This window comes from Paenibacillus sp. NPDC058367 (assembly GCF_042723305.1).
Taxonomy (GTDB): domain Bacteria; phylum Bacillota; class Bacilli; order Paenibacillales; family Paenibacillaceae; genus Paenibacillus_AQ.
Map to the genome: position 1 here is coordinate 2,169,161 of NZ_JBHXIZ010000001.1, position 57,671 is coordinate 2,226,831.

50 protein-coding genes and 1 other annotated feature (2 of these 51 running past the window's edge) are annotated in these 57,671 nt (G+C 44.0%); of the genes, 12 read left to right on the forward strand and 38 right to left on the reverse strand.

The genetic code is table 11. The annotated features are described in order from the left end of the window. Nucleotides 1–2,165, reverse strand: partial view of an S-layer homology domain-containing protein gene (locus ACFWMP_RS09505; RefSeq protein WP_339245408.1) — the 5' portion only. The gene continues 61 nt to the left of window position 1, outside the view; only the first 2,165 of its 2,226 coding nucleotides appear in the window; the start codon lies at nt 2,163–2,165; the stop codon falls past the left edge of the window. Between the two features lie 250 nt (nt 2,166–2,415). Between ACFWMP_RS09505 and ACFWMP_RS09510 the strand changes: the two genes are divergently transcribed. After that, entirely contained in the window at nt 2,416–3,393 is a 978-nt protein-coding gene (locus ACFWMP_RS09510; RefSeq protein WP_042185302.1) for a tRNA dihydrouridine synthase, read from the forward strand. 150 nt (nt 3,394–3,543) lie between these two features. Here ACFWMP_RS09510 and ACFWMP_RS09515 read toward each other — a convergent pair whose 3' ends face one another. From ACFWMP_RS09515 to ACFWMP_RS09535, 5 genes are all read right to left on the reverse strand, one after another. Further along, on the reverse strand, nt 3,544–4,407 hold the full coding sequence (locus ACFWMP_RS09515) for a DMT family transporter (protein ID WP_042185300.1): 864 nt from the start codon (nt 4,405–4,407) through the stop codon (nt 3,544–3,546). 31 nt (nt 4,408–4,438) lie between these two features. Next, a complete protein-coding gene (locus tag ACFWMP_RS09520; protein WP_042185298.1) occupies nt 4,439–5,251 on the reverse strand; it encodes an MBL fold metallo-hydrolase in 813 nt (270 codons plus the stop codon). An 80-nt stretch (nt 5,252–5,331) separates the two neighbouring features. After that, complete coding sequence (locus tag ACFWMP_RS09525) at nt 5,332–6,927, reverse strand: extracellular solute-binding protein (RefSeq protein ID WP_379423257.1); 1,596 nt, start codon at nt 6,925–6,927, stop codon at nt 5,332–5,334. Nucleotides 6,928–6,999: 72 nt separating this feature from the next. Further along, nucleotides 7,000–7,854 carry a carbohydrate ABC transporter permease gene (locus tag ACFWMP_RS09530; protein ID WP_379423581.1) on the reverse strand — a complete coding sequence of 285 codons (855 nt, stop codon included), beginning with the start codon at nt 7,852–7,854 and terminating at the stop codon, nt 7,000–7,002. 56 nt (nt 7,855–7,910) lie between these two features. Then, on the reverse strand, nt 7,911–8,834 hold the full coding sequence (locus tag ACFWMP_RS09535) for an ABC transporter permease (protein ID WP_379423259.1): 924 nt from the start codon (nt 8,832–8,834) through the stop codon (nt 7,911–7,913). A 249-nt stretch (nt 8,835–9,083) separates the two neighbouring features. Between ACFWMP_RS09535 and ACFWMP_RS09540 the strand changes: the two genes are divergently transcribed. Both ACFWMP_RS09540 and ACFWMP_RS09545 read left to right on the forward strand, forming a co-directional pair. Then, nucleotides 9,084–11,360: an AraC family transcriptional regulator gene (locus tag ACFWMP_RS09540; RefSeq protein WP_379423261.1), complete on the forward strand. Its 2,277-nt coding sequence runs from the start codon at nt 9,084–9,086 to the stop codon at nt 11,358–11,360. Between the two features lie 44 nt (nt 11,361–11,404). Beyond that, nucleotides 11,405–12,388, forward strand: a complete 984-nt coding sequence (locus ACFWMP_RS09545; protein ID WP_042185288.1) for a tRNA dihydrouridine synthase — start codon at nt 11,405–11,407, stop codon at nt 12,386–12,388. Nucleotides 12,389–12,457: 69 nt separating this feature from the next. On the opposite strand, the gene ACFWMP_RS09550 is transcribed toward ACFWMP_RS09545, so the two are convergent. The 11 genes from ACFWMP_RS09550 to ACFWMP_RS09600 all read right to left on the reverse strand — a co-directional run bounded on the left by ACFWMP_RS09550 (nt 12,458) and on the right by ACFWMP_RS09600 (nt 22,327). After that, nucleotides 12,458–13,843: a family 4 glycosyl hydrolase gene (locus ACFWMP_RS09550; RefSeq protein ID WP_339245391.1), complete on the reverse strand. Its 1,386-nt coding sequence runs from the start codon at nt 13,841–13,843 to the stop codon at nt 12,458–12,460. 5 nt (nt 13,844–13,848) lie between these two features. Further along, nucleotides 13,849–14,760 (reverse strand): ROK family protein, encoded by a 912-nt coding sequence (locus tag ACFWMP_RS09555; RefSeq protein WP_042185284.1) that lies wholly within the window; start codon nt 14,758–14,760, stop codon nt 13,849–13,851. A gap of 14 nt (nt 14,761–14,774) precedes the next feature. Then, nucleotides 14,775–15,497, reverse strand: coding sequence for a 6-phosphogluconolactonase (locus tag ACFWMP_RS09560; protein WP_042185282.1), 723 nt, complete (start codon nt 15,495–15,497; stop codon nt 14,775–14,777). A 20-nt stretch (nt 15,498–15,517) separates the two neighbouring features. Next, complete coding sequence (locus ACFWMP_RS09565; protein ID WP_042185279.1) at nt 15,518–16,648, reverse strand: ROK family protein; 1,131 nt, start codon at nt 16,646–16,648, stop codon at nt 15,518–15,520. A 276-nt stretch (nt 16,649–16,924) separates the two neighbouring features. After that, complete coding sequence (gene groL / locus ACFWMP_RS09570) at nt 16,925–18,553, reverse strand: chaperonin GroEL (RefSeq protein ID WP_042185277.1); 1,629 nt, start codon at nt 18,551–18,553, stop codon at nt 16,925–16,927. A 78-nt stretch (nt 18,554–18,631) separates the two neighbouring features. Beyond that, nucleotides 18,632–18,913: a co-chaperone GroES gene (gene groES / locus ACFWMP_RS09575; RefSeq protein ID WP_036676506.1), complete on the reverse strand. Its 282-nt coding sequence runs from the start codon at nt 18,911–18,913 to the stop codon at nt 18,632–18,634. Between the two features lie 438 nt (nt 18,914–19,351). Continuing rightward, a complete protein-coding gene (gene tatC, locus ACFWMP_RS09580; protein WP_042193366.1) occupies nt 19,352–20,119 on the reverse strand; it encodes a twin-arginine translocase subunit TatC in 768 nt (255 codons plus the stop codon). Between the two features lie 150 nt (nt 20,120–20,269). Then, nucleotides 20,270–20,512, reverse strand: a complete 243-nt coding sequence (locus ACFWMP_RS09585; RefSeq protein ID WP_042185275.1) for a twin-arginine translocase TatA/TatE family subunit — start codon at nt 20,510–20,512, stop codon at nt 20,270–20,272. A gap of 137 nt (nt 20,513–20,649) precedes the next feature. After that, complete coding sequence (locus tag ACFWMP_RS09590) at nt 20,650–21,135, reverse strand: MogA/MoaB family molybdenum cofactor biosynthesis protein (protein ID WP_020429419.1); 486 nt, start codon at nt 21,133–21,135, stop codon at nt 20,650–20,652. Nucleotides 21,136–21,214: 79 nt separating this feature from the next. Beyond that, nucleotides 21,215–21,688 (reverse strand): cyclic pyranopterin monophosphate synthase MoaC, encoded by a 474-nt coding sequence (moaC, locus tag ACFWMP_RS09595; protein WP_042185273.1) that lies wholly within the window; start codon nt 21,686–21,688, stop codon nt 21,215–21,217. A 3-nt stretch (nt 21,689–21,691) separates the two neighbouring features. Then, on the reverse strand, nt 21,692–22,327 hold the full coding sequence (locus ACFWMP_RS09600; RefSeq protein ID WP_042185271.1) for a 5-formyltetrahydrofolate cyclo-ligase: 636 nt from the start codon (nt 22,325–22,327) through the stop codon (nt 21,692–21,694). Nucleotides 22,328–22,571: 244 nt separating this feature from the next. Here ACFWMP_RS09600 and ACFWMP_RS09605 point away from each other — a divergent pair, with 244 nt between their 5' ends. Continuing rightward, nucleotides 22,572–24,512: an ABC-F family ATP-binding cassette domain-containing protein gene (locus tag ACFWMP_RS09605; RefSeq protein WP_042185269.1), complete on the forward strand. Its 1,941-nt coding sequence runs from the start codon at nt 22,572–22,574 to the stop codon at nt 24,510–24,512. A 406-nt stretch (nt 24,513–24,918) separates the two neighbouring features. Here ACFWMP_RS09605 and ACFWMP_RS09610 read toward each other — a convergent pair whose 3' ends face one another. From ACFWMP_RS09610 to ACFWMP_RS09640, 7 genes are all read right to left on the reverse strand, one after another. Then, nucleotides 24,919–26,454: a 2-isopropylmalate synthase gene (locus tag ACFWMP_RS09610; protein ID WP_042185267.1), complete on the reverse strand. Its 1,536-nt coding sequence runs from the start codon at nt 26,452–26,454 to the stop codon at nt 24,919–24,921. Nucleotides 26,455–26,693: 239 nt separating this feature from the next. Continuing rightward, nucleotides 26,694–26,975, reverse strand: a binding site (T-box leader). Between the two features lie 388 nt (nt 26,976–27,363). Then, entirely contained in the window at nt 27,364–28,413 is a 1,050-nt protein-coding gene (gene tsaD, locus ACFWMP_RS09615; protein ID WP_379423269.1) for a tRNA (adenosine(37)-N6)-threonylcarbamoyltransferase complex transferase subunit TsaD, read from the reverse strand. Beyond that, nucleotides 28,410–28,934 carry a ribosomal protein S18-alanine N-acetyltransferase gene (gene rimI / locus ACFWMP_RS09620; RefSeq protein WP_042185263.1) on the reverse strand — a complete coding sequence of 175 codons (525 nt, stop codon included), beginning with the start codon at nt 28,932–28,934 and terminating at the stop codon, nt 28,410–28,412. The genes tsaD and rimI overlap by 4 nt, the downstream gene beginning before the upstream one ends. Next, on the reverse strand, nt 28,931–29,767 hold the full coding sequence (gene tsaB / locus ACFWMP_RS09625) for a tRNA (adenosine(37)-N6)-threonylcarbamoyltransferase complex dimerization subunit type 1 TsaB (RefSeq protein WP_042185261.1): 837 nt from the start codon (nt 29,765–29,767) through the stop codon (nt 28,931–28,933). The genes rimI and tsaB overlap by 4 nt, the downstream gene beginning before the upstream one ends. Nucleotides 29,768–29,772: 5 nt before the next feature. Next, a complete protein-coding gene (gene tsaE, locus ACFWMP_RS09630; RefSeq protein ID WP_379423273.1) occupies nt 29,773–30,255 on the reverse strand; it encodes a tRNA (adenosine(37)-N6)-threonylcarbamoyltransferase complex ATPase subunit type 1 TsaE in 483 nt (160 codons plus the stop codon). A gap of 211 nt (nt 30,256–30,466) precedes the next feature. Next, nucleotides 30,467–30,652: an H-type small acid-soluble spore protein gene (locus ACFWMP_RS09635; protein WP_042193364.1), complete on the reverse strand. Its 186-nt coding sequence runs from the start codon at nt 30,650–30,652 to the stop codon at nt 30,467–30,469. A 31-nt stretch (nt 30,653–30,683) separates the two neighbouring features. Then, nucleotides 30,684–30,854 carry a hypothetical protein gene (locus ACFWMP_RS09640; RefSeq protein ID WP_156113056.1) on the reverse strand — a complete coding sequence of 57 codons (171 nt, stop codon included), beginning with the start codon at nt 30,852–30,854 and terminating at the stop codon, nt 30,684–30,686. A gap of 139 nt (nt 30,855–30,993) precedes the next feature. On the opposite strand from ACFWMP_RS09640, the gene ku reads away from it, so the two are divergent. Then, nucleotides 30,994–31,962 carry a non-homologous end joining protein Ku gene (gene ku, locus ACFWMP_RS09645; protein WP_379423276.1) on the forward strand — a complete coding sequence of 323 codons (969 nt, stop codon included), beginning with the start codon at nt 30,994–30,996 and terminating at the stop codon, nt 31,960–31,962. Between the two features lie 12 nt (nt 31,963–31,974). After that, nucleotides 31,975–32,922: an ATP-dependent DNA ligase gene (locus ACFWMP_RS09650; RefSeq protein WP_339245198.1), complete on the forward strand. Its 948-nt coding sequence runs from the start codon at nt 31,975–31,977 to the stop codon at nt 32,920–32,922. Nucleotides 32,923–32,969: 47 nt separating this feature from the next. Here ACFWMP_RS09650 and ACFWMP_RS09655 read toward each other — a convergent pair whose 3' ends face one another. The 4 genes from ACFWMP_RS09655 to ACFWMP_RS09670 all read right to left on the reverse strand — a co-directional run bounded on the left by ACFWMP_RS09655 (nt 32,970) and on the right by ACFWMP_RS09670 (nt 36,955). Continuing rightward, nucleotides 32,970–33,776, reverse strand: coding sequence for a hypothetical protein (locus ACFWMP_RS09655; protein ID WP_379423279.1), 807 nt, complete (start codon nt 33,774–33,776; stop codon nt 32,970–32,972). Nucleotides 33,777–33,805: 29 nt separating this feature from the next. Then, nucleotides 33,806–34,621, reverse strand: coding sequence for a hypothetical protein (locus tag ACFWMP_RS09660; protein WP_379423281.1), 816 nt, complete (start codon nt 34,619–34,621; stop codon nt 33,806–33,808). A 598-nt stretch (nt 34,622–35,219) separates the two neighbouring features. Then, nucleotides 35,220–36,410 (reverse strand): hypothetical protein, encoded by a 1,191-nt coding sequence (locus ACFWMP_RS09665; RefSeq protein ID WP_379423283.1) that lies wholly within the window; start codon nt 36,408–36,410, stop codon nt 35,220–35,222. Then, nucleotides 36,374–36,955, reverse strand: a complete 582-nt coding sequence (locus ACFWMP_RS09670) for an RNA polymerase sigma factor (protein WP_042193362.1) — start codon at nt 36,953–36,955, stop codon at nt 36,374–36,376. Before ACFWMP_RS09670 ends, ACFWMP_RS09665 begins: the two co-directional genes overlap by 37 nt. A gap of 143 nt (nt 36,956–37,098) precedes the next feature. On the opposite strand from ACFWMP_RS09670, the gene ligD reads away from it, so the two are divergent. Next, nucleotides 37,099–37,983 carry a non-homologous end-joining DNA ligase gene (gene ligD / locus ACFWMP_RS09675; protein WP_379423285.1) on the forward strand — a complete coding sequence of 295 codons (885 nt, stop codon included), beginning with the start codon at nt 37,099–37,101 and terminating at the stop codon, nt 37,981–37,983. 237 nt (nt 37,984–38,220) lie between these two features. Here ligD and ACFWMP_RS09680 read toward each other — a convergent pair whose 3' ends face one another. Both ACFWMP_RS09680 and cls read right to left on the reverse strand, forming a co-directional pair. Further along, nucleotides 38,221–39,060, reverse strand: a complete 840-nt coding sequence (locus tag ACFWMP_RS09680) for a YitT family protein (RefSeq protein WP_231573468.1) — start codon at nt 39,058–39,060, stop codon at nt 38,221–38,223. 240 nt (nt 39,061–39,300) lie between these two features. Next, nucleotides 39,301–40,731 (reverse strand): cardiolipin synthase, encoded by a 1,431-nt coding sequence (cls, locus tag ACFWMP_RS09685; protein WP_379423287.1) that lies wholly within the window; start codon nt 40,729–40,731, stop codon nt 39,301–39,303. A 208-nt stretch (nt 40,732–40,939) separates the two neighbouring features. Here cls and ACFWMP_RS09690 point away from each other — a divergent pair, with 208 nt between their 5' ends. Beyond that, entirely contained in the window at nt 40,940–42,058 is a 1,119-nt protein-coding gene (locus tag ACFWMP_RS09690; protein ID WP_256721598.1) for a peptidoglycan DD-metalloendopeptidase family protein, read from the forward strand. A 40-nt stretch (nt 42,059–42,098) separates the two neighbouring features. Beyond that, on the forward strand, nt 42,099–42,548 hold the full coding sequence (locus ACFWMP_RS09695; RefSeq protein WP_042185241.1) for a bactofilin family protein: 450 nt from the start codon (nt 42,099–42,101) through the stop codon (nt 42,546–42,548). Between the two features lie 8 nt (nt 42,549–42,556). On the opposite strand, the gene ACFWMP_RS09700 is transcribed toward ACFWMP_RS09695, so the two are convergent. From ACFWMP_RS09700 to ACFWMP_RS09720, 5 genes are all read right to left on the reverse strand, one after another. After that, nucleotides 42,557–43,345, reverse strand: coding sequence for an ABC transporter permease (locus ACFWMP_RS09700; protein ID WP_042185240.1), 789 nt, complete (start codon nt 43,343–43,345; stop codon nt 42,557–42,559). After that, a complete protein-coding gene (locus ACFWMP_RS09705) occupies nt 43,338–44,249 on the reverse strand; it encodes an ABC transporter ATP-binding protein (protein ID WP_379423584.1) in 912 nt (303 codons plus the stop codon). Before ACFWMP_RS09705 ends, ACFWMP_RS09700 begins: the two co-directional genes overlap by 8 nt. 217 nt (nt 44,250–44,466) lie before the next feature. After that, nucleotides 44,467–49,062, reverse strand: a complete 4,596-nt coding sequence (gene gltB, locus ACFWMP_RS09710) for a glutamate synthase large subunit (RefSeq protein ID WP_379423290.1) — start codon at nt 49,060–49,062, stop codon at nt 44,467–44,469. A gap of 364 nt (nt 49,063–49,426) precedes the next feature. Beyond that, the gene (locus tag ACFWMP_RS09715) at nt 49,427–51,781 is read right to left on the reverse strand and encodes a YhgE/Pip domain-containing protein (RefSeq protein ID WP_042185237.1); all 2,355 of its coding nucleotides are present in this window, start codon (nt 51,779–51,781) and stop codon (nt 49,427–49,429) included. A gap of 203 nt (nt 51,782–51,984) precedes the next feature. Beyond that, the gene (locus ACFWMP_RS09720; RefSeq protein WP_179085738.1) at nt 51,985–52,560 is read right to left on the reverse strand and encodes a TetR/AcrR family transcriptional regulator; all 576 of its coding nucleotides are present in this window, start codon (nt 52,558–52,560) and stop codon (nt 51,985–51,987) included. Between the two features lie 267 nt (nt 52,561–52,827). Here ACFWMP_RS09720 and ACFWMP_RS09725 point away from each other — a divergent pair, with 267 nt between their 5' ends. Continuing rightward, the gene (locus ACFWMP_RS09725; RefSeq protein ID WP_042185232.1) at nt 52,828–54,015 is read left to right on the forward strand and encodes a UDP-N-acetylglucosamine--LPS N-acetylglucosamine transferase; all 1,188 of its coding nucleotides are present in this window, start codon (nt 52,828–52,830) and stop codon (nt 54,013–54,015) included. A gap of 70 nt (nt 54,016–54,085) precedes the next feature. On the opposite strand, the gene ACFWMP_RS09730 is transcribed toward ACFWMP_RS09725, so the two are convergent. From ACFWMP_RS09730 to thpR, 3 genes are all read right to left on the reverse strand, one after another. Further along, nucleotides 54,086–54,769: a metal-dependent hydrolase gene (locus ACFWMP_RS09730; RefSeq protein WP_339245178.1), complete on the reverse strand. Its 684-nt coding sequence runs from the start codon at nt 54,767–54,769 to the stop codon at nt 54,086–54,088. Between the two features lie 74 nt (nt 54,770–54,843). Further along, on the reverse strand, nt 54,844–55,734 hold the full coding sequence (locus ACFWMP_RS09735) for a cell wall hydrolase (protein ID WP_042185228.1): 891 nt from the start codon (nt 55,732–55,734) through the stop codon (nt 54,844–54,846). Between the two features lie 77 nt (nt 55,735–55,811). Next, nucleotides 55,812–56,414 carry an RNA 2',3'-cyclic phosphodiesterase gene (gene thpR, locus ACFWMP_RS09740; RefSeq protein WP_379423294.1) on the reverse strand — a complete coding sequence of 201 codons (603 nt, stop codon included), beginning with the start codon at nt 56,412–56,414 and terminating at the stop codon, nt 55,812–55,814. A gap of 88 nt (nt 56,415–56,502) precedes the next feature. Between thpR and ACFWMP_RS09745 the strand changes: the two genes are divergently transcribed. Further along, nucleotides 56,503–57,459, forward strand: coding sequence for a D-2-hydroxyacid dehydrogenase (locus ACFWMP_RS09745; protein ID WP_042185224.1), 957 nt, complete (start codon nt 56,503–56,505; stop codon nt 57,457–57,459). A 78-nt stretch (nt 57,460–57,537) separates the two neighbouring features. Continuing rightward, nucleotides 57,538–57,671: the 5' portion of a GrpB family protein gene (locus ACFWMP_RS09750; protein WP_339248433.1), read on the forward strand. Its footprint extends 262 nt past the window's final position; 134 of the gene's 396 nt are visible here — the first part of the coding sequence; its start codon is at nt 57,538–57,540; its stop codon lies beyond the right edge, outside the window.

Sequence of the window (57,671 nt, forward strand, 5' to 3'; positions counted from 1 at the left end):
CCGGGTCCATCCGCATCTGCTTTGAACTTAATGAGGTAGGTCCCAGGGGCCGGCATCTTTTTATTTTCAAGTTGAAACGCGATATCCGAAACACCTCTGTTGCTTCCTGTGAAAGTCAGCGTATGCCCATCATTGCTAATTTGATCACTCGTAAGATTTAACCACCCACTAATGTTATAGTAGTCATTTGTGGTAAAGGTCATGCCTTCTATCGTTACCTGAACTTCAGCATTCGTAAAGGTTTCTCCGGAAAAAAAGTCAAAGCGAATGGTCCGTTGCGTAGAACCAGTTACCAGCTGTTTTGTTTTTGAAATACCTCCGTCAAAGCCATATATGGAGCTAGTAACCGTAGGTGTGATCAGAACACCATTAATAAGCTCAATCGTAACGGCATGTGCAGCGTCCTTCGCCGATTCATTATTGGCTGAATCCTTAGCGGTGATCACGAAATGATACGTTCCTGCGTTCAGATCACCAATATTGGCCGCACTCACAGATCCGTCTGCTTCACTGGTGCCTAATGCGATGGCTGTTCCTAATTCATCGGCATCTACTTCACCGTTCTCATTCGCATCCGTCCACAGGTAGGCTTGTACTGCTGCTCCTTGCTCGCCGATTGCTCCCGCTAACCCGCGAAGCTGATCTTGTGTCCCGTTATAGTTATCGATCGCCTCGAACTTGGCTGAGTCCACTACCGGTGCAGTCGTATCCGGAACTTCGTTCTTGCTCAAGGTCACCGTAACGGTATGTGCACCATCCTTCGCCGATTCATTATTTGATGAATCCTTAGCGGTAATCACAAAACGATACGTTCCTGCGTTCAGATCACCAATATTGGCCGCACTCACAGATCCGTCTGATTCGCTAGTGCCTAATGCGATGGCTGTTCCTAATTCATCGGCATCTACTTCACCGTTCTCATTCGCATCCGTCCACAGGTAGGCTTGTACTGCTGCTCCTTGCTCGCCGATTGCTCCCGCTAACCCGCGAAGCTGATCATGTGTCCCGTTATAGTTATCGATCGCCTCGAACTTGGCTGCGTCCACTACCGGTGCAGTCGTATCCGGAACTTCGTTCTTGCCCAAGGTCACCGTAACGGCATGTGCACCATCCTTCGCCGATTCATTATTTGATGAATCCTTAGCGGTAATCACAAAACGATACGTTCCTGCGTTCAGATCACCAATATTGGCCGCACTCACAGATCCGTCTGATTCGCTGGTGCCTAATGCGATGGCTGTTCCTAATTCATCGGCATCTACTTCACCGTTCTCATTCGCATCCGTCCACAGGTAGGCTTGTACTGCTGCTCCTTGCTCGCCAATGGCTCCCGCTAAACCGCGAAGCTGATCTTGAGTCCCGTTGTAGTTATCGATCGCCTCGAACTTGGTGCTATCAACCATAGGTGCATTGATATCTGAATTGCTGCTATGCCCACTTTGTGAAGAGGAGGACCCTCCAACAACAGGAGTAGGTACTGTTACCACTTCTTTACCCGGCTGAGGAGTTGGTGTGGAGCTTGGCTGCTCAGTATTCCCGTTCTCCTTAAACTTCAAAAACTTGGAGGCTACTAGAGCTACAGCCTGACGATCTACTTTGGCATCAGGATTAAAAAAATTATTATATCCAGTAATCAATCCATATTCTACAGCGGCAGCTATAAAATCTTTGGAATAATCAGCAATTTGGCTACTATCAGCAAATTGCAAAGTTCCAGCTTTACCCGTAGGATTGACCCCCAATGCTCTCACGAACATGACGACCATATCCTGACGTGATAAATTTTGCCCCGTACCGAAAAGATTACTGCCTGTACCCTTGATCAATCTGGCTTTGACAGCTGCCTCTACATAGCTGTATGCGTAGTTGCTTGCGGGAACGTCCAGAAAGGTTGGCAGCGCAGGAGGGTTCGAAACATCCAGCTTCAATGTTTTTGCTAAAATAATTGCAAAATCCTGCCGTGTAATATTCGACGTAGGATAGAACTTACTCTCTTCAACACCGGTCACTATCCCCTGATCGAATAGCTCAACAATCGCTTTCTTTGCATATGAGCCATCAATATCAATAAAGGAAGCGGCAGCCGATCCTTTGGTCGGCATAAGGATAGGGCTTGATAATACAGCAGCAGCCAATATAGAGCTTATCCATTGCTTTTTGTTCACTTGCTTGTCCCCCTGTTCATTGGATGCGTTATGTCGTTTGTCTACAGGATTATAACAAGGATCAATAAACAGATTATAAACAAATAAGCCATGGCCTTATATGCTGGTGGATACTACCACCACAAACATAGCTGTCGCTCACATCATTGATTCTGTGCATCAAACGAAAAAAAATGATAATATGTATGTTGGGTAAAAGGTCTTTGCTATAACTTATATGTTTTTATATATCGCAACAAGAGGAGATAATATGAGTAACGAACAAAACTTTTGGCTTGATTTACCGAAGCCGTTTTTTATATTAGCACCAATGGAAGATGTCACAGATGTTGTATTTCGTCACGTCATTAGTGAAGCTGCCAAACCCGACGTGTTTTTCACAGAATTCACTAATACAGAAAGCTATTGTCACCCTGTAGGAAAAGACAGTGTACGTGGTCGATTAACGTTCACAGAAGATGAGCAACCAATTGTCGCTCATATTTGGGGTGATAAACCTGTATTTTTTGAACAGATGAGTATTGATATGAAAAAACTTGGTTTTCGCGGTATCGATTTAAACATGGGATGCCCCGCACAAAACGTCGCGTCCAATGGAAAAGGTGCTGGATTAATACTACATCCTGAGGTTGCAGCAGAAATTATTCAAGCAACAAAAGCCGGTGGATTGCCGGTTAGTGTTAAAACAAGATTGGGTTACTCTGAGATTGATGAGTGGCGGGATTGGTTAACACATATATTGAAGCAAGATATTGCGAATCTTTCCATTCACCTTCGTACAAAAGAAGAAATGAGTAAAGTAGATGCACACTGGGAGTTAATCCCTGAAATAAAAAAATTACGCGATGAAATTGCTCCAAATACGTTATTAACTATAAATGGAGATATCCCGGACCGCGCAACAGGATTAAAGTTAGTTGAGCAATACGGCGTTGATGGTGTCATGATTGGCCGCGGCATCTTCACCAATCCATTTGCTTTTGAAAAAGAACCTAAAGAACATAGTCCAAAGGATTTTCTCAATTTACTTCTATTACAGTTGGATCTTCACGATAAATATTCAAATGAACTCGAGCCACGTTCATTTAAACCACTTCTTCGCTTTTTCAAAATCTATGTTCGTGGATTTAGAGGCGCAAGCGAATTAAGAAACCAATTAATGGATACAAGATCAACAGATGAAGTACGTCGTTTAGTAAAAACTGTTTTAGAACAAGAATTAGAATGAGGCATATTCACCTGTGAATTGCCCCGTTAATTAGACAGTATAAAACTATCTAATACTTAACAGAATGAAAGGCCTCTCGTATTCCTACGAGAGGCCTTTCATTTTTACCCTATACGGTCAGAACTTAGTCCTCAATTCTAGTAAATCAACTTATCCCCATATGGCAATGGAGATGATCCCACAGGTAATCACAGCCGACATGATAATTCTTCGTACTCCTTGCTTCTCTTTTAGTACAAGTATGCCAAGAATCGTACCTACAACCGTTCCAATTTCTCGTATTGGCGCAATTGAAGCTAGTGGAGCAAGCTTCATCGCCATCAGAAACATAAAATAAGAAGCTGGCGAGCAAATACAACCAATCAAGATCATTTTCCAGTTTTGTTGCCATTCCCTTATAATTTGTGCACGACCGGCTCTTATGACCATGAAGAAAGCGACGATTACATAATTAATATTGGATAATTCAAGCGTTGATAGTGGAGATAATTGCTGGACAATTAGTTTGTCCATTAATGTATAGCCTGCAACACACATCCCTACTACAATTGCATAAAAAATGGATATAGAATGAGTCGTTTTCCCTTGATTTGCATGACGATTAACGATTCCACTAATAATAAAGAGCCCTACTATGATACAACAAAAGCCTATCCAGCCTACTAGAGTTAAGGAATCCCCGAATAACACAACACTTAACAAGGTCACTAGCATGACACCAGTCCCTCGCATGATTGGATAGGTCTGCGATAAATCACCATAGGAATACGATTTAGAGAGGAAAATGAAGTACGACCCTTGAAATAAAGCAGATATCGCCATATAGCCAAGTGTCTCCGCATGAAGCTCAACTTGAAGCAGCTCAATAATAAAATAAGGTAATAGAGCAAGTGTACCAACAATATGAATCGACCAGAGAAATACGTATTTATTCAGACTTCTCTTTGTAAATAGGTTCCATACCGCATGGGTAATACCTGAAAATAAAACTAAAAAGAATGCCATTGAAATCATAGAAATATCCTCATTTCACTTATGCGCTAACTCATATGTCCAGTTGCATCCCATCAAATGCTACTGTAATCCCATTCGGCTCAAAAATATGAACCAAATCTTCATGCAACAGATGAGCATTATGAGAGAAATGAGTGACTACGATTCGCCCTTCTGCTTTCATAACAAAATTCTCGATTAACCATTCCCGTGTTTTTAGAGTATCTTCAACATTCATGTGAACTTCACAATTTGGGGCATTCCCAGTCGTACATTCTAGAATAGCAAGATCCAGTTTTTTCCCTTTCAACCAGTCCCAAGTCTGTTTGGGAAACCAACCGCTGTCGTGACCATAGAAAATGGCTTTTTCATCCTTTTCTATGTAATACAATAAACAAGTTTCTTTAGAATCATGATTGGCAAGCAATGGCGTAATCGTAGCTGTTTGTGTTTGTACGGTTTCAAAGGGCTTCAAGTTGTGAAGTTGGAAGCGATGCCTTTCCGTGGCAAGCAATTGACTACAGTGCTTAATAGGCAAATCATGACCGTATAGATGAAGTTCTTCCTCTTCATTAAATTGAGCATAACCAAGCGCACGAATCAGTAAATCTTCAGGATACAAATGATCGGAATGTGAATGTGTAAACAATAAATCGCGAACCTTATCCATATCTACAGAATCACGAATGGAATGAAGTAAGGTGTCCGCCGGAAAATCAATCTTAAGTATTTCATCAATCAAGACCGAAGTGCGTGTACGAATATTTTTTCCACCACGTACTTTGGCATGCTTGCAAGTCTCGCAATGACAGAATAACGAGGGAATCCCTTCAAATGCAGCCGTTCCATGAAAAAGAACCTTCATAAATATACCACCCTTGTAGTAGAGAACAACAGGAGGTTAATCCTGTTGTTCTCTACGAGTAACACTCTAAACTGGCTCACTCACTTAATATTTGCATCATCCAAATACTGCAACCATTGCTTCGTGTATTCCGCTTGAATTTTATCGAGACCAGCTTTTTTCGCCTTTTCCATAAATAACTTCAAGCCGGCTTCAACATCCTTAACCATACCATCATTCAAAGGATATAAGTATTGCTTTTCAACTTGTAGAAGGGCCGCCTTCTCTGCTTGATAAGACGTCCAATCCTCTCCGAAACCTTGGAAAATATTCGGTTTTGCTATCTTATCCATTTCATCGAACATGTCTAACACAGCTTGATAGCTCTTATCAAACAACATGAACTCCGGATTTCTCCATGCCCATCCATTCATACCTTCTCTTGTGAATCCATTTGATTGGGCATCACCAAGCATTTTATAATATTTCCCATCTTCAATTTCAAAATGCTTGCCTTCAATACCGTATTGCGTCAGCCAATTGTAGCGTTTATCCGTGACCAATTTCTCATAGAAAGCAAGAGCTCTCTCTGGGTTTTTGCTGCTGCGTGGAACTGCAAAGCCATTATGAATCGGGTGAACGGGTGAAGAGAATCCTTTCATGTTCGGATACGGGGAATAGCCTAGCTCCCAATCCGGATGCAGTGATTTCACTTTGACAACAGCATCACCAAAGCGGTTAGGATTCTCACTTCCCAAAATTGCTGCGGCTTTACCGGCAGCAAATATATCACTACCACTATCTTTAATGTTCAGCATATTCTTCATAAAGTACCCTTTTTCTTGCCAACTCCTGAACATTTTTAAATCTTCCAAATGCTGCGGAGAGCCCCAATAGCTGGTTACGTCTCTTGGAGTGTCATACATGATGCTAAGTCCATATGGAACTTTATCGTTGGTATTCACAGTTTTAGTAGTCATTTGACGGATGGAATCTACATGACTAACCTCAGTATCCGCCAGAGGTAGCATATCCGGTTCATTTTTGCGTATGCCATCCAAATACTGCTCTAGCGTTTCGAGTGATTCCGGCTTTGGCAAATTATACTTTTTACGCAAATCTTCCCGATAGGCAATACCATCATTTACATACTCCTTCCAGATAGCTGGAACGGTGTAAATTTTCTTGTCAACCTTGACTGCTTCCCAGAAATCCTGTGGTACATATGCTTGTAGCTTAGGTGCAGCCTTCGGTAGGAGATCATCTAGCGGAAGGAAAGCCCCTTTCACCGCATATGACTGGTAATTTGTCCATTCTGCCGTAAAGATCAGGTCAATCGGCTGCCCTGAGGACAACAGAAGCTTATACTTCGACTCCCAGTCTGTCCAGGTTGTGAAGTTGAATTTGACGGTTGCATTCAAATCTTCTAATGCCATTTTGTTAACTTCATCCTGAATGAGATTTAAATCCTTTGGGGCATCGCCCAGCATATAGAACTGAAGCTCTACTTTCTTGGATGTGTCGATTCCAGTCGCTTCTGATGCTTCTGGTGCTGGAGTACTGGTATTCGAATTCGTTGTTGATTCTGACGATGCCTCCTTAGTATTCGTGCTATTACTACTGCAGCCAGCAAACAAACTTGCAGTTAAGAATAAAGAAGTGCCGATCGTTAACAATTTCTTTTTTCCTTTTCTCATACTAACCCTCCCCTTAATTAAATGATCTATGTCAGCCGATCGCATACGAGTTCCCTTCGTTTGCTTTCGGTACTAACCCTTCACTGCACCAATCGTTAATCCCTTCACAAAATATCGCTGCATAAACGGATATAAGAAAATAATGGGTCCAGTAACGACGATCGCCATTGCCATCTTGGTCGACTCTGTCGGAATGTCACGCCCTAGGGTTACACCGGTTCCAGTGGCCATTTGAGAAACGAACATCATGGTATTGATCGTGTTATACAAGTAGTATTGAAGCTGATACATGCTAACGTCATTAATGAACAAAGAAGACATGAACCAGTCGTTCCAGTACGTCAGAGCAAGGAACAGACCGACAGTCGCTATGCCAGGCATAGCAAGCTTCAGCACGATACTGTAGTAGATCCTAAAGTCGTTCGCGCCATCGATTTTGGCCGATTCGAATAATTCTTCCGGAATCGCAGATTTGATAAAGTTTTTCATTAAAATAATGAGAAAAGGTGTCATAAGACCAGGTAATATCAGTACGGCATAGGTGTCTGCCAGCCCAAAGTATGTAGTCAGCATGATGTACCAGGGCACAAGCCCCCCTCCAAACAGCGTTGTGAAATAAATGAAGAAGGACAAATGATTGCGATACTTGAAATCTTTCCTCTGCAGAACGTAACCCGCCATCGTAATAAGAAACAATCCCACCAACGTTCCAATCACAGTTACAAAAATCGTTACACCATAAGCTTTGATTAGCTGAGTTGGAAAGATAAATACCATTTCATAACCTTCCAGCGAGAACACTTTAGGAATCAAGTGAAAACCGTCGCGAATAATGGATTCATTGGCTGTCAATGAGCCTGAAATAATCAGAAGGAAAGGAAAGAGACAGAGTAAAGAAAAAATCGTAATAATCAGGTAAGCCATCATGCGGAAAACTCTAGAACTTAGAATGTTGTCATCCAATGTAATCCCTCCTCCCTACTTTAGAACAATGCATAATCATCATTAATTTTCTTGATGATATAATTTACTGTCATAATCATTACAAATCCGAAGATAGACTGATACAAGCCAGCAGCAGTTGCCATACCAATATCAAAATTAACTTTCAAAGACCGATAAACGTAAGTATCGACAATATCCGTAACGTTGAAGAGCACACCGTTGTTCCCTACAAGCTGATAGAACAGATCGAATTGACCTTTCATAATGCTTCCGAGTGCAAATAAGAGCAGAATGATAAATGTTGACTTCAGCATAGGTATGGTAATGTACCAAATTCGCTGAAAAATATTTGCACCGTCAATTTTGGCAGCTTCGTAATACTCATCACTAATTCCCATGATGGATGCAAGATAAATGACCATGGAATAGCCTAAGTTCTTCCATATATAAAATGCTGTAATCAGAAATGGCCATAGCCACGGTGTATTGTATATATCTACTGGATCAAGTCCTAACGATTTTAATAACTGATTAACAAAACCGGAATCAGCATTAAACATGTTAAACGCTAAAACACTAATCAGAACAAACGAAACGAAGTAGGGTAGAAACATTATGGATTGTGATAACTTTTTAAATAGCTTCCCTCGGACTTCACTTAATAGGATTGCTGCCCCTATAGATACCACGTTACCTAATATGATAAAAACCACGTTGTATCCAAGCGTATTGATTGTCAACTTCAATAGAATTCCAGATTGCGTTAAAAATTTAAAATTGTCTAATCCTACAAACGGACTTCCAAATAAACCACCTGCAAAATCATAACTTGTGAATGCATAATAGATGCCGACCATTGGAGCATAAGAATTTATTAAGAAAAAAAGCAGTGTCGGTGCTATCATCAAAAACATGATTTTATTCTTATTTAATTCATAAAAAAAACCTTTCTTCTTAAACATGACTGACCTCCTCCTGAATAGAATTGCTCGTGAATCTTACTTCCAAATCATAGAAGAAGCGGATTCGATAATATACTGTACAATGACACACATTGCTGTAATCTCGGTATTTGTGAAGTATGAAATTTCTGTACTTTTGTGAATATTCACTACATTTAACCTAATTTCGGCTGCTGGATTTATAAATTTGATTGAAAGCACCAGACTGATGATTTATACTCAGACCAGCGATGAAAGGGGTTTCAACAAATGATAAAACATTGGTCTAAAGAGCATAAAAAAGTTTACAGCCGAATACTCCTTGGCTCTATTGGATGTGTTGTTATTACCCTTTTGATAACTTCAACTATTCTTTATATGAACTTTACAAGCATCGCACTTAAACAAGTTTATCGTTCCGATTCAAATAGTCTAAATCAAATTAAAACGCAATTATCTACTATGACAGAGACTGTTACCTCACTGTCCTCCCAGATTTACTATGATTCTGCGGTATCTAAGTTGTTGTATTATGCGGACTTGAATATCTATGATGTCATTTTTGCACAGCAACAACTTGATAACTATCGCGCATCCTTACCATTCATTGAATCCATTTATGTATATAATGCGAAATCCAATCAGTTCTATATTAGTTCCAATAATTCACGAAGCGGAATTCAACCGAAGTCCGAACTGGATGATGATGGAATTTTAGACCTTTTTATGAAATTCAAAGAACATCGCCCCTTTCAACCGATTCCCAGAACCTATAACATCGGTTCGGTTCAGACCACTCCAGTATCAAGCTACACTTACTTATGTTATAGCGTCATTGATGATAATAAAGATTTAAATACAGCTGTTGTTGTCAATATCTCGGCATCATGGTTAGGCCTGCGAATGGATCAGTCGGGGAAAGAGATCTCGGAGAATAACACGTTTATCATTAATCAGGATGGAATATTATATTCCAGTAGTGATAAGCAAGAGATGCTAACTGATATATCTGATAAAACCTATATACAGAAAATTATTCAGGATACTTCAGAATCTACATATTTTGTAGACACTGTGGATGGAGTTAAATCTTTAATAACGTTTACTACACCCGATTCATTAGGCTGGAAATATGTTCGGATTACCCCTTATAGCAATATCACTCAAGAAATAAATGAAATGAGGTATCGAATATTATTTATCTGTATTGGCATTCTTCTCTTAGGATTGTTGATTTCGTTAACTTTATCCCATAGCGTATATCGCCCGATTGACAAAGTCATACGCAAGTTCAAAACCCTGGAAACAGAAAGACGTAACCATCAGCATATTCTCAAGCAGGATTTCCTTAGAAATACGATTTTAGGTAGAGAAACGAATAATGCTGAGGTATTACAACAGAAATTACATTACTTCAATTCAGAGCTTATGGTTAATAATAAATCACTGATTGTTTTGATAAGGATCGATCAATTCCCCACAGTCCTCGAGAAATACAAAGAAGATATAAAATTGCTCAAATATGCCATAATGAACATTTGTACAGAAATTTCCTCACCGATCTTTCAAGTCGAAGCCATTGATATGGGGGATGATAGTCTTTTACTTTTGCTAAACTTCCATGATCCGCTTTATATAACGGAACGGGATTCGCTGATTGAAATGGCAGAGCTTATGCAATTGTCAATCGCCAAACATTTAAAATTATCCATCACGATTACCTTTAGTCCTGTGAAGGAATCCATTGAGCAATGCATCTTAGTCTACAAGCAAGTACTTGAGGCTTCTTACCATCGATTATTCAAAGGATACGGTAGCATCCTCTTTTCGGTTGACATTATGAACTTAAAAACCAAAGAATATATGTTTCCAGTTCACAAAGAAAAACAGTTCATTGAATCCTTGATGTCAGGAAATGCGGAAAAGGCACGGAGCATCTATATTGATATCGTAGGAGAAATATCAGAATATTCTTTTACCGTTGTTCAACTTGTCGTATCGCATTTAGCACTTACTGTTAATAACGTCTTGCGAACATTAAAAAAGAACAATGCGATTTTAACATTACCCGAATTCGATACAACGTTCTTACTACCAAATCATGTTGAAACCATGGAAGAAATCAACACTCCATATTTCAAGATATTTGAAGAAATAAGTGAAAAACTCGAAGAGAAAAGAAGTACAAAACAAGAAGATCTCATTAGAAAAGTACATCAAATTATTGAGCGAGATTATAGCAATTCCAACCTGTGCATAAATTCAATTGCAGACGAGCTCTCGATGTCTCCAATCTATTTGAGCCGGTTATATAAACAATTAACTACAAAAGCACTACCCGATATAATTAGTGAAATGCGGTTGAATAAAGCCAAAGAGCTACTGAAGACCTCTGAATGTACCATTGTTGATATCGCAGAAAAAACTGGATTTACTAGTAGTTCGTATTTTTATCGTTTATTTAAGAATAGTACTGGTATAACCCCGAGCGATTATAGAAAAAAAAGAGACCCTCTACAATTTTGTGCAGCAAGCGAAAAAAAATGATACTATGTATGATGGGCAAAATGTTGTAAAAGAAGGAGAACTTAATGAGTAACGAACAAAATTTTTGGCTTGATTTACCAAAGCCGTTTTTTATATTGGCACCTATGGAAGATGTCACAGATGTTGTATTTCGTCACGTGGTTAGTGCAGCTGCAAAACCGGATGTGTTTTTCACGGAATTCGCAAATACAGAATATTACTGTCACCCTAAAGTAAAAGTAAAAGAAAGTGTGCTTACTCGATTAAAGTTCACGGAAGATGAACAACCGATGGTCGCTCATATTTGGGGCAATAACCCAGAGTATTTTGAACGAATGAGCATGGATATGAAAAAGCTTGGTTTTCGTGGTATCGATATAAACATGGGATGCCCAGTAAAAAACGTCGCAACCAATGGAAAAGGTGCTGGATTAATTCGACATCCTGAAGTGGCAGCAGAAATTATTAAAGCGACTAAAGCAGGTGGCTTACCAGTTAGTGTAAAAACAAGATTGGGTTATAGTGAAATTGATGAGTGGCGCGAGTGGCTAACACATATATTCAAACAAGATATTGCGAATCTTTCCATTCACCTTCGTACAAAAAAAGAGATGAGTAAAGTAGATGCACACTGGGAGCTTATCCCTGAAATCAAACAATTACGCGATGAAATTGCTCCAAATACGTTGTTAACGATTAACGGAGATATTCCTGACCGTGCAACAGGCTTGAAATTAGTCGAACAATACGGCGTGGATGGTGTCATGATTGGCCGAGGTATTTTCAAGAATCCATACGCTTTTGAACTAGAATCTAAAGAACATAGTGTGGAGGAACTTCTTCATTTACTACTTTTTCATTTAGATCTTCACGATAAATATTCAAAAGAACATGAACCACGTCTATTTAATCCACTTCGGAGCTTCTTCAAAATCTATATTCGTGGATTTGATGGTGCCGACGAACTAAGAAATCAATTGATGGAGACGAATTCAACCGATGAGGTGCGGCGATTGGTGCAACCTTTCTTAGATAAAGAATTAGAGTAATTCGTAATAAAAAATAATGGCCTCAGTTCTGAATTTCATCAGACGGAGGCCTTTTTTATTAAAGATAACCTAATTCCACTCAAGCTTTGGCAGCAATTCTTTTTGCAGCTCACACATCTCATCGATCATCGCACAAGCTTGATAATAGGTTGGAGCTTGCGGATCAAGCAGAATCGCTTGCAGCAATTTTGTTCTCGACTCTTCAACAAACGCCTCAAGTAACAGCTTATGGATTGTACCTTGGATATGGATCGTTCCGATAATGGCAGTTGGCAGTTCAACCGTCATTGGCTTAAATTCGATACCATTTTTGTTAACGATCGCTTGTGTTTCAACGACCATATCATCTGGAAGTCCTTTAATAGCGCCATTGTTTTGCATATTAACAGCATTCAACTCGATTTCATCTTCGAAGAAGATCGCTTCAATAATTGGCACTGCATATTCATTACTAATTTGAACCTTTTCTTTATCGAACGTATAAGCTTGCTCTATCCAGAGCTCTTGGTTCATTGTTTTTTCGAACAAGCCTTTATCTAAAGTACTGCCACTTGCACAGTATACAAATTCAGGTGTTCTAGAATCTTTCTTCCATAGCTGCTCACTTATTGGATCGTAACGGAACTGCAGGGGTAGTCCAGCATAGAAATCTTCTGCCCAAGAAATATACTCGCCGCAATGGTTAGTACCCGGATAAGGGAAGTAGCCATACGTTCGATACAACGTTCTGGATAATCCAACATGATCAAATTGTGCCAAACGGTTAGCTATCTTTTCTTTTTCATGGAGTCGAGGGTATAAATCCTCTCCCGTATTCTTGTTCCAGATCTTCGTGAAGAAGCCAAAGTGGTTCAATCCGCCGCCTTCAACAGCGATATCTTTACCATCCATCTCCAGAAATTCAGCTAGCTGATGAATACCAATGTCTAAACCATGGCATAAGCCTACCACTTTGATTGAAGTTAATTTGGAGATCGCTTCCACCAATTTCGCTTCCGGATTCGTGTAATTGATTAGCCAAGCATTTGGACACACCTTCTCCATTGTCTTTGCAATTTCCAACATCGGACCTAGATTTCTCAAAGTGTGGAACATTGATCCTGGACCGCCGTTCTCACCATATAGCTGCTTGCTGCCGTAACGCCGTGGGATATGGAAGTCTTGTGACCAGTAGTGATATCTCTCTACCTCAATCGCAACGATGGAGAAGTCAGCATCTCTTAATGCATCTTCCAAATTCGTCGTTTGCCAAATCTTCGCAGGATGAGAAAATGCCGTGAACATTTCGGTTGCATACTTGTATGTTCTATTCACATTTTCTTCTACAATGTCCATAAGCGCGATTTCGAGCTCTACTTGATTTTTTAAACGTTCTGACAACACCATATCTTGAAGTGCTCCTAGCCCAAAGGAAACACTTCCTGCTCCGATTAACGCAACCTTCAACTTTTTCATTGTCTTCAAGCTCCTTTTTCCTTTTTATATACGTTATAGCCAGCACCAATAATTCCGGCGTCAGGTCCAAATTCAGTCAACACGATTTTAATGTTCTCTTTTAAATGTGGAAGGACTTTCTTTTTAGCGCTTTCTATCACTCTATCAATCAACCACTGGTTGTGATGAATGACCGCTCCTCCGATAACAAAAATATTTGGATCAATTGTTTGCATCAAAGAAACAATTGCGTTGGAAAAGTACTCAACCCACCTGTCGATCACTTCAATCGCTTGCCGATCTCCCATATGATATCTTTCAAATAACAAACTCGACGTGGCATCAATGCCATATAAAAACTTACTTTCCGCTTCAAGAGCAATGCCGCTGCATAGGGATTCCAAAGTGCCGTTATACAACGTTGAATGGTTTCTTTTGCTGTCGGAAATAATCATGCTTCCGATCTCGCCCGCATATCCATGAGCTCCTTGAATAATTTTCTTATCAAGTATGATACCGCATCCAATTCCTGAACTAACCGTTATATAAATGGATTGATTATACGGCTTGGCAGCTCCATGATCCGATTCAAGCACTGTGATCACGTTTACATCATTCTCAAAAAACACTTCATAATTCGGAAAGAACGCCCTGATAGTTTCGATACTAACATTCTCTAGGCAAGGGATATTGGTTATATCTCGAATAAACTGTGTTTGATCATTCCAAGGAATCGGCAATACAATACCTATCTTGCTTGCTAGCTGTTCATGATCGACTTTCGCTGTCATTTCCTTGACGGTTTTGAAAATTTCGTCAGCATTTTGGAAATCTCTTGTTAATGCCGACTCCTTCCGAACAAGTTCAAGGTGCTCATTCACTAATCCAACCCTTATATTTGTACCTCCAATATCAACACCAATAACGAAGTTACCCATATTACGCTCCTCAACTATGATGACTGATCCATATATTTGGCGGCTGCAGCATCTAAAAAGAAATCTATATGATCATAGCCGAGCAATTGCTGAGCAGGCAGCCGTGCGTCAGAGTTTGTGAAAATCTCCTTCACGATTTCAGCTTTGCGCTCTCCAGTTATGACGACAACCACTCTTTTACTACTTGCAATCTGTTCCAAACCTAATGTAATGCCTTGCTTTAATTCAGTCTGCTCATGAAAATATTTTTGAGCGACAGTCTTTGTTGTTTCCGACAGCTCCACAACACTGCTGTAATTTATTACTGGGCTACCCGGTTCATTTAATCCGATATGCCCATTCATACCTACGCCCATCAAGCTGAATGTAATTGGGTGTTGCTCGATAAAGTGATCAATTCGCAAGCATTCGTGCTTCATATCCGGCGATGTTCCATCAAAAAACACAATCTGTCTGCTATCCAGTGAAATCTGCGAGAACAGATCTTGATTCAACATCTGATAGCAGCTTCCTTCAGAGCTTTTGTCAATGCCAACCCACTCATCCAAGCTAACGATGTTAAGCCTCTTGATTTTCAATTGGAGGTCCGCATCATTGGAAAATTTCTGATAGCTTTTTTGTGGAGTACTCCCTGAAGCCAGGCAGAACACGGGATGCTGATCAGTAAATAAATGATCTTTCATCTCTCTGGCAATTTCTTTTGCTACTTCCTCTTCATTCTCAAAGATTTTGATCATGTTGCTCACTTCCTTCTTGTTTACTCCGAAATGACATTTATCATCTCTTGCTGGAGAATAAGTATAGCTGCTCCGATTGCTGTTGATTGATGTAACTTACTCACCGAAATTTGAGGAGTCCACTCCGTATATTGCTCGACATAGCTTTTCGTGCGGTCCAATATACGTTCCGGAAACAGCGCTACCGTTTTACCGCTAATAATGACCTGGTCGATATCCAAGATGCTGATCATATTGGTAATCGTTAATGCCAGATTCTTCGAAACATAATCAATGCAAGCTTCTACGTCATTCGTTGAATTCAAATCATATGTGCTTAACAAATACTTAATAGCTAATTTGCTTTCCAGCCAACCGACTGAAGATGGAGTCCGTTTATATTCTGAATCAAAGCACATATACTCCAGCTCACCCGCACTTGCATTAACGCCGCGGTGAAGCTCTTTGTTAATAATCAAGCCGCCCCCGACCCCATCACCTGTAGCAACATGAACGAGACTCGTCAATGCTTGATCTGAGTTTTCAAGATTCCGAAATTCCGCCACAGTCGCTGCGTTCACATCATTCTCCAGAAGAATGGGCAAGTTCACTTCGTTCTTGAGAGTTTCAATAATCGTTTCATACTTAAAGTCGTTTTCTTTATTGTGATGCGTTCTCATCCGGATCGTTTTCTTTCTTGTATTGATCGCACCATCAACGCCAATACCAATCCCCAATACAAAACTATCCGTTTCCTTCGCTTTACTCTTTAAATGTTCTACAATCTCTATAAATATCGAAGTGAACTGCTGGCTATAGAACGGAATATCTGTTTCAATCGAATACGAATCTATGATCTTGCCGTGCAGATTAATAAGTACCGCTGTAATCGTGTTGCCAATAATCTGTATTCCGATTGTCGTATAGCTGTTTTCATTAAATCTGTAAACCGTACGCTTTCTTCCCAAGCCGCCAGATCCTTCTCGACTTTCACCAGTGACGGTCAATAAACCAATCTGTTCAAAAAAGGTAACAATCTTGCTTACAGTAACAAAACTCATTGCCGTTTTTTCTGTGATCTCGACTTTCGCCAGTTCAGGATATTGAAGCAAAATATCGAAGACTATTTTTCTATTCTCATCTTTAATATCATTGGGCAAAAATGATTTCATATGTCCTCCTCGTTATATTATTAATATAATTTATAAATGAAGTTAAATAATTAATCAAAAAAATCAGGTCAGCACTGACCTCTTGAATTTATTATATATTCACTGTAGTGAACGTTCAAGTGTATTTATTTAACTTCCTTAAATTTATCTGTTCTCTATCTTATTATCACCAACTAGGCGTGCATCTGGTACGCCACAAAAAGAAGCCTCTCATGAGTTCAATGAACTCACGAGAGGCTTCTAATCCAACCTATTTCAAGGCTTTATCAGCCTTAATTACATCATGCCGCCCATTCCACCCATGCCGCCCATATCAGGCATACCTGGTTTTTCTGGTTCTGGCTTGTCAGCAATTACTGCTTCAGTAGTCAAGAACATAGCAGCTACGGATGCAGCATTTTGAAGCGCGGAACGAGTTACTTTAGCAGGGTCAACGATACCCGCTTCGAACATGTTCACCCACTCGCCAGTAGCAGCGTTGTAGCCGATGCCGATAGCTTCTTTTTTCAAGCGATCCACGATAACGGAACCTTCTTGACCAGCGTTAGCTGCAATGGTACGAACTGGCTCTTCGAGCGCGCGAAGCACGATGTTAACGCCTGTTTTCTCGTCGCCAGTTACATCTACAGCAGCAACAGCATTATATACGTTCACAAGAGCTGTACCACCACCAGAAACGATACCTTCTTCAACCGCAGCGCGAGTTGCGTTCAGGGCGTCTTCGATGCGAAGTTTACGCTCTTTCAATTCAGTTTCAGTTGCAGCGCCAACTTTGACAACGGCTACGCCGCCAGCCAATTTAGCCAAACGCTCTTGCAATTTTTCTTTGTCGAACTCGGAAGTTGTTTCTTCCAGTTGAGCACGAATTTGGCTTACGCGAGCATTGATGTCCGCTTTGTCGCCGCTTCCGTCTACGATTGTTGTGTTTTCTTTAGTTACGCGTACTTGACGTGCGTTACCCAGTTGTTCAATGGAAGTGCTCTTCAGATCAAGACCGAGCTTCTCAGTGATCACTTGACCACCAGTCAGGGCAGCGATATCTTGCAGCATAGCTTCGCGACGGTCGCCAAAGCCAGGAGCTTTAACAGCAACAGCGTTGAATGTTCCACGCAGTTTGTTCACGATCAACATGGCTTGTGCTTCGCCTTCGATATCTTCAGCGATAATAACAAGCGGTCTAGCTTGTTGAACGATTTTTTCAAGCAATGGAAGGATTTCTTGAGTGCTGCTGATTTTCTTATCAGTGATCAAGATGTATGGGTTCTCCAGAACAGCTTCCATTTTGTCCGTATCAGTAATCATGTACGGGGAAATGTAACCGCGGTCGAACTGCATACCTTCTACGACTTCAAGTTCAGTAGCGAATCCACGGGATTCTTCAACAGTGATAACACCGTCTTTACCTACTTTTTCCATAGCTTCAGCAATCAATTGGCCCACTTCTTCGTCAGCAGCAGAGATAGCAGCTACTTGAGCGATAGCTTGGGAATCTTCGATTGGCTTAGCGATTTTTTGCAATTCTTCAACTGCTGCACGAACTGCTTTGTCGATCCCTTTGCGAATAACCATTGGGTTAGCGCCTGCAGTTACGTTCTTCAGACCTTCACGGATCATAGCTTGTGCCAGAACCGTTGCAGTTGTAGTACCGTCACCGGCTACATCGTTAGTCTTAGTAGCAACTTCTTTAACCAATTGAGCACCCATGTTCTCGAATGCATCTTCAAGTTCGATTTCTTTAGCGATAGTTACACCATCGTTAGTGATAAGCGGGCTACCAAATTTCTTCTCAAGTACCACGTTGCGACCTTTTGGTCCAAGTGTAACTTTTACCGCATTTGCCAAAGCATCTACACCGCGCAACATAGAGCGGCGTGCTTCTTCACTAAATTTAATTTCTTTAGCCATTGTGTAATTACCTCCTAGAATTTTTTGTATATCACGTTACTTTAAGTAGTTTAGATTTAGCTTATAATCGACTCTCGCTTAGTCAAGAATCGCGTGAATGTCGCTTTCTTTCATAATCAAATATTCTTTACCTTCGTATTTGATTTCTGTTCCTGCATATTTAGAGAAAAGAACACGGTCGCCTTCTTTTACTTCGAGTGCTACACGTACTCCATCCTTCAAAGCTCCGCTACCTACTGCAATAATAGTTCCTTCTTGTGGCTTTTCTTTCGAGGAGTCCGGAAGCACAATCCCGAATGAAGTGGTTTCCTCCTGCTCGCTCGGTAGCACCAATACGCGTTCACCTAAAGGTTTGATCATGAAAAAATAGCCTCCTTTAAAATTATGTTATTTTGCTTCAAAACATAGTTTAGAACTTACCTGTCTTACTTCAGAATCTCTGGTGTTTATGAAAAATATCAATTGGACGCTATGAATATCTGGTCCATCTCATATTTTCCATAAGCATTAGCACTCGACAGCTTGTAGTGCTAACAACAATTTTTATGATACTCAACTTGAGCCCGGATTTCAAGTCCTTTTACACAAATTCGCATTTGTTTTCGTAAAAAATAACGTTTCACTGGTTGTCCTAGGCACACACTCTATACATTCTATCCACAGGGTGTGAAAATATGCGTATGATTTCAGTAGTCTCAACTGTACCACCTACGCCCGAACATTTCAAAAAACGGGGGTTTAAAACAAAAGAACTGTCTCTTTCGTAGAAAAATCTACTTAGTGACAGCCCTCTTATCATCATTCCTCACTCTTGGTGTACTGAGCTTCCCTTGCCGCATCCGCAGCAAGCTGTTTGCGATAGACGAAGGCGGACAGGAATACGCTAAACTCATACAACACAAGCAGTGGGATCGTCACCAGAAAGTCTGAGATGAAGTCCGGAGGAGTGATGACTACAGCAATAAAGACAAGCGTGAAATATGCGTATCGACGCATTTTACGCAAGCGTATCGGGTTAAGAACCCTCAGTTTGGTCAGAAACATCACCAGCAGTGGTAGCTCAAACAGCAGCGCTAAAGGTAGCACCAGACTGAACATGAAGTTGAAATATTGCGCAATTCCGTAGGTCTCTTCCAGTCCCATACTCCGGGTGATAGAGATTGTGAACGAAAGCGCCATTGGAAATACAACATAATAAGCAAAAGAAAGACCGATTAGAAAAAGAACAAAAACATAGGGTACATAACGTAGTGTTGCACTACGCTCTTCCGGTCGTAAGCCCGGACTAATAAACGCCCACAGCTGGTAAGCAATAAAAGGAACTGAAATGACTAATGAAACCGCCATTGCGATCTTCATATACATTCCGATACCATCCCAGAATGAGAACGCATGCAGAACAAACCCTTGCGCTAGATCTGTACTAATTAAATAATCGTAGATTGGCTTGGCACAGAACAGCCCCCCTACCAATCCCAAAACAAATACAATCAGCACATAAATAATCCGTTTACGCAGCTCGGTGAGATGATCCACCACCGACATTTCTTCCGATTCGAGAGACATCCTGACACCATCCCATGACAAGAATAGAAACGCCACACCGACTTTATGTATAGCTGTGCCCGTTTCTGCAGAAAGCAGCAACCAAATTGAAAAAGGGACATCTCCTAAGTCTATTAGACTTGAGAGATTGCCCCATTGTTAAATCTTTTATTATTCCGGCAGGCGTTTGTCCTGAGGAATATCTGCAGCGACCGTCTGCGGGGCCGTCGGCACAGGAGCTTCGCTCTTCTTCACCGGATCACCATCACCAATGATTTCACGTGCGCCTTCCTTAAATTCACGGAAGGTTCGTCCAACTGCGCGGCCTAACTCTGGCAGTTTATTCGGTCCAAAGAGGAGCAGTGCCAGTATAACCAACAAGATAATACCCGGAGTACCAATTCCACTAAACATTATTATTCCTCCTTGTCCGTCTATCCGATCATGGTATCGATTACGATAATCTAATAATACCATAACTTATGTCACAGTTACATCCACTATCTTCTATAAATAGTTTATCCTTGTGACGTGACAAGAATATGACAATGTTATTGGCGGTATTGGCCAGTTACCATGAGTAACGCTTCAGGTAGTTGATCCATAATGGCTGCTAAATTCTCATGAACACCCTTCGGTGTGCCCGGTAAGTTGACAATCAACGTGCGTCCACGAATGCCGCATATCCCGCGGAACAGCATCACCGCACGGTTTTTTTGCATCACCGTACTTCGCATCGCCTCAGAAAGTCCAGGCACTTCCCGTTCGATTACACGCCGGGTTGCCTCTGGAGTCACATCACGTATCGCTAAATCCGTACCTCCGGTAGTCAATACCAGATCTGCTTGAAAATAATCTGTGAGTTCTATCAAAGCTGCGATAATCTCATCTTGTTCATCGGGCACGATCCGATATTCAACGATCTCGCCTCCAAGTTCCTCTTCAACCAGCTCCCGAATAACCTGGGCGCTCGTGTCTTCCCGTTCGCCCCTGGCCCCTTTATCGCTGGCCGTTAGGATTGCTGTTTTCCACGCCATAGGTTTGTCCTCCCTCTCTATGTATAATTGGCTGTACAGTGCAGCCCACTTGCTTCAGCGCATCGAACGTCAGCTCTGATCATGGTTCAAGCGCGTAATCTCCATTCTTGCCCCCACTTTTAGATACTAAGAGCGTTGGTCCGATAATCATGTCCTTCTGAAGAGCCTTGCACATGTCGTACACCGTTAGCGCTGAGGCAGAAACAGCGGTCAATGCCTCCATTTCAACTCCGGTCTTTCCGGTAGTATGGACTGTTGCTTCTATATAAAGTTCATCTTCGCTGTTATCGGAGAAGCGGATGTCAATACCGGTAAGTGGGAGCGGATGGCACATCGGAATCCAGTCAGACGTCTTCTTGGCCGCCATAATTCCAGCGATCTGCGCAACGGCAAGTACGTCTCCTTTACTGATCTTGCCTTCCTTGATGGCACTAAGCGTCTCAGTTGCCATCTTGATCTTACTCCGCGCGACAGCTGTCCGCTTCGTAATCTCCTTTTCGCTCACATCCACCATACGAGCTCTTCCCTGCTCGTTAAAATGGGTCAATTCCACGACTCACTCTCCTTTTCGGCAGTGCACTATGCCATTTTCAGTAATCAGCATGTCCATAAAGGCATCATGCTCATCCATGGGCACTTTCGGAACCAGTTGCATACCAAAGGCTAGCCCGATCCAGACAGGGGGCTTCGCAGCGGCATACTCTTCCGTCTCCCATGACGCACGCAATCGATCATAGTATCCTCGGCCGTAACCAAGCCTGCCTCCCTGAAGATCAAAAGCCAGCCCCGGAACAAACACAACATCCGGTAGTGTAACAACTTCAATCTCTTGTGAATCTTTGCCGGATACAATAGGTTCATGGATACCATACGCCCCCGGCTCAAGCTCACTCCAAGCGTTTACCATATGAACACTCATTGCACCACTTGCCGGAATGACACGCGGCAGCAGTACCCTGCGCTGGTCCTTCCACGCCTGTGTAAGAAGCGCGTTGGTATCGAGTTCAGAACGGAAAGATACATAGGCCATCAGTGAGGCTATGTCTTTCGTCTTCAGCCACTCTGATGCATGCTTGCAGACCAGAAAAGACAATTCCCTTCTCTGGTCCGAGGAGAGCTCGTTTCGGGCGATGGTCTTCTCAGTTCTTAGTTGTTGCTTTGCTTTGGAGATCACCGACTCCTTGCTTGACATCGTCGGCCACCCCCATATATTTATCCCAAGCTTATCCTTGTTTGTAAATCCAGTTTACCACTCTTCTCCCCGGTTCGCCAAGGTGGATAGGACTGTGTTTCTGGGCCAGGTCGTTATTCTCTGCTTCCGATATATCGAGCTCTCGCTTGGGAAACGCTTTTCATGTAAACTATAGAATATGTTGTTCATACGGCTGAGGTATAAATGCCAAGGCGAAATATGCAAGGGTGGAGGTTTCATCGTTATGCTTCTTCAAGCGACAGGAATTACAAAATCATATGGTATACAGAACGTACTAGACGGCATAAGCCTTCAGGTAAATGAAAAGGAACGTGTCGGACTCGTGGGTGTTAATGGTGCCGGCAAATCAACTTTTCTGCAAATTCTGGCTGGTGAAATGTCCTATGACAGCGGTCAAATTCATAAATCAAAAGAAACTACTATCGGGTATTTAGCCCAAAATAGCGGACTTCAATCTGACAAAACCATCCATGAAGAAATGATGGCAGTTTTCGCACCGCTGATCGAAGCCGAGGCTGAGCTAAGAGAGATGGAAGTAAGCATTGCCGATCCTAAGCTGGCAGAGGACTCAAAACGGTACGAAGAACTGCTCGAAAGATATGCCCGCCGATCAGATTGGTTCAAGGATCACGGCGGTTATGAAATGAATACACGAATCCGCAGTGTACTGCACGGCATGGGCTTCGGCGAGTTCCCACCGGATACACCTATCTCCACACTTAGTGGTGGCCAGAAGACTAGACTCGCATTAGCCCGCATTTTGCTTCAGGCTCCCGATCTTTTAATGCTGGATGAGCCGACGAACCATCTGGATATCGAAACATTAACATGGCTTGAGGATTATCTTCGCAGTTATGCTGGCGGAATTCTGGTCGTATCTCATGACCGTTATTTCCTTGATCGGCTTGTAACTACTATTGTAGAGATCGAGCGTCATCAATCTCGGCGTTATACAGGCAATTACAGCCGATATGTAGATTTGAAGGCTGCCGAATATGAAACACGGATGAAGCAGTATGAGAAACAGCAAGATGAAATCTCAAGAATGGAAGATTTCGTTCAGAAAAATATTGTGCGAGCATCTACCACGAAACGTGCGCAGAGCAGACGCAAAGCGCTTGAGAAGATGGACCGTATCGATCGACCGATGGGCGATCTGAAGAAAGCCAGCTTCTCCTTCGAGCCTGACTTCATGTCTGGTAAAGAAGTGCTGCAAGTACGTAATGTTGCAGTTGCCTTTAATGATGGTCCACCTTTGTTCAAGGACGCTTCTTTCGAACTGCGCCGGGGAGAAACTGCTGCACTCATCGGTCCCAATGGTATTGGCAAATCTACACTGCTGCAGTGTATGACCGGAACCCGCGAGCCTTCAACTGGAACTGTGAATTGGGGGACTAAGGTAAAGGTCGCTTATTATGATCAGGAACAGACCCGCCTCAATCCAAAGAACACAGTAATGGAAGAGCTATGGAGTGAATATCCAATGATTGAGGAAGCCAGAATCCGTACGATCCTTGGCAACTTCCTCTTCAGCGGTGAAGATGTTCTTAAGAAGATATCCGCGCTGAGCGGCGGCGAAAAAGCACGCGTTGCATTATCAAAGCTCATGCTGCGCGGCGCAAATATGCTCATCCTAGATGAGCCAACCAACCATTTGGATTTAGTCAGTCGTGAGGTTTTAGAATCAGCTTTAATTGATTTCGAGGGCACATTGCTCTTCATTTCTCATGACCGTTATTTCCTCAATAAAATGGCTGAACGGGTGCTTGAGCTTCATCCCGAGGGGATCGATCAATACCTTGGCAACTACGATGACTATATCGAGAAAAAACGAGAATTAGAAGAGATTGCGAAAGATGCCGCCGAATTAGCCGCCAAAAACGTCAACAAGGATGCTGCAGTTCCTGAAAAAAACGCTGTTTCCTCCTTCGAAGCGGACAAGCAAGCCAAGCGTGAAGAGCGTAACCGGAAGCGGCGTATTGCTGAGCTAGAGGAAGGCATTGCCTCACTAGAAGATTCGATCGCTTTTATAGAGAATGAAATGACTAAACCTGAAGTTTATCAGGATTATTTAGCACTTCAAGGTCATGAAGAGGATCTGAAGAACAAAAAAACTCAGCTTACCGATTTATTTAACGAATGGGAAATCCTTGCTGACGAATAATGTAAAATCCGCTTCATAAATATTTTTTCATATTTCTTATTTTGTTCATAAAGAGTTATCCACAGCTCTATGCACAGGTTTCGTGTATAACTCCCTATAAAAAAAGCCCCTTAGGGGCTTTTTTTATGCGTTAAATCGGTATTTTCGAATTACAGGAATTATTATCCACCGAATTATCCACATTATCCACAATTCTCACAAGGTTTCATTGCTAACAAAAATGGTTATAAGGCCATTTTAAAAAGAGCTGACATTGCTGATTTTACGCACTTTTTACACAATTCGTAGAGAATATGTGGATAACGTTGTCCACAACTTGACAAAAGACATAACCCCACCTAAAACCTGTCATCAAAAGCTAAAAAAGAACCCGCTATCTCTAAATCAGACAGCGGGTCGATGTATATTAAACGATTTGTGTAGAGAGCAAGGCAGCGTTACAGGCTGCAATATAGGCAATCCCTGCTGCCATGATAATATCTTGATGCGTAGCTGTGCCTCTAAATTTAAGACCTTCCCACTCTACCATCACAGCCGCTTCCGCCTGGGCGTTCTCTCCACTTCCAAGTGAATGCAGCTCAAGTCCCGCAAAATCGATATCCTCTGAAATGCCTTGCCCAATAGCAGCGATAATAGCTTCAAGCGGACCATCTCCAGTACTAGTATGAGAAGTTTCCTGTCCAGACTTCAAATGGCGAACCGTAACCGCGGCCACCCGGCGCTGGGCACTGCCTGCCAATACCTGAACCTCACCCAGTTCATAGACCTGAGCTTGCTGTCCAGTTGTACTGCTCACCATTTGCAGCAACTGGTCATCACTGACTACCTTTTGGCGGTCAGCGGTCTCTTTAAACGATTCATAAAGTGCATCCAGCTCCGCAGGCTCCAGCGTAATACCGTACTTCGCCGCCCGGTCCTTCAGCGCATGTCTGCCAGAATGCTTGCCCAGAATGATCATGCTACGCGGGATACCCAGCCGCTCTGGGTCCATAATCTCATAGGTGCTACGATCCTTCAGCAAACCATCCTGATGAATCCCTGACTCATGCTGGAAGGCATTTCTTCCGACGACTGGTTTGTTATAGGCGATTGGAAAATGCATCGCTCCGCTGATCAGCCGCGAAGTATCATACAGCTTATCAAGCACAATGCCTGTTTCTGCTCCAATCGCATCTCCGCGGGTTTCGAGCGCCATCACAAGCTCTTCCAGTGCGCAGTTCCCGGTACGCTCGCCGACTCCGTTCACAGTGACTTCGATCTGCGTCGCACCTCCATCAATTGCTGCCAGACTGTTGGCTACAGCCAGCCCCAAATCATTGTGACAGTGGGCACTGTAGCTTACCGTTTCTCCACCTCTTGCTCCTAGCCGCACACGACGGAACATTTCCCCATATTCATGTGGCAATGCGTAACCGACCGTATCGGGCAGATTGATAATAGAAGCGCCTTCCTCAATAACAGCTTCAATCATTTCAATCAGATCATCGATTCCTGTTCGCGCAGCATCCATGGCCGTGAATTCAACGACATCAGAGAATTGACGCGCATAAGCCGTCATCTCGCGGGCTTTGGCTACGACTTCAGCTCTGCTCATACGCAATTGATGCTGCAAATGAATATCAGAAGAGGAGATGAACAGGTGGATCCGCCGGCGTTCAGCATCTTGGGTTGCCCGGACTGCCGCGTCAATATCTCCTTTAACCGCCCGTGCAAAACCGCAAATTTCCACATTTCGCACCTTACGAGAAATCGTCTGTACTGCTGCAAAATCACCAGGGCTCGATATCGGAAATCCAGGCTCCATCACGTCAACACCCAGATCCGCAAGCTTATAGGCCAGCAGTATTTTTTGCTCTGGGGTTAGACTTGCACCCGGAGCCTGTTCACCATCTCGCAGAGTCGTATCGAAAATTTGTATACGTTTCTTTACTGGAATAATCATCTGAATTCCTCCTGTTTTCCTCTTATTGGATTCCTTACCCTAACCTATGCTTCAGCGCAGATCCACACGTCGACTTGTGGCCCTGCTAAATTCCCCACCCACTGCTGCCGGCAGCTGATACGAATGAATCCTCTGCACAATTTGGAATGTGCTGAAGGTTCACTCTTGGCGTCTTATATAGCGCCTGAGTCCATAACCTGAGTCGCTTCAATAAGAACGCAAAAACCCGCCGTCTCTAATAAAGAGACGGCGGGTTACCCCTCCGCGGTACCACTCTTTTTGACGCATAGGCTATTCATATAATCAAGCCATTAAGCTGCGTCCAGCTCTTCTTCCCGGTCCATCCTGAGGGAGTCAGGATATCTGGAAAGGTCCGATAACGGGGACAGCCGTAGGCAGCGTACTCTTATTTCCGCCGCTCCGCTCCCGGGCGAGATTCAAGACTTTCGGTGACTGCGTCGCACCACCCCGCAGCTCTCTGTTCACCGTCATTCCCTACTACTCCCGTTCTTAGCGTGTATTATATACATTCTCACTACTCAAAATCCATACAAAAAAGCCTGCCATCTCATTCAAGAGACGACAGGCTGTTAACCTTCGCGGTACCACTCTTGTTGATGCTCTGTACCGGTTAAGTTACTGCCGATTCCAATTGAACATCCACTCTACGGTCAAGTATGTTAGATACTCGACCACCCTTTCACGGAGGTTACCCGTAGACGGTGTACGAACGTTCCGGCGACAATTGCCGGTAATGCTTCCACCGTTCCGCTCCCAGACGAGTTCAGGTCCCCTTCGACTGCGTCGCACCTACCCGCAGCTCTCTTATCCCAGAGTATCCTTACTACTTCCGCTCATCGCGTTTCCTTGTATAATTGAACTGATTATACTCGTTAGCTCCAAATGATGTCAATAGGCGGATACAGACCATTGTTCCAATGAGAATCCAGGGTCTGCAACCATATCCAGCGGAGTACCGCCATCATGCTGCCACTTCACGTATGCAGCAGCTCCAATCATAGCTGCATTATCCGTGCAGTAAACCGGAGGTGGAATAATAAGCTCAATGCCCTCCGCTTCACAGCGTGAGATCAAAGCCGAGCGCAGGCCAGCATTAGCAGCAACACCTCCACACAACAATAACTGCTTGGAGCTAGTAGCTTTAACAGCGCGTACCGCTTTTTCCACCAGCACCTCAACCACAGATTCTTGGAACCCGCGGGCAATGCCTGCGACATCTGGCGTGAGACCCTTCATCTTGCTCTGATTCACAACGTTCAGCACAGCCGACTTTAAGCCACTGAAGCTAAAATCATAAGAACCCGGCTCCAGCCATACCCTTGGTAACGGTACAACCTCAGTCGCCTCGCGGGCCAGACGATCCACATGAGGTCCACCGGGATAAGGGAATCCTAGTGCTCGTGCCACTTTATCATATGCTTCGCCTACGGCATCATCACGGGTGCGTCCGATAATTCGAAACTCACCCTCCCGCTCCATATGAACCAGTTCAGTATGTCCGCCGGACACCACTAGTGTCATGCATGGATACTGTAACTCTGCCACTAAACGGTTAGCATAAATATGTCCTGCAATATGATGTGTGCCAATTAGCGGCTTACCCCATGCGAGGGCAAGGCTCTTGGCAGCTACTACCCCGACAAGTAAAGCCCCCACCAAACCTGGGCCTTGTGTAACCGCCACCGCCGACAACTGATCTGGTGTAACCCCTGCTGTAGTGAGTGCTTCTTCTATCACCAGTGTAATTACTTCCACATGCTTACGGGAAGCTACCTCTGGTACCACGCCACCGAAGGCGCGATGTGTCTCAATCTGACTTGAGATGATATTGGATAACACTTCAGAGCCATCTTTGACCACAGCCACTGACGTTTCATCACAACTCGTCTCAATAGCAAGTATTAGTACAGGCTGAGCTGCGCCCGTTTCTGTCTTCATTTCAAGTCCACGCTTCCTTCCATATTCCCATGCTCCTCGTACTCTGGCAGATCCGCCCACATAATGAGCGCATCCTCGCGATTATCGGAATAATATCCTTTGCGTGTGCCAGCAGATCGAAAGCCTTTTTTACGATATAAATTCTGTGCTACCTCGTTCGATACCCGTACCTCAAGTGTAATAGACTTCATCCCCACATAAGATGCCGTCTTCATCAGCTCTTCGAGCAAACGCTCGCCCCATTTACGTCCACGATAGGCTTCAAGCAGGGCTATATTCGTCACATGCGCCTCATCCACGATGGCCCACATACCGGCATAACCGATAATATGACCAGCCAGCTCCATAACCATATATTTTGCAAAATGATTATGCGTCAGCTCGTTGCGAAAAGCTTCCTCTGTCCAAGGCATCGTGAAGGCTTCCCGTTCAATGATAAGAATGTCAGGAATATCCGTAAGCTTCATCAAACGAAAAACAAGTTCAGCCTCTTGAGCTATCATTGATTCCGCTTCCGTCATGGTTTCTTTAAGCCCCCTTCTCTGCTTAACCGCAGATTGGCCTCCGCTTCTGAGATCTGAGTATAGTTAGGGATCAAGCTATGGATATCATCTTTCTCTACCTGAAGCCGCGCTTCTCCGAGAAATCCTGTCCAGCGGCCTTCCATTTCATAAGGAACTGCAATAGGAACACCAAGATCCTTCAATGGACGAAGCGAATCCTCACTGCCATGAACTGCAGTCTCCCCAACAAACCAAAGAACAGCGGGCTTATTGCCTTCGACTGAAGCCTGTCCTAAACGTTCTGCTAAGTACTCCACCCAATCTGCCATCAGCCGGATGGCATCAGGTTCAAGACGGCTAGGAGCATTATTTCCCTCAGCTGCGAATAATCCTGAATACACCTGTCCTCGGCGCGCATCCATTAGTGGAATGATCCAATCAGGCCCGTAGCTGTTATTCTCGGTAGTTTGTTCCGACGCTTTGGTCATCACGTTATTCTTGAGGGCTGTTTGATATCCGCCCCATGCTACTGCATGTAGACTCGAAATACCGACCACTGGGACATCCCATGCCCATGCCAGCGTTTTGGCAGCGGTAACTGCGATACGCGTCCCCGTATACGATCCAGGACCCACACCAACAGAAATCCCGTCCAGCATTGCAGCAGTAGTTCCTGTTGCTTGCAGCGCCTGCTCAATGATCGGGAGTAAATGCACCGAATGATTCCGTTCTCCGGAAGCATTTATTTCATGCAGTAGTTCCCCATTCTCTGTAACTGCCACGCCTAATACTGCAGTTGATGTATCCAGCGCTAAAAGCCGCTTGCGCGGCTCTGTATTCTGATTCGTCATATTCCTTAACCCCACTTCTGGATCAGCTGCCGGCAAAGCTCACCATACGGCTCCCCGATTCCGGTCACCGTAATCATTCTTTCATCTGGCCCCACTGTTTCCATGTATATATACATATGCCGCGGCGGCATTAAATCCGTAATAATACTGCTCCATTCCACCAAGCAGACCCCTTGCCCGTAGAAATACTCATCAAGTCCAAGCTCGTCCGCTTCCTGAAGCGAAATCCGATATACATCCATATGATATAGGGGCAGACGGCCCTCGTACTCTTTAATAATTGTAAAAGTAGGACTGTTTACGATCCCCTTTACGCCGAGATGCCGAGCGTACCCTTGCGAGAATGCTGTTTTTCCTGCGCCCAGATCCCCGTCCAAGCCGATAATCATCCCTGGCGTTGAAGCAGTAGCTAGAGCAGCTGCAAGCAACTCCGTATCCTGGAGGCTGTAAGAACGGTAAGTGAACACCGTTTCGTCTGTATTGTCCAACTACAACTACCACCTTTTAAAATATACCTGCCAAAAACCATTACTATTAATTATATCGGTATGCTCCATCCATCGCAACAACTGTCCCAATTCAATCTTCCATGCCAGTATGTCCACAATAGAAAAAGAGACCTCTACGCAAAAATAAGCATAAAGAGTCTCTTTTATAAAAGTGTAATTTAGCTTATCTCAGCTCTTTGAACAAACCTTGTTAATGATCTTGCTCCTCTAACCGTTCAACGCCTACCGTATGCGTATTCGTTGGTCGAGAGCCCACTTGAACCGTAGCCATTCCGTTCTGTGCATCCACATGCTCAATCCAAACAGGTTCTCCGTCCAAATGTACACTTACCGTCTCTTTAGAAGCATAAATATCCTGTGCTCGTTTGACATCCACCACTGTTCTCCTCCTTTATTTTTTCTAAATCTCACGATTCTAATGGCGAAGTTTCTTCGAGGGTTGATTCCGCATCAAGCTTCTCCGAGTCCGAGACCTGACTTGCTTCCGGTGGAGCTATAATGCTGTCCCAATCCACAACTGTCGCTGGAATATCCTGTTCGCTCAGCGCATCGATCCACTCGTTTCCACGCGGTTCCATGACTTAGTATTCTCCTCCTCAGCTTTATTAGCCTGATTTTATATTTTCCCATGCTTCACAAAAAATGCACCCGGCTAGAAAAGCCTGTCCTGCCTCATACTAACCCAAAGCAAATAACTTAGATCAGGAGGCGTTTCTCATGCATACCGTTTGGAAAGGGGCCATCAGCTTCGGGCTAGTGCATGTTCCGGTTAAAATGTTCTCCGCTACGGAAGACAAGGACATTTCTCTGCGTTATATCCATAAGGAATGCGGCAGCCCACTGTCGTATGTACGTAAATGTCCGGTGTGTGACAAAGAGGTGGCTTGGGAAGAAATCGGCAAGGGTTATGAATATGAAAAAGGGAAGTTTGTTCTATTCGACAAAGAGGAACTGGATCAATTGACCGACGAAAGCAGCAAAAGCATTACCATACTCGACTTTGTTGATCTGACGGAGATCGATCCAATTTATTTTCAAAAAACCTATTACTTATCTCCGGATCAGGCTGGGACAAATGCATATCGGCTTCTTATGGAGGCCATGCGTCAAACTGGTAAAATTGGCATCGCCAAAATATCGATTCGTTCAAAAAGCAGTCTTGCTGCTATTCGTGTGCTGGAGGATTGCCTCGCCATCGAGACTATTTTTTATCCTGATGAAGTGCGACCGGTCTCGCAAGTGCCTGGCCTGCCCGAAGCAGGGACGGTGAATGATAAAGAGCTGGATATGGCCAAGCTGCTCATTTCACAGCTATCCACGCCTTTTGATCCGGCAAAATATACCGATGATTATCGCCAGCGTATGCTTGATCTAATCTCACATAAAATTGCAGGCGAGGAATTTCATATCGCTCCTGCCAAACAGGAAAGCAATGTAATTGATCTAATGGCAGCATTGCAGGCCAGTATTCAGGCTGTACAGCATATCCCTACAGATCCGGGTCCTTCATTAACAGGTACTAAGAAAACAAAAACTAAAGCGGCTCCGGCTGCCAAAAGAAAAACAGCCAAGTCTAAAGCAGCAGCTGAGCCTGCCGATCAGCAAAACGAAGCTTCCGGGCCGATTCCAGTCATCGCACCAAAACCGAAACGCCGCAGCCCAAAAAGTAAAACAACCGTATCTTAGGAGGCTCTGCTGATGAAGCTTCAGCCTATTATTCCTTTTGAACCTATACTGGCTGGGCAGCTTCCAGCAGGCAACCAGTGGATTGCACAGATTAAATGGGATGGCGTTCGCATGTTGTCCTATTACAACGGAAGCACTACTCAGCTTATTAACAGACGTGGAAATTACCGTACAGCGCAATATCCTGAGCTTACTGATGTATCTGCTTACTGCAAGGCTGATTCCGTTATTCTTGATGGTGAAATCATTGCACTCAAGGACGGCAAGCCCTCATTTCACGAGGTAATGCGGAGGGACAGCTTAAAGAATGGCTCCACCATTTCCGTCGTTAGGCATCAGGTTCCTGTCATTTATATGATTTTTGATATTCTGTTTTATAATGGCCAATCGACGATGGATCAGCCTTTATTCTCACGGCAGCAGCTGCTAAACGATATTCTGCTGCCGCATCCCCATGTTCAGGCCGTACCCAGTTATACCGATCCCACAGAATTATTCGCCGCTGCTCAGAGTCAGAGCTTAGAGGGAATCGTCTGTAAGGATATCAACAGTACTTATGCTCCCGGTGGAAAAGATAAACGCTGGCAGAAACGCAAAATCATTTCTGATCTTACGGCAGTAGCCGGGGGTGTAACGTTCCGAGACGGCATCGTCAATGCGCTACTTCTTGGGCTGTATGATGATAAAGGGAATTTGCATTATATCGGACATGCCGGGCCAGGAAAATTGACTGTACAGGATAAACGCGACTTAACTGCAGAGGTACAGCATTTAAAAATAGATCAAATGCCCTTTACAGCTGATCCCCAGCGAGGGAAGGGTGCTTTTTGGATAAAACCGAAGCTTGTCTTCAAAGTTCATTTTTTGGAATGGAATACCTCAGGCACTCTTCGTCAGCCGGTTACTCAAGCTAGGGTAGATCTTCCTCCCGAATCATGTACTATGGAGCAAAAAGGATAAACTCTTTCCAAAAAAACGTCCTCTCGAATTTATCGAGAGGACGTTTCTTATTGCGCTGTAAGACTCGTTACAATGGTCTCCAGCTCTGCTTTTGTCTGCGCAGTATTTTTCGTATTCGTAAGCGTATAATCAATACTTCCATCCGCACTGGACCATACAAGCTGGACTTTTAGATCTCCATGGTGAGGACCAAACACCGTGTAAACTGCTTCAACCCCGTTGATGGTCAAATTTTCATCCTGGTCACCAGGCAGCTGCGCTAAAGTAACTCCTTCCGGAAGTGTATATGCTGGAGCTGATTTTAGATTCAATCTCTCTCCATTTCGCAGATAAGTGATAGAGGTTTCTGTATCGCTCCACTTTAAGCTTTGTGAAATCACTTTTTTACCAGCAGCTTGTGCTTTAGCTTTCACCTGATCTCTGAGGGTTTTATACTCTGTACTGAAAAACTTCGGAAGCACTGGATTTAAAACGACATCCTGCAGCTTATATTCGTCTGGTAGAGCAACGGGTATCAGGAGTGAATTCCCAGTTAATGAAGATAGCTTCTGTGCTGCTTCGTTTATAGAGCTGAATCTGTATGGCATATAGCTTACACTCAAATCATCCTCTGGATTAGATTTTTTGTCATTAACATAGAGAGCCTTAATTTCTCCCGTTTGTAGGGGAACAGCATATTCTTTGGCAATCAAATCCTTAATCGTTGGCGATACCGGTGGTGATTTCTGCTCAACCGGAACCGTACCTTTGCTTTTATTATTGCTCCCTGCAGGCACTGCGCCTGCTGTTCCACTTACCGCGCTCATTAACACTAGCAGACTCAAAACCGTGATAGCCGCACTTTGTTTAATCATCTTTATAATATCCTCCTTTAACCCCTTGGTTATTTGATCATGCTTTTAGCTACAGCCAACATTTCATTTGTCGTCAGTTTACTGACCCGATTGTCTGAAAGGGTATATTGTATCGCGCCTGATTTATCGAGCCACACTAGCTTAGTGTTGAAACTCGCTTCTTTAGCCGAATCAGTTGTAAGAATTACTTTCCTACCGTTGACCGTCAGTTCTTTCTTAGTTTCCGAAGCTCGTACAAAAGGCACAGCTCCTTCGGGAAGTTTGGCGGGCGGCACTCCAGTTACAATACTAAAATTGGCTTTTCCTTTGGCATACAGCTGCATAGACAAGTTCGTCTGGCTCCAGCTGATGATCTTGCTAAACAACTGTTTGTTGGGATCACCTGCCGCCGCTGCTGCCTTTAGTTCCTGCTCTAATTGTAAATACAGCTCTGAATCGTTTGCTACAGACGGTGGATAAATGATGGCTGTCGCCAGAGCGAAGCCCTTAGGAAGATTTCCAGGCTGTGGAGTAGTTGGACCCTTCAACGCTTTGAATTTAGCAGCAAAGGATTTGTAGTCTTTAAAAACAAATCCTTTGCCAGAGAAGCTGATCGTATCCTGAGGGTTGGAGACTTTGTCACGTACGTAGTAGGCCAAAAGCGTACCTTCCTTCAAGCTTGCTACGATCGCCTGTAATTCCCTTTGAGGATTCTGATTGGTTGATGCTGAAGTCTGCTGTTCTGCTGCCGCCGCGACCGAAAGAAACAAGCCAGGCCCAACCACACTTACAACTACTCCTGTTCCTAACAAGGTTGCTGCCGAGAGTACGATCAGTGTTTTTTTGAAATCATTATTGAGCTTCAATTTCTAACATCCTCTCCTTCTAAAAGGGTGAATGTAAGCTCACCCTGTTTTCAACTACACTTCTATAACACTCCAGCATGAGAAAAAGGGACATTTTCTTACAAAAAAGAGGCCGCCCCAAGCAACCATCATGGCTTTTGGGACAGCCTCTTTTTTTGTTCTTAACATTACAAGTGACGCACCAAGTGATGCAATATGTGAAACACCTATAGAGTAATTGGGGAATTTCTCCCTAAAATTCAGAGATTTCTGTTCATCGGCCTTGTAATTAGGGAAAACTTCCCTGAAATTTGGCCTATTCGGCAACGAATAAAGAAATTCCTATGATTATTAGGGAGGAATTCCCTGATTTCGTTCATTTAGAGCGAATATCGGTTATTTTTAGGGAGTTTTTCCCTAATTAGTTTAAAACAAGTAGATCACACATAGCACATCGCCCACCGCCCCAACCAGTAGCATAGAACACTACGCGTGGCATATCGTCACATGGCACAGTAAAATCCATTACTTTTCCTATTCCATAAAAAAAGCTGCCTCCCAAGTAGATTTCACTACTTTAGAGACAGCTTCTCATAATGTACGGATAGAACAACAGTAGCTAGCGAATAAAACTATTGGCAATCGCTTGCCATTGTTCACGGGTTAAAATGTTATTCAATCCATCATTTAGACTACGAATCGTCTGGCTGGCTTCATCATACCAATACAAACGATTCTGAGAAGTCCAAGCCTGCGCCCCCTGCTCTGTACTCGCTGCGATAAAAACTGCTTCTTTACCATTACCTGTCATAGACCATTTTTCGGCAGTCTGACCTTCCAAGATAGACACTTGCGTTGGATAACCCCTAAAAGCGCTCTGCATTAAGGATAGTGTAATTCTTTGATCCCCCTTATGGTAGGAAACCTCAGCGCTCTCTATGGCATTCACAGCGATCTTCTCCATAAACAGCTTTTGGCCTGTTTTATCGTCCTTAGCTTTCTTTTGAAATTGTTCAAGAACTTCTTTGTATTCCGTGTCTATCGACCCGTAAGGAGAAGCGGCTTTAAAAGTTGCTTGCTCGAATTCGTAACCATCGTCGAGTATGGAAGGCAGTTCTGGCCAGAAATCGCCAGCTACTTTTAATTCGTTTACGAAGTCCTGATATTTCGAATACACAAGAGGATTGAAAGCGAACTGCAATTGATTCCCATAGCCTAATCCTTTGACCAAATTAGTGAATTCAGTATCAATCACGTAATAGGCAGCCATTTCTCCGGGGTTCAAGCGGGCAAGCACCTGCTCATTATAAGTCGCTAATAAAGTCTGATACTTCTCAATCGCAGGAGAGGCCGTGGCAACAGGCTTACTATTATTAGTATGCACCGTCTGGACAACCACCCTTCCTCCGCTATTCACTAGGGTAATGGAACCATCCGAAGGTTTGATGATATCAATTGTAGACTGGCTACCATGCTCCGTTAAACCTCCAAGTCCAGACAGCTGAAGGGCACCAAATCCGATCATCCCCAGCAATATAGCTGCGGAGACCCCTGAGAGAATTCTTTTCCTAAATTTAGATGAAAGCGGGATAGTCTTCTCTTGCATCTGCATAACGGGATCTCCCGGTTCTCCGAATGACTCCAGCTCGCCTCTGAGGTTCGTCATTTCTCCGTCCATCGTTTTCTGTTGATCATAAATTGCCCTTACCCGCTTCATAACTGCTGCTCTTACATCTAGTTCGTCGCAGTTCCCCAATGCGTCCATTTTCTTTATCATTTTCTCTTCAACACAGCTTCGTTGCCCCACCATTCCGTCCCCCCTTTTTGAGCATTCATCATTTTGCCAAGCTTCGTAATCGTACGCCTGTATTTCTTCTTCACAGCATCAGTATTCTTATCGAGGATCTCCGCAATCTCCGGGAAGCTCTGTTCCTCAAAGATTCGCAGAACTAACAGATTTCGTTCATCTAATTTCAATTTCAAGAGGGCAAAGGTGAGATGTTCGTTAAATATGTAACGGTCCATCAACTGTTCCGGGCTTTCTGCAGGAGGATCCGGTTGAAAAAGCGCCATAATCTTCAAATGTCTTTGGCGTTTGCGGATCAGACTGAGGCAATGATGATAGGCAATTTTATATAGCCAGGAAGAAAAGCTCGCGATAGGGCGATATGTGCCTATATGCTGATATGCCTTCACTAGAATATCCTGTACCGCATCCTCCGCTTCCGTACGGCTCCCAAGCAGCCGGCAGCAATAGCGGTAAATCGGCTTTTGAAAAGCTTCGACGATAAGGGCATAGGACTCTACCTCGCCTGCCTGTACCCGAACGACGGTGTGTTCGATCCCGTCCAAAATCAGCAAACTCCCCTTTCACATAACCGTATAACCTTATAACTCTTATAATCATCCAAAAGGGACACTTTGGAAATATTTTTTTCATGAAAAGGAACAGACTGGCACATAATACCCTCATTCCTATAACAGAGAGGAGGTTCAGGATGCCAGCAGCCATCAAAGGCACAATTACTGTAGAGGGCCAAGAGATAACCATCACCAACCCAGAGAAGCTGCTATGGCCAGATTGCGGGATTACGAAGCGGATCTATCTGGAAAAGCTCGCCGCCCTCTCTCCCTATCTGCTGCGTTATTGTCGAGATCGGCTGCTAACCGTAATACGTTATCCGCATGGTATCTCTGGAATGTCCTTTTATCAGAAAAATGCACCTGATCCTCTTCCAGCTTTTGTCCAGACCGCTGTTCACGAGAATATTAACTATATCAAGCTGCAAGGTTTACCTGAGCTGATCTGGCTGGGTAATCTGGCTGCTTTGGAGTTCCATCCTTCTTTGCATTATGTAGGTAGCGAGATGCCTTGTGAATGGATGATTGATCTAGACCCGTCACGTGAGGTCGAACCCCGTATCATGGAAGCAACTGCAATCGTAGGGACGGTCCTAACCTCCCTTGGTTTATCCTCTGTTCCCAAAACCTCCGGGGCTACCGGGGTGCAGATCATCGTGCCTATCGAGACTGGCGTTACTTTTGATGGATTGCGAAAAATCGGACACTTTGTGGGTCGTTATGTCACTGAAAAGCACCCCGATTTATTCACCTTGGAGCGTCTGAAGAAGAATCGGGGAGATAAAATCTATTTTGACTACCTCCAGCATTACAGTGGCAAAACCTTAGCTGCACCTTACACACCACGTGCCAGACCGCTTGCTACAGTATCCACACCATTGCTCTGGAAAGAGGTTCAGCAAAACGTATCTCCTACTGATTTTCATCTGCTCAATATTGAGGAACGCCTGCGACAGATGGGAGATCTTTTGGAAAAAGTGCCACCGCAGCCCGTCAAACAACTCATTGCTAAGCTTCCATAGGGATGGAATGCCACGAATAATGAGCCTAAAAACAGCAATAAGCCCGCAGCATCATTTCATGCTACGGGCTTATCAGGCGTCCCACTCAAGGACAGAAGGTATATTGTATAAGAATACGGCATATCGAGTCTTGTTCACCGTATTTATTGCTCCATTATTCGTAAAAATACCTTCTTTCAGTTAATAGTACTAAAGTGCCAAGCTAAAACGCCTGCGGCGTCCTTTTAGGATGGTAAGCTAATGAATTGCTTTCTTCTTGAAACGGCCACCTTTAACATCATGAATGTTACCTATTGCGATGAATGCACCAGTATCCCAATCCTCAACAATGGATTTAAGCTTAGCTTCTTCCAAACGGGTAATAACCACGAAGATCACTTTCTTATTCTCCCCGGAAAATCCGCCTTCTCCATCTAAATAAGTAACACCACGTCCAAGACGTTCCGTCAAGGCTTCACCGATATCACGGAATTTATCACTAATAATCCATACCGATTTCGACTGATCCAGACCCTCAAGTGTAATGTCAATTACCTTGAATGCAATGTAATAAGCAATTAGTGAGAACATCGCATTATTCCAACCGAACACAAATCCAGCTCCGGATAAGATGAACAGGTTGAAGAACATAACAACTTCACCTACAGAGAAGGGAAGCTTCTTGGCTACTAGAATCGCAACAATTTCTGTACCATCTAGAGATCCGCCAAAACGTACAACTAGCCCTACACCTACACCAAGAATGATCCCCCCAAAAACGGCAGCAAGCATAGGCTCAACCGTAAAGGCATTCACATGATGCAACATTGAAGTACCAATAGACATAAGCACAATTGCATATAAGGTAGATAAGGCAAAGGTCTTACCGATTTGCTTATAACCGATTAACAAGAACGGAAGGTTTAACAGCGTCAATAAAATCCCCAGAGGAATGTCGAATAGATGTGATAAAATAATGGAGATACCGGTAATCCCACCATCAATCATTTGATTCGGTACGAGGAATATCTCAAGTGCAACAGCCATCATTGCTGCCCCAATGGATAACATGATCATTCGCTGCGCGAACTTAGCCATTTTATGTGTTCCGGTCTTCTGCAGCTTGTTCTTTTCCTCTTTGGCAATCATTTGTGGACTCACATTCATAGAACTCCCCCTACAATTTAACAGTATAGTGTTGAAACATTCGGAAGTATAATTATAATCTATACTTTCTTACATTTCTTCTTATACAATTATTATATCACAAAATAAGCCCTAATAATGAATGGAACACGTTATATCCTTCGAAAAATTCAGATTTAGTCCTCTTTCCGCTCATAATAGCGGAGATAACAACTGACACAGCCCTTCACCGAGTTTGACAATTCTCCCTCTCTCCTTAAACTTTACAGGATCAATAAATTCACTGTGCTTTTGATCCTTCTCAAACCCTGTGACTAGAGGGGATATAGCATCAGGATGTAGCAGCACAGCAGTCAATTCAAAGTTAGAATAAAAGCTGCGCATATCCAGATTTGCACTCCCCACTGTAGCGAGCAGATTATCGATAATCATGATTTTGGCATGCATAAATCCTTTAGTATAGCGGTAGAATTTCACTCCAGCGTCTTGTAAATTTTCTAAATAAGACAAAGAAGCATGATAGACAAGCACATTATCAGGCTTCGCAGGAATGATAATTCTTACATCCACTCCACGAAGTACTGCACTTTTCAAGGCCCGGCAGATGGCAGGATCAGGAATAAAATACGGTGAAGTAATCCAAATCCGCTGTTTAGCTGCACATAAGGCGGCAAAATACATCTCTTGAGAGGCGTCCATTTCAGCATCCGGACCACTCCCTACAATCTGCACGGCTTCTTGTGACTCACAATTATGTTTTGGGAACAGACGCGGATGGCTTGTGCTTTCGCCAGAGGCCAATCTCCAATCCTTTAAGAAGACATACTGAATATAATATACTGAGTCTCCTTCGAGACGCAGATGGGTATCACGCCAGTATCCCATTTTGAGATCCTTCCCCAAATAATCATCCCCTATATTCATTCCACCCGTGAAGCCAACGAGGCCATCTACCACCAGGATCTTCCGATGATTACGGAAATTAAAACGACGGTCTAACAGAGAACTAATCGGAGGTAAAAAAAAGTGGAACTCCACCCCAGCATTTCTCATCGTTCGAATAAACCTACGACTTAATTTATGACTGCCCAGACCATCACAAAGCAAGCGTACCTTAACGCCCTGTCGCGCCTTCCGAATCATAACATCTTGAAATTGCTCACCGATCTCATCATCACGATAAATATAAAATTCCATATGTATATGTTCTTTCGCTTCTTCCATAGCTTCCAGCATAGCATCATACGCTTCTCTCGCAGATGATAATACCCTGCTCTTGTTATGACCAGTAATTGGTCCTTCTGCGATCTTAGAAAGCAAACCCAATAGACCCTTATTATTCTCAAACTGAGCGTTCCCACTCTCAGTAACATCCTTTACTACCTTAATATTGCCAGAGACATGCGAACGAATTTCACGAAATAGTGTAGTACATCTTTTGTTTAATTTTCGATTCTGTCTATAATCACGGCCCAGAAAATAATAGAATGCCAGACCCAGCGGCGGACAACAGAATGAAATGAACAACCACGCCAAAGCCCTTTGCGGGCGACGAAACTCCATAAATACAATTACTGCGACCTGAATAATAAAAAGACTTAGAATTATCGCAAAAATCTTCAATTCCCTACCCCCTTCATTAATAAAACAGTTACCAATAGACTCGCTGCGACGATTCTATTACTGGTTTTGCCGTAACTCTCTTTCTTTATTCAAACAAACCGTTGTCATGTTCCTGAAAGATATGGAATACATAGAGTAGTAAGACAATTCGGGATGAGCCTAATGCAAGTAAGGTCGTTAGCTTCGTGTATCGTAAGGCGGCTGCCATATGCCGCAGAAAGGAGAAGCCATGAAGAGTCAGCCAGATCATAACCGGATTACGCTGCTCGTCGTAAGGGATGCCGGACGCCCAGTCAAACAACTCCAGATCTCCAAGCCACTTGCGTTCGCCCTGCCGGCAGCAGCAGCCCTGTCCCTCTCCAGTCTGGTCACCTCTATGCATTTCCATGCCTCGCAGTCGATCTCACAACTGGAAGCTGAGGCAGCCGCACTATCACTAACCAATCTCCGCATGGAAATGAAGGTCGCTGACAAGGATAAGGATCTAATGCAGCTTCGTACTCAAGTCAGCGAGCTATCAGAAGAGGCAGATAATATTAAAGACAAGCTGAAGAGTGTAAATGCGCTGGAACAGGAGTTGCAGTCTTTGATTAACAAAAGCAAAGGCTCCGCCGCTGAAACAAAAGAATCAAAAACGGGATCAACCGCTTCAAACTCAACCTTAGGCTTATCGAGCCGTAACGCTGTGCCAATCCCAAATGAGACATCTTTTAAAGCTACAATCACATCACAGGTAGGCGGAGAATATATCGCGTCTTATCAGAACGAATCGCTGAATCTAGTGGAGGAAACAAAAGACGATTTCGAAGAGATCCACGGTATGCTCGATGAAATGGTGGAAAGTATTACTCAAACTATCACTCTGGCGGAGCATGCGAATAACGTTCAAGCAAATCAACAGGCAAAAAAAGCTCAAGCTGAAAAAGCCAGACTAAATGCAGCAGTACTCTGGCCTACCGATTCTAGGGTCATCTCCTCAAGCTTCGGCTACCGAACAGATCCTTTCAAAGGCTTATCCGCGTTCCATTCAGGTGTCGATATTGCCGGGAACTTAGGCGATCCTGTATATGCCGCCTTAGACGGGGAGGTCGTTACCTCCGAGCAGATGGGTGCGAGAGGCAAGTATGTCGTGATCAAGCATTCGAACGGGCTTGAAACCTGGTATATGCATCTGCAGGCAATGAATGTATCTGCGGGAGACAAGGTTAATAAGGGGCAGAAGATCGGCTTGCTTGGAAACACTGGTCGAAGCACAGGACCTCATCTTCATTTCCAGGTAGTGAAGCAGAATAAAACTGTGGATCCATTGGATTATGTTAAACCCTAAACGTTAATGTAAAAATATATGAAATAGGAGGAATTTATACATGTGGAATAAGCGGCAGCAGCGTGCCACTATCAAGTCTACTGACTCTCTGATTGGGCATGGGGGTACGCTCGAGGGTAAAGTACATTGCGATACGAACCTGAGGATTGAAGGTACCTTTAGCGGAGAAATTATATGCAGTGGTGTTGTCACTGTAGGTGAGGAAGGCACGGTGCGCTCCAGTATTAGAGCAGAAGAGATCGTTATCGCTGGTAAAGTATATGGAGATGTTACCGCAGACCGTAGGCTCATTATGACCGGTACTGGCGAGCTGCACGGCAATATTTCTGCAGGAGCACTCAGTATTATGGAAGGCAGCCTGCTTAATGGGTCCATCGCCATGCAAGAACAGCCCACCTCTGAACAAGCAGGTGAGCTCAAAAGTAATACGAAAAAGGACAAGACAGCAAAACGTTCCTCCAAAGCAGAAGAAACGCTTGAAGCCGGTTAATCCTATTTTTATCCAGCAACGTCCCGTTTACGGAAGACAAACCAGGAAACTGCTAAGAATATAACATAATACACTGCCAGCACAGCAATGGAGAAGCCTAGTGTAGCACCACCTGGACCAATATCAGATCCCATGTAGACCCTTAGATCCATATGAGTGAAAATTAAATATCTGGCCCATTCGAACACATCCGGATTAAGCAAAGCAGCGAAAATACCTTGGGCAAACATGATAAACATAGATAACCCTATCGCCAATCCACTTGCACGGAATACGGAAGAGATCATAAAAGCAAGCGTAACCGTCAAGAAAAGAGTGACATAGCGGCATAGGAGATCTATAAAGGAATACTCAGCAGGACTCCAAGCTGTAATCGAAGACAGTGTGTCTCCAGTTGGTGAGGCGAAAATAAACGATGAAGCTAAACCAAAAACAATCAATACTGCAGTACAAAGCAAGCTAAACAACACAATGCTAATGTATTTCGAGAGCAAGATCTGGGAACGGCTCCACGGGCGAATCAGCAGCATTTTGATGGTTCCCCAGGTAAATTCGCCCGCTACGGAGTCAGCGGCTATAACAACAACGAAGATCGTATTCAGGAAGAATACAACACTCACTATCATTTGGAAACTGTCCCAAACGCCTAAGCGCGATGCAGGGTTATCCGTTGTGAAATACATAAGAGCCGGAAGAAACGCACTAAACACTGCTAGAATAATCAGCATAATCCATGTGCGAGCACGACTATATATCTTGATATTCTCATTATGTATCAACGCTGTAAAATTACTCAATTCCTTCACCTCCTGTAACCTCTAAGAATTGATCCTCTAGCGTACGGGCAAGTGATTTGATACTGTACACTTTAATCCCACCAGCCACTAGTCTGGCATTAAACTCAGCAATTTCTTCACGTGCCGCCTCAACTACAAGCCCACCGCTCTTTATAGTTCCTTGTCCAATGAGAGCAAGTGCAGCTTCGGCATCGTCAACCTCAAACAAGGTTTCTCCGATAGGCATTGTAACATTGCCTACCTCTTTTAGCTGTTTTACCTCAAGCAGTTGCCCATTCTGAATAATGGCTACACTGTCACACATGAGCTCCATTTCGGAAAGTAAATGGCTGGAGACAAATACGGTTGTTCCTTCTTCACGACAGAGTAGGCGCAGATAGTCACGAAGCTCACGTATGCCTTGTGGATCAAGCCCATTGGTTGGCTCATCTAGAACCAGTAGCTTTGGTCGGTTTAGTAGCGCCTGAGCTACTCCAAGTCTCTGACGCATACCTAGGGAATAAGTCTTCACTTTGTCATGAATTCTTTGACCAAGCCCGACCAGCTCCACAACCTCATCAATCCGCTGCTTACTGACTCCCGGTACCATCCGTGCAAATTGTCTAAGATTCTGATACCCAGACAGAAACTTGTACATTTCAGGATTTTCTACAATAGCCCCAACACTTGCAATAGCCTCTTTATAATTATTTTTAATACTATGACCACTAATCAGGACATCCCCACTGCTAATGGAAATTAACCCCACCATCATTCGTATTGTTGTCGTCTTCCCTGCTCCGTTTGGTCCCAAAAACCCGAATATTTGACCCGGTGGGATATCCAGCGTTAAATTGCTCACCAGCGTCTTAGAGCCTATTTTCTTGGTAACTCCCTGCAGACGGGCAACAGGTTCATACAGCATTTCTGTATTTGACACAGTATCACTTCCTTTCATTTACAAACAAGTTTACCATACAGTTTTTTTCAGAAAATTACAAAAAAGAAACAGTCTAACGTTGTTTAGACCGAGGATTCGATTCGATTTGAACAAAAAGGGACCTGGCCTCCCGCAAACGAAAGAGTCCAAGTCCCTTATATCACTTCATTCAATATTACCTGTTTTTTCAGAATGCAGGTATTTAGCCACCTACACGTGCAAGCTCGCGCATATTCGCTTCAAATGCAGCCATCAAAGCAGCCTCGCCGGTCAATCCGGTTTGCTCCACTTTGCGAATCTGCTCCATCATCCGTTTGTAATCCTTCGGAATGACACGAACAAACTTCGGCAAGCTATCTGCCCACTTATCCAATACCCGCGCTCCCGCCTTACTGCCTGTAAGCTCTACATGACGGCTAATCAGCTCGCGAAGCTCTTCGATCTCTTCTGGCTCTTCCACTCTCTCGAGAAGTACCATCTCAAGATTGCAGCGGCCGATGAAGGATCTCTCTGGATCGTAAACATAAGCGATACCACCTGACATTCCTGCCGCAAAGTTACGGCCTGTTTCACCAAGAACAACCACACGGCCTCCAGTCATGTATTCACAACCGTGGTCACCCACACCTTCTACTACAACCTTCGTTCCAGAATTACGAACGGCAAAGCGTTCACCGGCGATACCGTTGATATAAGCTTCTCCAGCTGTTGCTCCGTAAAATGCAGTATTTCCGATAATGATATTGTCCTCAGCTGCAAAGGTAGCTTTTGGAGATGGTTTAATAATAATCTTACCACCCGAAAGTCCCTTACCAACGTAGTCATTGGAATCGCCTTCCACCGTAAGTGTGATCCCCTTAGGCACGAATGCACCTAAGCTTTGACCAGCAGAACCGGTGAAATGAAGACGAATCGTATCATCAGGCAAGCCGGCTGCCCCGTATTTACGTGTCAGCTCGCTACCAAGGATGGTTCCAACGGCACGATTAACGTTCGTAATCGGTAACGATGCTTCTACAGCCGTTCCTGATTCCAGTGCAGGTGCAGCCAGATCCAGCAGTTTAGAGACATCAAGCGTCTCTTCCAGACCATGATTCTGACGTTTACTGCAGAAGCGTGTGCTTCCCTCTGGCATTTCCGGTACATGCAGCAGACTACTCAAATCTACGCCCTTCTTCTTCCAATGCTGCGAAGCTTGAGCAGCGTCTAAGCAATCTGTACGGCCAACCATCTCTTGAATCGTACGGAAGCCAAGACTCGCCATAATTTCGCGTAAATCCTGTGCCACAAAGGTCATAAAGTTAACTACATGCTGTGGATCACCCGTAAAGTTCTTACGAAGATCTGGATTTTGTGTCGCTACACCAACCGGACAAGTATCCATTTGGCAGACACGCATCATGATACAACCCACAGCTACTAACGGAGCAGTAGCGAAGCCATACTCTTCAGCACCTAGTAATACAGCTACGGCTAGATCGCGTCCGCTAAGCATTTTTCCGTCTGTTTCCAGTACAACGCGGTCACGCAGATTGTTCAGCATCAACGTCTGATGCGTTTCGGCCAAGCCAAGTTCCCATGGAAGACCTGCATGACGAATGGAGTTCATCGGAGATGCACCTGTACCCCCGTCATAGCCACTTACCAGGATAATATCAGCGCGCCCTTTGGCTACGCCAGCAGCAATCGTACCTACTCCGACTTCAGAGACGAGCTTAACATTAATGTTTGCACGTGGATTGGCATTCTTCAGATCGTAGATCAGCTCTGCCAAATCCTCAATCGAATAAATATCATGATGCGGCGGAGGTGAAATCAAGCCCACACCAGCTGTTGAACCGCGCACTTCAGCCACCCATGGATAAACTTTACGTCCTGGAAGCTGTCCGCCTTCCCCTGGTTTAGCACCCTGAGCCATCTTAATCTGGATCTCATCAGCGTTAACAAGGTAGTTAGATGTAACTCCAAAACGTCCGGAAGCTACCTGTTTAATCGCACTGCGACGGGAATCGCCGTTGCTGTCCGGGATATAGCGGGCTGGATCTTCTCCGCCCTCACCAGTATTACTCTTACCACCGATCCGGTTCATTGCAATAGCGAGGGTCTCATGCGCTTCCTTACTAATGGAACCAAAGGACATCGCACCCGTCTTGAACCGTTTCATAATGGACTCCACTGGCTCTACTTCTTCTAATGGAATCGGTTCATAAGCTGACTTGAACTGTAATAAGGAACGAATCGTCAGATGCTTCTCACTTTCACCTTGAACAAGTGCAGCATATTTCTTGTACATCTTATAATCTCCACTACGCACGGAGTGCTGAAGCAGATGAATGGTCTGTGGGTTGAACAAATGATCTTCCCCATCGTTTCGCCATTGATAATCACCACCGGAATCAAGCACTTTATCATTTCCGTCTTTTTCCGTGAAAGCACGGTTATGATGGATAAGTGCCTCGGTTGCTACTTCCTCCAGACCAATACCGCCAATGCGGGAAGGTGTCCAAGTAAAGTAACGATCCACGAATTCCGAGTTCAGACCCACAGCTTCAAAGATCTGCGCGCCCCGGTAGGATTGAATAGTCGAAATCCCCATTTTGGAAAGAATCTTAACTACGCTCTTAGTCGCAGCTTTAATATAGTTCTTCACAGCCTTCTCATGCGAGATTCCCCGCAGTAAGCCTTGGCCGATCATATCATCCAAGCTTTCAAAGGCCAGATACGGATTGACTGCACTCACACCATAACCAAGCAGAAGTGCATAATGATGGACTTCACGAGGTTCACCGGATTCAAGCAAAATACTAACTTTTGTCCGTGTTCCTTGCCGGATCAGATGGTGATGCAAGCTCGATACCGCAAGTAGAGCAGGAATCGCAGCATTCTCACGGTCCACACCGCGGTCCGTCAGAATCAGAATGTTATGACCTTTAGCCATAACGCGATCAGCAGCCTCGTTCATACGCTCAAGTGCGATACGCATTCCTTCTGCTCCGAGCTCAGCTGGGAAAAGAATCGGAATAGACATCGACTTGAAGCCTGCACGACGAACATGACGAATTTTAGCAAAGTCTTCATTCGAAAGAATCGGTGTGTACAGCGAGATTTGGCGACAGCTTTCTGGTTCTGGTTTAAGCAAGTTACGCTCTGGTCCAATTGTAGTCGTAGTAGAGGTAACCAGCTCTTCGCGAATAGCATCGATTGGTGGATTCGTTACCTGAGCAAACATTTGTTTGAAATAGTTATATAGACGCTGCGGACGGTCTGAAAGCACAGCGAGCGGCGCATCATAACCCATGGAACCTACAGCTTCAGCGCCAGTAGATGCCATTGGTTCAAGCACCTTGCGCAAGTCCTCAAAAGTATAGCCGAACGCTTGCTGCAGCTGCTGCACATTGTCATGCTTAGGATTTGGTAGCTCAGGCGCATCTGGAAGCTCTTCGAGACTGATCAAATGCTCATCCAGCCACTGGCGGTAAGGCTTCTCAGTGGCGATAGCCGATTTGACTTCCTCATCGGAGATAATACGGCCTTCCTTCGTATCCACGAGCAGCATGCGTCCAGGCTTCAGGCGGTCTTTATATAAGATGTCCTCTGCTGGAATGTCCAGTACACCCGCTTCGGAGGATAGAATAATCATGTCGTCCTTTGTTACATAATAACGAGCAGGGCGCAAGCCGTTACGATCCAGAATAGCGCCGATTTGCACACCATCTGTAAAGCCCATTGCAGCAGGTCCGTCCCATGGTTCCATCAAAGTGCTGTGGTATTCGTAAAAAGCTTTCTTGTCGGCGTCCATACTGTCATGATTGCTCCATGGTTCAGGAACCATCATCATGGCTACTTGTGTCAAGGAGCGTCCGCTCAAATAAAGAAACTCAAAGGTATTATCGAACATTGCAGTGTCCGATCCATCCGGGTTTATAACAGGTTTGATCTTACTCAGATCTTCGCCGAACACTTCACTCTTGAACAGCGACTGGCGAGCATGCATCCAGTTCACATTTCCGCGCAAGGTATTGATCTCACCATTGTGGATCATAAAGCGGTAGGGATGCGCACGTTCCCAGCTTGGGAAGGTATTCGTACTGAAACGGGAGTGAACTAACGCGATTGCTGATTCCAGCTCTTCGTTCTGCAAATCCAGGTAGAATTGTCCGACTTGTTCTGTAGTCAGCATGCCTTTGTACACGATCTTACGACATGACAAGCTTGGGATATAGAAGGCTTCAGCCTCTTCTACACCACCGTAGCGAATCGCAAGCTCTGCACGTTTGCGGATGACATAAAGCTTACGCTCAAAAGACAATTCGTTCGTAACAGAGGCCGAGCGACCGATAAACACTTGGCGCACAAAAGGCTTTGCAGCCTTCGCGGTTTTGCCAAGCATTTCATCATAGGTAGGTACATCACGATAGCCGAGTACTTCCTGACCTTCTTCAGCAATAATTTTGCTTAAGAGAGCCTCATGTTGAGCCCGAACTTTCTCGTTATGAGATAGAAAAATCATGCCTACGCCATAATGGCCTTGTTCCGGCAAAGCGAAGCCAAGCTTCTGGGCTTCACTAGCAAAGAAACGGTGCGGAATTTGAAGCATGATACCTGCTCCGTCACCAGAGTTGGGTTCGCTACCTTGTCCGCCACGATGCTCCATATTAAAGAGCATTGTTAAAGCGTTACTAACAATATCATGGGACGGTTTGCCTTTAATATGGGCTACAAATCCCATGCCGCAAGCATCTTTTTCGAACTGGGGATCATACAGGCCCTGTTTTCCGGGCAGTTCAGTGTGTCTCATCGAACGCAACCTTTCTATTATAAAGTATGGCGTAATCTTTGGAAAATTTTTCAGATTAAAATTTTAATAATTATTCAAGCCAGATTAGTGCTATTATTTTATCACCGGGGTGACAACAGCGCAATTTAAACTTTTTTATGATGCTGATTAACATTTCTTTTTGCGACACAGCTTTAGTGGACAAAAGTTTAAAAAAACTCATCTATGTATAATTATGCATAAATGACGCATAAGAACTTATGCAATGAAAGCGTTTCAAGAATTTTCATCACCCTTGAATGTTTGCAAGAAAAAGGGTTCTATGATTTAAACTCAAAAAAAAGCGCCTCCCGGAGGAGACGCTTTTTAATTACTTTTTTTCAAATTATACAGTCATAGCTTGTTCACTGTTCATTCCAGCTTCATTGTCCCGACTGCGGGTCATGAAGTAAGCGAAAGTAAGAGCAAGGAACCCAAGACCGAAGATTGCAAGAACACCTACGTCACTCCACATTGCACTGAAGTCCCCTGTAGAAATTACTGATTTAAGACCACTAACTGTGTAAGTCATAGGAAGCAGTGGGTTAAAGAATTTCATCCAGTTCGGGATCAATTCAAGTGGGAATGTTCCGGCACTAGTTGTTAATTGGAAAATAAGAATAACGATAACAACAAAACGTCCCGGTTGATCCAACCAAGTAACAATGGATTGAACTACCCATGTGTAAACTAGACTAGTCAAGAATGTAAATAGGAAGAATAGCGGTACACTTTGTACTTCTAGTCCAAGTCCGTACAATACAACCACAGCAGCCAGCATAGACTGGATAAAGCTCATGATTGAGAACGTAAGCGTACGGCTGATAAAACGATTCATACGGCTTGCGCCTATTACAGCTGATTCACGCATTGGAATAACAATTGTAGAAATCAGTGCACCTACGAACAAACCAAGAGATAAGAAGTAAGGAGCAAACCCTGTTCCGTAGTTTGGTACATGATTTACAACTTGATCCTCAATCACAACCGGTTGTGCGAACATTTCCATCATTTTATCTGACTTATTCACGCTGCCTGTTTTTTCAGCAGCATCGCTAAGCTTAGTTGCCAGTTCTGTTGATCCAGATTTCAGATCATCCATACCATCTTTCAGCTCGCCTGCACCGTCAGCCAGTTTTTTCGAACCATCTGCTACAGCACTGATACCGGAACCTAGTTCGCCTACACCACTTAGCAGTTTTGAGGTACCATCGCCAAGCGCTTTACCGCCTTCAGCCAGCTTGCTGCCTCCAGCTGCAGCTTCTTTAAGCTTCGCACCAAATTGTTGCATCCCTGCATTCAGCTTATTGCCACCTGTTACAAGTGCAGATGCGCCTTGTGCCAGTTTTTGCTGTCCTGTCAAAAGCTGTGTGCTACCAGCATTTAATTGCTGTGCTCCATCATGCAACTGAGTTACACCAGCAGCTACCTGCTGTGAACCTGAGTGCAGTTGAGTTGCACCTTGTGCCAGTTGCTCTTGCCCACTGTGGAGTGCAGTAGCACCCTGTGCCAGCTGCTCTTGACTTTGTTGCAGTTGCTCACTACCTTGTGCAACAGCTGCACTAGCTGCTAGGAGCTTCTGTACGGCCGGATTCTGTGCCAACTCAGGACTAGCCTGTGCCAATTGCTGCAAGCCTTGAGCGACCGCTTTAGCGCCCTCAGTAACCTTTGTGCTACCTTCTGCGGAAGCCTGCAAGCCTGCCTCCAGCTTCGCGCTGCCATCCACGGAAGAGGTTAGACCTGCTTCCAGCTTCGCGCTGCCGTCAACTAAAGATTGTGTTCCTGCTTGTAATTTAGTAGTACCATCTACAGCAGACTTCGTACCTGCTTGAAGCTGTGTGGCACCTGTTACAGCTTGCTTCAAGCCGTCACTAAGCTGTTTACTGCCGGCAGCGCTTTGTGCAACGCCATCTTGAAGCTGTGTATGAGCAGCCGACAATTGTTGCAAACCGCCTGCCAAAGTGCTAGAACCCGTTTGAATTGCAGTAGCACCTGAATTTAAATCAGACACACCTTTAGTAAGTGGTTCTACACCATTTTGAAGTTTACCTGTACCATCTGTCAGTACAAGAAGATTATCTTTCAGCTTCAAGGCTCCGTCATCTAGCTTACCAGCGCCATCTGCGATCTTGGAAGCTCCATCTCCCGCCTCGCCCAATCCATCAGAAACTTCTGTAATCTGATTGAATACAGACTCCACATAAGCCTCTGTTACCTTAGCGGATACTTTAGATTTAATTTCTGATACAGCCGTTCCACCGATCTGTCCGGCCAGGAAGTTGTAGCCTTCATTTGGCTCATAAATAATTTTTGCCGGTTGTGGTTCATCATCCAAAAGCGTTGTTGCTTTAGCAGAGAAGTCTTCTGGAACAATAATCGCCATATAATAGGTATTGTCCTTCATTCCTGCTTGCGCTTCTTCTAGTGAAACAAAGTTCCATTGAAAGCCATCGGTTACCTTAAGCTCTTCAACCAGATCATCTCCGGCCTGAAGTTGTTTTCCTTCATAATTAGCACCGACGTCTTGGTTGACAACAGCAACCGGTAACTCATTCATCTTGCCATACGGATCCCAGAATGCCTTTAGGAAGAATCCGCTATACATCACCGGAATAAATAGGATGGCAATCATCGGAATCAGCACCTTTGGATTTCTCAGTGCTGCGCCAAGATCCTTGGTAAATACGGATAATGATTTCATTCTGGTTCTCTCCTTATGAGCTTATGCTCTCTTTAAAATGCTTTGTTTGCGAAATATTACGTAACACTAGGTGACCGTTTTCCCCATCTGGTCAATTTAGGGGATAAAAAAACGCCTTTCGGCTCTTCTTCAATGCCTAAAACAGCTTGGAAATTGTTAAGGGAAAGCAATCTGATCACGCCATCCCTATCCTGAATCAACGCTTACTGTGCCAGTCCTTCGGCGAGAAACAAATGAAAGTACATCTTGATCTGTTCCTTGTCCAAGGGAGTATGTGTTTTATTCAGTTCAGCAGTCAATACAATATATAGCCTGAACATGACTACAGATACGATTTTAGGATCGCAAGGTTTGATTTCTCCCTTTTCAAGGGCTTGTTGCACCTCCCGTTCTAAATATTCTAAAACTAAGTTCTCGATCTTCTCGAGCCCTTCTCCTGCCTGCGGCGTTCCGAATTCGCGACTCTCCTGGGAAAGCTTGATGAATAGCTCCTGCTCACTTCGAAATTCCAGCAGGGCATCCAGCACACGATGCAGGTTATCAAAGAAAGGTCTGTCTCGCCTGATCTCGCGATCAGCAATCATCTTCATTTCTACCATCATATCGCGCAGGATCTCATCAAACAATTGCTCTTTGTTTGTAAAAAAGGTGTAGATGGTTCCTTTCCCGACATTTGCGATCTTAGCAACCTGATCCATGGTAGTCGCCTTATAGCCGAATAATGAAAATGATTTTGCTGCGGCCTGAAGCACCTGCTGTCTTCGATCCACCACTGCCACCTGTGCCCACTTCCTTTCTCCAGAAAATATCATTACCGCTGACTATCTGACCACTTTACTAATCCGGTCAATTGGTCATTCATTACTTTAACATGTAGCTTTGCAGTTTGCAATACTTTAGAAAATCTTTTATTTTTTTATTTATTGCAGGGTTTTAACTTTCTATTTACGTCTTATTTGTATAATGTGAGTAGAGAACAGTTTTCCCTCATCTATTTAAGAAGAAATTCCGCATTTCTATTGAAAAGGAAAGTAGCAGGTGAACTTATGCGAAAGAAAAGAGTACTGCTGTTTTCGGAAGGCTTCGGTACGGGCCACACAGGAGCAGCCTATGCTCTGGCCGAAGGAATAAAGCTGCTGAATCCGGATGTCCAGTGCCGAGTCATCGAGCTAGGTAAATTTCTTAACCCGATGGTCGCCCCATGGATTCTTTCCGCTTACCGAAAAACAGTTAGCAGCCAGCCTAAGCTGGTCGGCATGATGTATAAGACACAATATCATAAATCATTGAACCCGTTGACTAAGATGGCACTTCACCGGATTTTTTATACACATGCCTCTCAAGTAATCGAGCAGCTAAAGCCTGATTTGATTATTTGCACACACCCCATTCCGGCCGCTGTCATTTCCAGACTAAAGCGTCGTGGATTGGAGGTCCCGCTGTATACGTTAATTACAGATTATGATGCACATGGTAGCTGGGTAAATTCCGAGGTCAACCGATATCTCGTCTCTACCCCACGTGTAAAATCTATTCTAACAGGCCGAGGGATTGCTCCTGAGCTTGTAACGGTCACCGGCATACCTGTCCATCCGAAGTTCTGGGAACGGTCCAACAAGACGCTGCTCCGCAAGGAACTAGGTCTAGCCGATATCCCTACTGTACTCATCATGGGTGGAGGCTGGGGACTGATGTTCGGCAAAGAGATTATGAATTCACTCACAGCCAGAATGGATAACATCCAACTCATCTTCTGTATGGGCAGTAACGAGAAGCTTATAACCAAAATGAAGTCCAATCCAAGGCTTAATCATCCTAACGTCAGGATTCTTGGATATACCAGTGAAATCAATAAACTTATGGATGCTTCCGACCTTCTAATCACAAAGCCTGGCGGTATGACCTGTACCGAAGGTCAGGCTAAGGGAATCCCAATGCTCTTCTATAAAGCTATTCCAGGTCAGGAAGAGAAAAACTGCCAATATTTCGTAGAGCTAGGGCTAGCAGAGGTACTTGACTGTGAGGTAGTGAATAAATGGTTCTCTATGATGCTCCGTGAGTATTCTGTTCTCGAAGAACAGCGTAAACGCCGTCTAGCCCCTGATAAACATCAACCGCAAAGTTGCGCGACTACCGTTCTGCAGATGTTAGGCAACCCCGCAGACAAAACAGCCGATATCAGAGGAGCAAGATCTCAAGCCCGAGGCGAAGAGCCTGTGTGCATTACACCATAAAGAAAAGCAGGTAGTCAGGGGAAATTCCCGGCTATCTGCTTTTTTTGTATAGACATGTAATCAGGATTTATTAAATTTCTATACTTTCACCAGCTTTAAGCGGGAATCCCTCTATCCCCTCTTGTCGCAGACGATTACAGAAATCCATAGCATCCTGAGCAATATCCGGAAATGTATTGTAATGAAGTGGTATGACCTTGTCCGCTTGAAGCCAGCGCGCAGCAAGGAGCGCATCATCCGGTCCCATGGTCAGCATATCGCCAATTGGCAGAGCCGCCAAATCAATCGCAGTTCTTTCACCAATCAGACGCAGATCGCTGAATAGTGCGGTATCACCTGCATGGAATAACGTCTTCCCCTCAATCGTCAATAAAATACCTGCGGGTTGTCCAGCATAAATCCAAACGTCGCCTTCCTGAATCGATGAGGAATGAAACGCCTGAGTATATTTAACGGTAATAGCATCATAAATATGACTGCCGCCTATATTCATATGTTTAACCTTGGCACCCTTCATTCGGCAGTATTCTGCAAGCTCAAAAACAGCAAAGATCGGACAATCATTCTGTTTGGCAATTTGCACAGCATCACCTAAATGATCCGAGTGACCGTGAGTCAGCAGGACAGCATCTACAGTAATGTCATCAGGTGAAATACCGGAGTTCGGATTTCCTGACAAAAAAGGGTCAATAATAACTTTCGCTTGCTCTGTTTCTACCAGCAGCGCTGAGTGTCCGTAATAAGTGATCTTCATGACAATTCTTCCACCTCCAGGGTTATATAGTCTAGTTTACCCTATAAATAGCTGAGGTTCACAGATAAGGTCAATTATTTATAAAACGTATGATTACCAATGGTCTTCACATACTCCTGCGAATGATGTACGGTAAGATCCTGCGCAAGCTTAAGCGATAGGAAAAAATAAGTACTATCGGGAACTTCCTTCACCCCAGAGAGCGCTGCGTTCACCGCTTTAATACTATCATCATTAGGCTTGACACGTTTAAGACGCCCGTTAGCTACAGGACTGAATTGATGCTTTTGATAAATGACCTTATATATCGTGTCGGGGAAATTGGCTGACCGTAGCCTATTCAGAACAACGTTGGCAACTGCCACCTTGCCCTGGTACGGTTCACCTTCCGCCTCTGCCATTACAATTTTTTGTAGCAGAAGCAGTTCTTCTTCGGATACTGCGTAGCGCCGGGTTGCTTTACTTTGCTGCTCCTGGCTTAATAGCTCGGTCCGAGAGAAGTATAATGTTGTGAGGGGATTTTTCTGAGATGCCGAGACTGTCTTAACCACAGTCTGAGCGCTCTTTTTCGCTGTCGCTTTCTGCGCAGCTGAATTAGATTGTGCCACATCAGCCTTTACCCGAACTATGGAAGCCTGCGATGTATTTTGTGGCTTTATTTTATTCTTACTAAGCCATTCCACACTCTGCTCTGGTTTCCAAGTGGAACTGAACAGGTTAACTGTGCTGTAAAGCTTATTCATTTGTGAAACTTTTGTAGAGCCCCTCGTCTTACTAGATTTTGATTCTTCTTGCAAATAATTAATTACTGATGCTCGGCTGGTGGATTGCAGCTTATCCATCTGCAGATTATCTATTTTCCCCTCGGCAACCTGATTAGGCTGCATTAAGCTTATGGCAGAGAAACACACTAGTATAACGCCAACAAGCAACGCGATACAGCGGTTTTGTTTAAAGATTAACATGATATTCCTCCTATTTCACGGCACATTCCTATTGTATGTAACCGAAAACGGAAGCTTTGAAAACTTAAATACCGATTTTAAAATGTAATATTTTCAATCATTTCATACATAGGAATGGCATACATTCTGGTAGCATACAACACAAAACTATCAATCGTCCAGTCTCTATGAAAGATTTTTGATCTTTTTTCATCATCCAATTTCAGTAAATTTTCCAGCAATTTATCATCAAATGAAATTTTTCCAAGGTACTTTCGAGCCACTGTGAGATGTGGTTTGTACTCCCTGGATTCGGCCGAAAAACCTAAAGGAAGTGTAGCAGTGTGTACTCTCGCAGCCAGTAAATTCAGCTCTTCTAGTTCGCCAGAAACCCCTGCCCATAAAACTTTTGGAGCCTTTGGCAGACCAAATGTATTCCATTTGTCTAAGGATAGTTTGAAGGGGCGGCATTGCTCTGACATCTGCTTCAACGACATGATTAAATCCGGGATTTTCGTCTTTGGGGTGTCTCCTAAAAATTGCAGGGTAATATGATAATCCTCTGGATGAGTCCATTTTGCAAAATGAAACTTTTGAGATAGGTTAGAGCACTCTTCCGCCACAACTTGCCCAAGTTCTGCGGGTAATTTCACAGCAATAAATAATCGTTCTGAATCTTTATCCGACACGTTAGCATCCATATCAATTTCACCTTCTCCTATAGATTTGGTATCCTTATCCTATAACATTATCCATTTTCATCAAACCTTAGAGCAGGAGGAATACATCATGACTAAGTCCATAGTATGTCTACAACCACTGACAGCCGAGCAACAAGAAAGAATCAAAGCAGCAGCCCCCGGTTATACATTCATACAAGGTGACGGCAAAAATCCGGATTTACAGCTGCTAGCTGATGCTGAAATCGTAATCGGCTGGGCTAAAGGCATCGCCGATACGCTTCTTCGTCCAGATTCGCCCCTTCGCTGGGTCCAATCCTGGTCTGCTGGAATTGAGAAGCTCCCGTTAGAGCGTTTTAAGGAACGTGGAATCCTATTGACTAGTGGGAGCGGAGTGCATGCCGAGCCTATTTCTGCGGTAATCTTTGGCTTCATGCTTCTCTTCACACGTAATTTGCATACAGCCGTTCGCAATCAGATGAACCGCTACTGGAATTCTGACGGAAGTGAGAGTGAATTGTTCGGAAAGACAGCCGTTATTGTTGGAACTGGAGCCATCGGCAGCGAAACTGCCAGAATCGCTAAAGCTTTCCGGATGAAGACGATCGGAGTAAGTCGCTCAGGCAAGCCACTCGCTGATTTTGATCAAGTATATACCACTGACCATCTGCCAGAAGCTGTGAGCCAAGGCGACTTCATCATCAATATTCTCCCTATCACCGATGAAACTAAGCAATTATTTAATACTGCAATCTTCTCTGCCTTTAAACAAGGCTCCTATTACATTAACGTTGGACGTGGAGCAACTACTGATACTGAGGCTCTAATCCACGCACTGAATCGCGGTCAGCTTCGTGGTGCGGGATTGGATGTATTCGAAACCGAGCCCCTCCCGCAGGATCATCCACTTTGGACTATGGAACAGGTAGTCATCACTCCTCATTCTGCTGGCATAACCGATCAATACGCTAATCGAATCGTAAATATTTTTACCGAAAATATAAATTCCTATTTATCTACTGGCACTCCATCCCTAAATCTCGTTGATTATGCCCGCCAATATTAAATTTAGTATTTGATTATTAAGAACACTTGTTCTATAATAAAAAAATCCAGGAATCAAGCATAAAGAGAGGTTTGCGAAATAGATGTTACTGTCACACAATACAATGAGGAATGGAATCTTATCTTCCAAGAAGGATCTCGTAAGATTAAAGAGATCTTCGCTGATGCACTTATTGATATTCACCATATTGGCAGCACTTCTGTTCCTGGGCT

Coding starts and splice junctions, on each gene's coding strand:
- groES (WP_036676506.1), bottom strand. CDS start 18,913: ATGATCAAACCTTTAGGTGAACGCGTATTGGTGCTACCGAGCGAGCAG.
- thpR (WP_379423294.1), bottom strand. CDS start 56,414: ATGGATGCTAACGTGTCGGATAAAGATTCAGAACGATTATTTATTGCT.
- ACFWMP_RS09590 (WP_020429419.1), bottom strand. CDS start 21,135: ATGGCGTGGAAAACAGCAATCCTAACGGCCAGCGATAAAGGGGCCAGG.
- ACFWMP_RS09730 (WP_339245178.1), bottom strand. CDS start 54,769: ATGAAGATCACTTATTACGGACACTCAGCGCTGCTGGTAGAAACAGAG.
- ACFWMP_RS09540 (WP_379423261.1), top strand. CDS start 9,084: ATGATAAAACATTGGTCTAAAGAGCATAAAAAAGTTTACAGCCGAATA.
- ACFWMP_RS09735 (WP_042185228.1), bottom strand. CDS start 55,734: ATGTTAATCTTTAAACAAAACCGCTGTATCGCGTTGCTTGTTGGCGTT.
- ACFWMP_RS09520 (WP_042185298.1), bottom strand. CDS start 5,251: ATGAAGGTTCTTTTTCATGGAACGGCTGCATTTGAAGGGATTCCCTCG.
- ACFWMP_RS09695 (WP_042185241.1), top strand. CDS start 42,099: ATGTGGAATAAGCGGCAGCAGCGTGCCACTATCAAGTCTACTGACTCT.
- tatC (WP_042193366.1), bottom strand. CDS start 20,119: ATGTCTCTCGAATCGGAAGAAATGTCGGTGGTGGATCATCTCACCGAG.
- ACFWMP_RS09515 (WP_042185300.1), bottom strand. CDS start 4,407: ATGATTTCAATGGCATTCTTTTTAGTTTTATTTTCAGGTATTACCCAT.
- ACFWMP_RS09565 (WP_042185279.1), bottom strand. CDS start 16,648: ATGAAATCATTTTTGCCCAATGATATTAAAGATGAGAATAGAAAAATA.
- ACFWMP_RS09600 (WP_042185271.1), bottom strand. CDS start 22,327: ATGTCAAGCAAGGAGTCGGTGATCTCCAAAGCAAAGCAACAACTAAGA.
- ACFWMP_RS09705 (WP_379423584.1), bottom strand. CDS start 44,249: ATGCTGTATGAACCTGTTGCCCGTCTGCAGGGAGTTACCAAGAAAATA.
- ACFWMP_RS09640 (WP_156113056.1), bottom strand. CDS start 30,854: ATGGAACCGCGTGGAAACGAGTGGATCGATGCGCTGAGCGAACAGGAT.
- ACFWMP_RS09680 (WP_231573468.1), bottom strand. CDS start 39,060: ATGGCTAAGTTCGCGCAGCGAATGATCATGTTATCCATTGGGGCAGCA.
- ACFWMP_RS09610 (WP_042185267.1), bottom strand. CDS start 26,454: ATGATTATTCCAGTAAAGAAACGTATACAAATTTTCGATACGACTCTG.
- ku (WP_379423276.1), top strand. CDS start 30,994: ATGCATACCGTTTGGAAAGGGGCCATCAGCTTCGGGCTAGTGCATGTT.
- tsaD (WP_379423269.1), bottom strand. CDS start 28,413: ATGAAGACAGAAACGGGCGCAGCTCAGCCTGTACTAATACTTGCTATT.
- ACFWMP_RS09655 (WP_379423279.1), bottom strand. CDS start 33,776: ATGATTAAACAAAGTGCGGCTATCACGGTTTTGAGTCTGCTAGTGTTA.
- tsaB (WP_042185261.1), bottom strand. CDS start 29,767: ATGACGAATCAGAATACAGAGCCGCGCAAGCGGCTTTTAGCGCTGGAT.
- ACFWMP_RS09605 (WP_042185269.1), top strand. CDS start 22,572: ATGCTTCTTCAAGCGACAGGAATTACAAAATCATATGGTATACAGAAC.
- ACFWMP_RS09715 (WP_042185237.1), bottom strand. CDS start 51,781: ATGAAATCATTATCCGTATTTACCAAGGATCTTGGCGCAGCACTGAGA.
- ACFWMP_RS09555 (WP_042185284.1), bottom strand. CDS start 14,760: ATGGGTAACTTCGTTATTGGTGTTGATATTGGAGGTACAAATATAAGG.
- groL (WP_042185277.1), bottom strand. CDS start 18,553: ATGGCTAAAGAAATTAAATTTAGTGAAGAAGCACGCCGCTCTATGTTG.
- ACFWMP_RS09560 (WP_042185282.1), bottom strand. CDS start 15,497: ATGATCAAAATCTTTGAGAATGAAGAGGAAGTAGCAAAAGAAATTGCC.
- gltB (WP_379423290.1), bottom strand. CDS start 49,062: ATGAGACACACTGAACTGCCCGGAAAACAGGGCCTGTATGATCCCCAG.
- ACFWMP_RS09585 (WP_042185275.1), bottom strand. CDS start 20,512: ATGTTTAGTGGAATTGGTACTCCGGGTATTATCTTGTTGGTTATACTG.
- ACFWMP_RS09535 (WP_379423259.1), bottom strand. CDS start 8,834: ATGTTTAAGAAGAAAGGTTTTTTTTATGAATTAAATAAGAATAAAATC.
- ACFWMP_RS09545 (WP_042185288.1), top strand. CDS start 11,405: ATGAGTAACGAACAAAATTTTTGGCTTGATTTACCAAAGCCGTTTTTT.
- rimI (WP_042185263.1), bottom strand. CDS start 28,934: ATGACGGAAGCGGAATCAATGATAGCTCAAGAGGCTGAACTTGTTTTT.
- ACFWMP_RS09665 (WP_379423283.1), bottom strand. CDS start 36,410: ATGGTGGGGCAACGAAGCTGTGTTGAAGAGAAAATGATAAAGAAAATG.
- ACFWMP_RS09745 (WP_042185224.1), top strand. CDS start 56,503: ATGACTAAGTCCATAGTATGTCTACAACCACTGACAGCCGAGCAACAA.
- ACFWMP_RS09725 (WP_042185232.1), top strand. CDS start 52,828: ATGCGAAAGAAAAGAGTACTGCTGTTTTCGGAAGGCTTCGGTACGGGC.
- ACFWMP_RS09525 (WP_379423257.1), bottom strand. CDS start 6,927: ATGAGAAAAGGAAAAAAGAAATTGTTAACGATCGGCACTTCTTTATTC.
- ACFWMP_RS09550 (WP_339245391.1), bottom strand. CDS start 13,843: ATGAAAAAGTTGAAGGTTGCGTTAATCGGAGCAGGAAGTGTTTCCTTT.
- ACFWMP_RS09650 (WP_339245198.1), top strand. CDS start 31,975: ATGAAGCTTCAGCCTATTATTCCTTTTGAACCTATACTGGCTGGGCAG.
- ligD (WP_379423285.1), top strand. CDS start 37,099: ATGCCAGCAGCCATCAAAGGCACAATTACTGTAGAGGGCCAAGAGATA.
- ACFWMP_RS09530 (WP_379423581.1), bottom strand. CDS start 7,854: ATGATGGCTTACCTGATTATTACGATTTTTTCTTTACTCTGTCTCTTT.
- ACFWMP_RS09690 (WP_256721598.1), top strand. CDS start 40,940: ATGCCGCAGAAAGGAGAAGCCATGAAGAGTCAGCCAGATCATAACCGG.
- ACFWMP_RS09510 (WP_042185302.1), top strand. CDS start 2,416: ATGAGTAACGAACAAAACTTTTGGCTTGATTTACCGAAGCCGTTTTTT.